The organism is Pseudonocardia sp. (assembly GCF_050246655.1).
GTDB lineage: Bacteria > Actinomycetota > Actinomycetes > Mycobacteriales > Pseudonocardiaceae > Pseudonocardia.
Map to the genome: position 1 here is coordinate 1 of NZ_JBFWVQ010000047.1, position 45,263 is coordinate 45,263.

A 45,263-nucleotide genomic window follows, 5' to 3' on the forward strand; every position below is an offset into this window, starting at 1 on the left:
GGACCAAGGGTCGCGATTTCGGGGGCTTGTCGATATCGCCGTGGGGGTCAGGGTCTGGTGACCGGGGGTAAGACCGGGCTTACCCCCGGGCTTACCCGGGGTGTGCCCGCCACCCGCTCCGCGCCCCGCGCCACCCGCCCCGCGCCCCCCGCTCCCGGTCCCGCCCGTGCCGCGGCCGCTCCCGGTCCCGCCCGTGCCGCGCGAACGGCACGTACGGGAGCTAGGTCTTCCCATACGGGCCGTTCGCGCGACTTCGGGGCGAGCAGCGCGCCCTCGGCGGTTGCACCCTGTGAGGGAACGACCACTTCCTGCTACGGACCGCGACGTCTCGTGGAGAAATCCCCGGTCGGGTGATCACCGGATCGGCTTGAACCTCACCGAGGTCGCAGCGCTGCGTGATGGCATTCCGCGCGTCGATCCGACGTGGAGGGGGAGAGTCGTGCGAGGTCAACTGCGGCGGGGCGGGCTGGCACTGGCGGCGGCAGCGGCCGTCGTCCTCACGGCGGGTGCCTACGCGCCCGCAGGTTCGGACACCACGCTGACCCCCGAGGTCGTCCCGATCGAGGCGCCGGAGATCCCGAACCCCCTGCGCGGCCAGTACATCTGGATCGCCAACCCGCCGGATCCCGCGGGCTGGCCCGTCCCCGACGTCTACTACCGCGACGAGATCCAGTGGGGCGGCGAGGTCGAGAGGCAGCGCGGCCACTACGACTTCGCCAAGTCGACCGCGGCCTCGCCGAGGCGGGCAGGCGCGGCGGGATCTTCGGGTTCCGTGTCATGGCGGCGTGCCCCGGATGCGGGGGGAACCTCGCGCCGAGCTACGTGGAGCGCCAGCCCGGCGGCCAGCCCGACTGGAACGACGAGACGTTCCTCGCCGGCTACACCGACCTCATGAAGGCCCTCGGCGCCCGCTACGACGGCGACCCGCGGCTGGGCTATGTCGACGTCGGTGGCTACGGATCCTGGGGCGAGTACCACACCTACGCCCTCGACGGCGACAAGATCAGCCGCGAGAACTCGAAGCGCCTCGTCAAGGCCGTGCTCGATGCCTTCCCGAGGACGTTCGTCCTCATGATGACCCCCGATGCCGAGCTGCTGCGCGACGCCATGGAGCTCTCCCCGCGCCTGGGCATCCGCGTGGACTGCGTGGGCGACGGCGGCTTCAGGGGTTCCCGCATCGACGACGTGCCGGCGGCGCTGGAGCGGTGGAAGACCGCGCCGTGGGTCGGGGAGTGGTGCGGCGGCAGCGACGCCGACAACCAGTACGAGCTCGGCCTGCAGCAGGTGCGCAGGTACCACATCGGCGCCCTGTCCAGCGCGAACTTCCCCGAGCGGGCCGCCGCCATGTCGCCCTCCCAGCGCACGGCGTTCGAGAAGGCCAACAAGGAGTCGGGCTACCGCTTCGTGCTGAGCTCCATGACCCTCGGACCGGCCGTCGCGGGCGCGCCGCTGACGGTGTCGTCGTCCTGGTCGAACGTCGGCGTCGCCCCCGCCTACCTGCCGTGGAACACGACGATCGAGCTGCGCGACCCCCGCTCGGACGTCGTCGTCTTCGCCGGGCGCTCCGCGGTCGACCTCGCGACGATGCTGCCCACCGGGGACAAGCCCGTCCAGGTGAAGGACACGTTCACGCTGCCCGCGACCGTCCCGGCGGGCTCCTACGACGTCCACGTGCGGGTCACGAGCCCGCGCAACTACCCCGGCCCGCTCCAGCTGGCCATCACCGGCCGGGAGCACGACGGCTCCTACCGCCTCGGCGCCCTGACCGTGACCGGGAGCGGCACTCAGGTGCTCGCGCCCGCCCCGGTGGCGGTGGCGGGCGCGGCGAGCTGAGGCCCCCGCAACGAGTGGCCCGTTCGTCCAACTCAGTGGGACGAACGGGCCGTTCGTCCGTGCTGGCGGAGAGGCGCCGGCTAGCGGCCGCGCAGCGCCTCCACCACCGCGCGGACCCGCGGATCGGTGCGCAGCTCCTCCAGGCTCACCGGCAGCGGGAGGCGCCAGTTCGGGTACTCGTCGACGGTCCCGGGCAGGTTCGGCTGGCGCGGCTCGCCGACCACGTCGTAGGGGGCGACGAGCACCAGCCGCGACCGCGACCGGGCCAGCAGCGCGTGCATCGCGAGGACGATCGCGTCCTCGTCGGGGTCGTCCCCGACGAGCCCTTCGGTGCGCAGCAGCGCCACCATCTCGGCCCGCTCGGCGCGGGCGCGCTCCTCCTCGGCCGGGACGTCGGACAGCAGCCCCAGCTCCGCCCGCGCCCGGACGTGCTCACCGCGCAGGAACCCCGGCGCCGTGGGCAGGTCGTGGGTCGACACGGTCGCCACCGACGACTCCGGCCACGCGCCCGGCGGGAGCAGAGGCTGCGCCGGGTCGTCCGGGTCCCGGGTGAACCACAACACCGACGAACCCAGCATGTTGCGCCGCCCCAGGCCCTCGGTGACCTCCGGCTCCACCGTCCCGAGATCCTCGCCGATCACCAGCGCCCCCGTCCGCGACGCCTCCAGCGTGAGGACGGCGAGCATGACGTCGGCGTCGTAGTGCACGTACGTGCCGCGGTCGGGTGTCTCGCCCGGCGGCACCCACCACAGCCGCCACAGCCCCGCGACGTGGTCGATCCGCAGCCCGTCCGCCTGGCGCACCAGGGCGCGCAGCAGGTCGCGGTAGGCGGCGTAGCCGGTGGCGTCGAGCCGGTCCGGACGCCACGGGGGCAGCCCCCAGTTCTGGCCCTGGCGGGAGAAGTCGTCCGGCGGCGCGCCGACGTTCACCCCGAGCGCGAGGACGTCCTGCAGCGCCCACGCGTCCGCGCCGTCCGGGTCGCAGCCGACGGCGAGGTCGTGGATCACCCGAACGCCCGCGGCCCGGCCGGCGTCGCGGGCCCGCGCCAGCTGCTCCTGCACTCGTTGCTGCACCCACGCGTGGAACGCGACCCGCGGTGCCAGCTCGCGTCGCGCCGCCGCGACGTCCGGGGCACCGGGATGGCGCAACCCGGGCGGCCAGGTGCTCCACCGGGCGCCGTGCCGCTCCGCGAGCGCGCAGAACGTCGCGAACTCGACGAGGTCCGGCGGACCGTCCGGCGCGGGACGGCCGTCGGCGTGCCACAGCAGCTCGAGTGCCGAGCGCTTCGCCGCCCACACGCGGTCGTGCTCGATGCGGGCGTGGGCGACCGGGCGCAGCGCGTCCACCTCGGCGCGGACGTCGGCGGGTGCGCGGTGGTAGGCGTCCAGATCGGTGACGCGCAGCGCGAGCGGCGTGCCGAACCGGCGGCTCGACGGCGTGTACGGCGACGGCTGCACCGGTGGCACCGGGGTGATCGCGTGCAGCGGGTTGAGCAGGACCGCGCCCGCACCGTCCGCGCCCGCCCAGCCGACGAGCTCGCGCAGGTCGCCGAGGTCGCCGATGCCCCACGACCCGGCCGAGTGCAGCGCGTAGAGCTGCAGCATCCAGCCCCAGCCGCGGTCCGGCGCGGCCAGCGACGGCGGTGCGACCACCACCGTCACCGCACGGTCCGCGAGCTCGAGCCGGTACCAGCCCGGCGCGAGCCCGGCCGGGATCGCACCTTCCACCGGGCGGCTCGTGCCGTCCTCGTCGATCAGGACGCCCGGGCCGGGCAGCGGGTACGGCGCGTCGGTGCGCACCGCGACCGTGCCCGGGAGCCGGACGTGCTCCCGCGCGCTCGCGAGCGCAGCGCGGCGGGCCGCGGGGGTGGCCGCGTCGACATCCAGGAGGCCGAGCACCCCGATCACCACGTCCGCGGCGATCCGGACCGGGCGCCGTTGCCCGTCCCGGTACCCCGTCGCCACCCCGTGTGCGGCGGCGAGCTCCGCGAGATCGGGGTCGAGCTCGTCGCTGACCATGGCGTCACCCTGGCAGACCGCCCGCCGGCATCCGGTCGGGGAGCTGGGACGATCTTGTCACCGGCCGTTCCCGACACGGGTGCAAGAGGCGGCGGGGGTGGTGATCGTGCTGCTAGCGTCCGTGATTCGCGGGATCCCCCGACTTCGCCGAGCACGCGGGAGCGGCACGTGAGTGAGCAAGGTCTGGCCGCGAGAGCCCTCGCGGCCCTGGTGCCGTCGCGGCGGCGGGCGAACGCCGCCTCCGTGCGGACGGTGGCCGATCTCGTCCGGGAACGGGAGCGGGCCGAGGCCGAGTTCGCCGCCCGAGGCGAGCCGGACCCGGCGCCGTCCGAAGAGGGCGGCCCCGCCACCGGCGCCGCCGCCGGGGACGCCGGTACGGGACCGGTCAGCGCCAGCCCGGTCGCCGCGGCGTCGCGTCCCCCCGTTGCCGCTTCCGTGCCCGCCGTGTCGCCGCTGGTCGCGCAGCGGATCGCCGAGACGCGCCGCGCCGCGCCGCGGATCGGCTGGGGGCCCCACGACGCGCCGGAGCCGGCCGCCGGCCTGGACCCGGTCGTCGCCTGGGACGGGGGCCGCGACGAGGACGACACGGACGGCACCACGGCGAACGGCACCGCGGCGAACGGCACCGCGGCGAACGGCACCACGGCGAACGGCACCACGGCGAACGGCACGGAGACGGGCGACGACGACGCGAGCGGTGACGGCGCGCCGGAGCCGGCCGCCACTGAGCCGATCACCGAGCCGACCACCGAGCCGACCACCGAGCCGACCACTGAGCCGACCCCCGACCGCGACACCGCACCCGTCCCGCCGGCCGAGTTCGCATTCGGTGCGGGGAGCGCGCCGACGGTGGGAGCCGAGGTCGCCGCGCCGGAGACGGACGCCGCGCCGGTCCGGGCCGCCGAGCCACCCGACTCCGGCGTCGCGACCGCCGTCGCGGAGGTCCCGGCCCCCACCGCGCCCGACCCGGCCCCGGACCCGGTGCCGCCTCAACCCGGTGCCTTCCCGACCAACGCCTTCCCGGCCAACGCCTTCCCGATCAACGTGGTCACGGCTGCGAACTCGGCCGCCCTGACCAGCGAGGCCGGCACCGTTCCGGGCCTCGTCGCCGGTGGCGCGCTCCAGCACTCCTCCGCCCGTGGCGCGCCACCGGCCCGCGCCGAGGCGGCGGCCCGCCGCCCGTCGGCCGTCCCCGCGCTGCTGTCCGACGCGGAGCTCCGGGAGGCGCTCGGGGAGGATCCGGACACCGAGGACGCCGAGCCGGAGCCGTCCGTCGTCGCGATGACGACGGCCTCGACGCGCCCGGCGCCGACCCCGCCCGTGCGGGCCGGTGCGCTCGCCCCGCCGTGGGTGCGCGCGGCGCTCATGGGCGCCGAGCCGCGGTCGAGCGCCACCCCGGAGCAGGCCGCCGCGACGCGGGCCCTGCGGCGCACGTTCGGCGTGCCGCAGGATCCGGGACCGGTGACGCTCGCCGGGGTCGAACCGGTCGCGGCGGTCGTGGTGCTCGCGGCGACGGCACCGGAAACCGCACCGGAGACGGCACCGGAGACGGCATCGAAGACGGCACCGGAGACGGCACCGGAGACGGCACAGGACCCCGCGCCGACGCCGGACCCGAAGCAGAAGCCGCGCCGTCCCACGCCCCGCACGCTGGTGGGTGCGCCGGTGCCGGTGCGCTACCGCGCTGTCCGCCGCGGCGGCGAGCCCGTCCCGGGCGCGGAGATCACCGCCGTGGACCGCACCGGTGTCACGGTGGTCGACGGCCTCGCGGGTCCGGACGGCCGCGGTCGGTTCGTGGTCCAGCAGCCCGGCCCGTACATCCTGGTGGGGGCGGCGCCCGGGTTCCAACCGGGCGCGGCAGCGGTGGACGCCGTCGCGGGCACGGTGGACGTGGACGTCCTGCTGGTGCGCTCGTCCTCGGTGGCGGGCACGGTGCGGCTGGACGGCGAGCCGGTGGGAGACGCGCAGGTCACGCTGGTGCAGGACGGCGAGGTCGTCGACATGGTGCAGGCCGACCGCACGGGTCGCTTCCGGGTCGCGGACCTCACGATCGGCGAGTACGCGCTGGCCGTCGCCGCGGAGGGATGCCCGCCGACGGTGATGGTGGTCGCGGTGGCGGACGAGACCGACCTGGCCTACGACGTCGATCTCGCCTCGCCCCCGTCATGATCGTCGACGGGTGCCTCCAGGGCGCTGGAGGCGTCGAGCTGTTCTGGCAGGGGTGGCTGCCCGAGGGTGAGCCGACGGCGATCCTGCTGGTGGCGCACGGCCTCGGGGAGCACTCCGGGCGCTACCGGACGGTCGTGGACACGCTGCTTCCCGACGGCTGGGCCGTGTACGGGCTGGACCACCGCGGCCACGGCCGTTCGGGCGGGCCACGGGCGCACATCGAGGACTACGACCACTGGCTCGCGGACTTCGACACGTTCCGCAAGGCCGTCGTGGCCCGCCATCCCGGCCTTCCGGTGTTCCTCCTGGGGCACAGCATGGGCGGCCAGATCGCGTTGGCCTACGCGCTGGACCACCAGGACGACCTCGCGGGCCTCGTGCTCTCGGCTCCCGCGCTCGCGAACACGTCGGTGCCGCGTCCCCTGCAGCAGGTGCTGAAGGGCGTGGCGCGGGTCGCGCCGACGCTGCGGCCCAAGGTGCTGGACCTCGACAAGATCAGCAAGGATCCGGAGATCGTCGCGGGCTACCACGCCGATCCGTACGTCTTCCACGGCAACGCCACCCTCGGCCTCGCCGCCGCGCTGCTGCGCCGCTTCGAGGACCTGCCGGACCGGGCCCGCGAGCTGCGGCTGCCGGTGCTGATCATGCACGGCACGGAGGACGCGCTGACCGATCCCGCCGGCAGCAGGCGCCTCGAGGCGACGTGCGGCTCGCCGGACCGGACCGTGCGCTACTACGACGGGCTGTGGCACGAGATCTTCCACGAGCCCGAGCGCGAGCGGCCCCTCGGCGATCTGCGGGGGTGGCTCGCCGCCCACCGCTGACTTCCCACAGTGTGGGACGGACTGGCACGGTGCTCGCCGCCTGGGCCACGATGCCTGTCGTGACGGCCGCGGTGTTCCTCACCCCGTTCTGGGGTCGTCGCCGTGCCGACCATTTCGACCAGTGCTGTCGCGCGAGCTGACCCGAGCCCCCCCGGTCCGCTCACGTCCACTGGAGTGCCCCCGTGCTTCTGCACGCCCCGCGCCTCGGCGCGCCCTCGTCCCTGCGCAGCCTCACCGAGCTGACCCGCCGGATCGCCGCCGAGGTGCGTGCCGGCCGCCACCCCGTCGAGGTCGATACGACGCAGCGCTGGTACCGGCGCCTGCGCATCGACGATCGGCTCGACGACTACCTCGACGTCTGGCTCATCGGCTGGGCGACCGACCAGAACACCCAGCTGCACGACCATGCGGGCTCGCTCGGCGCGCTCACTGTCGTCTCGGGCGGGCTCACCGAGCACCGCTGGGCGCCCTTCACCCGGCGGCTGCGCACCCGGACCCTCCCGGCGGGCCGCAGCGTCTCGTTCGCCCCGGGCCACGTGCACGACGTCGTCAACCACGCCCCGGCACCGGCGGTCAGCGTGCACGCCTACTCGCCGCCGCTCACCGCGATGTCGTACTACGCCGTCGAGCCGGCGGGCCTGCGCCGCACCGGCACCGTCCTCACGGAGGTGACCCCGGGATGACCACCGTCGACGAGCTCCTCGCCGCCGCCCGCGCCCGGCTGGACCGCGTCGATCCGCACCGCGCGGCCGAGCTGATCGCCGAAGGGGCCGTCCTCGTCGACACCCGGCCCGCGTGGCAGCGCGCCGAGGAGGGCGAGTTCGCGCACGCGCTCGTGATCGAACGCAACCACCTCGAATGGCGCCTGGACCCGGCCTCGGACGCCCGCGTCCCCGCGGCCGTCGACCACGACGTCGTCTGGATCGTCGCCTGCTCGGAGGGCTACAGCTCCAGCCTCGCCGCAGCGTCCCTGCAGGACCTGGGGCTGCACCGGGCCACCGATCTCGTCGGCGGATTCCGGGCCTGGCAGGCCGCCGGTCTCCCGCTACGACGTTCGGAGCAACCTGGTCCGGCCGCCGCATCCCCGACCGAGCTGGACCGTTGAACCGGTCAACCGGCGCGTCGGCGGACTGGGGAGCCCCCGCCGATGCGCCGGTTGATCCGTGTCAGGGCTTCGTGTCCGGTTCGGATCGTCCGGCGGACGGGGCCAGGCCCGTTGGGTGTGGCGGCCCGTTCGCCGGAACCCGGATCACCCGCCGGTGATCGGCTCGATCGTGAGGCCGACGAGCCCGTCGCGGTGCTTGCGGGCGTGGTGGCCGCAGAACAGCAGGTCGTTCCCGGACGGGAACACGACGCGCACCTGGGCCCGCGCGAAGCAGCGGTCGCAACGCTGCGCGGCGCTGCCGGTGTTCCAGCGGATCGGCGTGGTGGGTGCGGTCGGTGTCGTCATCGGGAGGCTCCCTTCCTGGTGCCGTCAGCGTGGCCCAGCAGGGATGCGCGCCGACATCGCTTTTCGGGGAGTGGGTCGTGGCGCCGCGGTGACACTTTCCTCACCGTCCGGCAACCCGCGAGGTGGACGTGAGCGTCGTCCGCGGCGAGTTCGCGCGCTCCCAACGGGCTCGTCACGACGGGGGAGCTGCGCGGCCGACGCACCTGCCGAGGTACTGGTCGCCGGTCCGCAACGGATCCACCCCGGCCTGCTGGTCCACCGCGACCGGTTCGCCGCCGGGGAGACGACCTCCCGCGCCGGGGTCGTGATGACGTCGCCCCTGCGCACGGCGTACGACCTCGCCCGGCGCGGGTCGCTCGTCGAGCGGGTCGTGGCCGTGGACGCCCTCGCCCGGATCGGGCGGTTCGGCCCGGACCTGCTGCTGAACTTCGCCCGCCGCTACGCCGGCACCCGCGGCAACGACGGGATCTTCGAGGTGCTGAGCCACGCGGACCGCCGGGCCGGATCGCCGATGGAGAGCCGGCTGCGGATGCTGCTGGTCCTCGGCGGGCTCCCGCGGCCCGAGGCGCAGTGGCCGGTCGCGCGGGCCCTGGACGCCGCGAGGTGGACGTGAGCGTCGTCCAGACGCCACCGGACAGCGCTCACGTCGGTCTCGCGCGTCAGAGGTCGTCCAGCGCCTTCTGGATCCGCTTGACCGAGATCGGGTAGCGCGTCCGCATCGGGTGGGCGTACAGCGACACGCGCAGCTCCTCGACCATCCAGCCGATCTCGCGCAGGGCGGCGGAGGGGTCCGTGCCGGGCGGCACGGCGGCGAGCTCCGCGGCGTACTCGTCCGCGACTGAGCGGACCTGCGCGGTCCAGCCGGCGTCGCGGGCGGGATCGGCGCGCAGCTTCTCGATCCGGCGCTCGACGGCCTGCAGGTAGCGGGTCACGTCACCGAGCCGGGCGGCCCCCGCCACCGTGACGAAGCGGGGCCCGACCAGGGCGTCCACCTGCGCCGTGACGTCGGCCCGGCCAGCGGCGAGGACGGGCGCGCGCAGGTCGGCGAGCTGGGCCTGCACCCGGTGCCACACGACGAGAACGGCCCGGACCGTGTCGAGCACCTGCAGCGTCGTGGACGGCAGCCGCATCGTGAACAGCTTCGCCTGGCGCGCGAAGCCTGTCTCGTCCCAGCACGGTCCGCCCGCGGCGTCGACCAGCGCATCCGCGGCGGCGGTGACGCAGTCCTCGATCAGGGCCGTGACGGAGCCGTGCGGGTTGCGGGAGAGCGTCAGCTTCGCGTCGTTGTCGAGCCCGCGCTGCACCTGCCTCGCGGGCGACGGCGTGGCGAGCAGGAGCAGCCGCCGGACGCCGCGGCGGTGCGCGGCGTCGCGCTCGGCGGCGGTGGGGAACACCCGGACGTCGACGGTGGCGCCGCGGTCCACGAGCCCCGGATAGCCCGTGACGACATGCGTGCCGCGGCGGATGGCGTGCTCACGCGGGAGGGCGCCGATCGACCACGACGTGAGCCCCGTGCGCTCGATCCCCCGGCCTGCGGCCGCGATCTCGTCGCGGACCTTCGGGGCGAGCTTCTCCCGGAGGACGGCCAGGTCCGTGCCGCGGGCGAGCTCGGTGCCCGCCTCGTCCAGCACCCGGAACGTGACCGCGAGGTGCTCGGGCAGCCGCTCCAGCTCCCACGCCTCCCGGGGGATGTGGACGCCGCGCATCCGGCCGAGCTCGCGCTCCAGGCCGTCGAGGAGCGGTTCGCCGCCCGCGTCGAGCCGGGACAGGACGGCGCGGGCGTGGTCCGGCGCGGGCGCGAACTCGCGGCGCAGGTTCTTCGGCAGCGTCCTGATCAGCGCGGTCACCAGCTCCTCGCGCAGCCCCGGCACCTGCCAGGTGAACGGCGTGGGATCGACCTGGTGCAGCGCCGCGACCGGGACGTCCACCGTGACGCCGTCCGTGTGGTGGCCGGGCTCGAACGCGTAGGACAGCGGCAGCGTGAGCCCGCCCGCCTCGACGTGGTCGGGGTACGCGTCGCGGTCGACGCCCGCGGCGGCGTCCGTGACGAGCTGCTCCGCCGTGAGGTCCAGCAGACCGGGGTCGCGCCGGGACTCCTTGCGCCACCAGGAGTCGAAGTGCCGCCCGGACACGACGGACGCGGGGATCCGCTCGTCGTAGAAGGCGACGAGGGCGTCCTCGTCCACGACGAGGTCGCGGCGGCGGGCCCTGTGCTCCAGGTCCTCGGCGTCGTCGAGCAGCTCCCGGTTGCGGTGGAAGAAGCCGTGGCGGGTGTCCCAGTCGCCCTCCACCAGGGCGTGGCGGATGAACAGGTCCCGCGCCAGCTCCGGGTCGATCCGGCCGAGATCGACGGCGCGTCCGACGACGACCGGGATCCCGTGCAGCGTCACCCGCTCGGTGGCGACGGCCCCGGCGCGGCGGCGCGACCAGTGCGGCTCGGAGTACGTCCGCTTCACCAGGTGCCCGGCGAGTGGCTCGATCCACTCCGGCTGGATCCGGGCGACCGTGCGCGCGAACAGCCGGGAGGTCTCCACCAGCTCGGCGGCCATCACCCAGCGCGGCGGGCGCTTCGCGAGCGGCGAGCCCGGGAAGATCAGGAAACGCGCGCCGCGGGCGCCGAGGTACTCGCGGGACCGGTCGCGCCTGCCGGTGGGGGCGCCGCGGCGGTCCGGACCCTCGTCGAGCAGGCCGATCTGGGAGAGCAGCCCGGACAGCAGCGCCTGGTGGACGCGGTCGGGGTCCGCTGCGGCGCTGAGGTCGTTCTCGTGCAGGCCGGCGGCGCGTGCGGCCTGGCGGAGCTGGCCGTGCAGGTCCTGCCACTCGCGGATGCGCAGGACGTGCAGGAACTCGTCGCGGCACAGCCGCCTGAAGCGGTTGCCCGACAGCGCCTGGCGCTGCCGTCCGAGGTAGGTCCAGAGGTTGTGCAGCGCGAGGAAGTCCGACGCCGCGGCGGGGTAGCCGTCCGCGCCGCCGTCGGGGGCGCCGGGCACGCCCGCGGAGAACCGGGCGTGCGCGGCATCGGCGACCTGGCGCTGCTCGGTGGGCCGCTCGCGCGGATCCTGCACGGACAGCGCCGCCGCGATGACGAGCACCTCGCGCAGGCAGCCCGTCCGGTCCGCCTCGACCAGCATGCGGCCCAGCCGCGGATCGACGGGCAGCGCGGCGAGTGCGCGTCCCGTGGCCGTCAGCGTGCGGCCCCGGGGCGCGCCGCGCACCTCGGTCGCCTGCTCCTCCGCGAGCGCGCCGAGCTCCTGCAGCAGGGCCAGGCCGTCGCCGACACTGCGCGCGTCCGGCGGATCGACGAACGGGAAGGTCGCGAGGTCGTCACCGAGCCCGAGGGAGATCATCTGCAGGATGACCGACGCCAGGTTCGTGCGCAGGATCTCCGGTTCGGTGAACTCCGGGCGTGCGTCGAAGTCGTCCTCCGCGTAGAGGCGGATGCACACGCCGTCCGCGACGCGGCCGCAGCGGCCGGCGCGCTGGTTCGCGCTGGCCTGGCTGATCTTCTCGATCGGCAGCCGCTGCACCTTGAGCCGCCGCGAGTAGCGGGAGATGCGCGCGGTGCCGGTGTCGACGACGTAGCGGATCCCGGGGACCGTCAGCGATGTCTCGGCGACGTTCGTGGCGAGCACGATCCGCCGGCGGTGTCGTCCCCCCGGGGAGGGCGGCGCGAACACGCGGTGCTGCTCGGCGGCCGACAGGCGCGAGTACAGCGGGAGGATCTCGATGTCCGACCACAGGCCGGTGAGCGCCTCGGCCGCCTCGCGGATCTCCCGCTCCCCGGGCAGGAACACCAGCACGTCCCCCGGCCCCTCGCGGCGCAGCTCCTCCACGGCGTCCGCGATGGCGTCGAGCGGGTCGCGGTCGGGATCGGGATCGGCGTCGGGGTCGACGACGGGCCGGTAGCGCATCTCGACCGGGTAGCTCCGCCCGGAGATCTCGACGACCGGGGCGTCGAAATGGGCGGCGAAGCGCTCCGAGTCGATCGTCGCCGAGGTGATGACCACCTTGAGGTCGGGGCGCCGCGGCAGCAGGCGGGCGAGGTAGCCGAGGATGAAGTCGATGTTGAGGCTGCGCTCGTGGGCCTCGTCGATGATCAGGGTGTCGTAGCGGCGCAGCATCCGGTCGCCCGCGAGCTCGGCCAGCAGGATGCCGTCCGTCATGAGCTTGACCAGCGTGTTCTCGCCGACGTGGTCGGTGAAGCGCACCTTCCAGCCGACGGCGTCGCCGAGCTCGGTGCCCAGCTCCTCGGCGATCCGCGCGGCGACGGTGCGCGCTGCGAGCCGCCGCGGCTGGGTGTGCCCGATCATCCCGCGCACGCCGCGGCCCAGCTCCAGGCAGATCTTCGGGATCTGGGTCGTCTTCCCCGAGCCGGTCTCGCCCGCGACGATCACCACCTGGTGATCGCGGATCGCTGCCGCGATGTCCGCGCGGCGGGCGCTGACGGGCAGCTCGGCGGGATAGCGGACAGCAGGCACCGCGGCGGCGCGGCGCCGGACCTGCTCCTCGGTGAACGCCGGGACGTCCCGCGGCGCGCCACGGCGGCGCGGCCGACGGCTTCGGGAAGGCGCCGCGGTGGTGGACATCGTGCTGTCGAGTGTGCCTTTCGGGCGTCTCAGGCCGAGCGCAGGGTCGGGGTGATCTCGTCCGGCCGGGGCTCGTCCGCGGCCGGGTGCTCCACCAGCGCCAGCACGCGGTTCGCGAGGAACCGCGCCGTCCGGACCACCGTCCCGCCACGGGTGACCTCCGCGACCTCGACGACGCCGCGCCCGTGCGTGATCACCACCTTGCGGCCCGCGCGGGTCGCGGTGATCTCGTAGGTCTTCGTGGTGCCGCTTCCGGCGTCGATGACGATCTCTACCCGGTCGCCCCTCATGGCTCGCCCCTCGGAGTGGGAATGGGTGTCCGAGCCGAACGCCGGTCGCCTCGCGGCGCGTGGCACGCCGCGGCTTCAGCCGAACGATCGTCCGCGGCGGCGTTTCTGTTGTGAGACCCGGGGACACGGTGCGCCCGGCTCGGACAGTCCGTACAACGGCGTGGCGTGGCGATTGATTCCCGGGGGTGTGCGGGTGGCGGGCGCGGCTGCGTTCTAGCGGGGCAGCGAGTTCCCGTCCGGTCCCTCGGTGCGCGAGAGCCGCTTCGCGAAGCAGTCGTCCGCGGCGAACCGCTCCTGCTCGCACCACGCGTTCGCGCCGTCCGCCGTGTCGAACGTGACCGGCACCAGCGTCACCCAGAAGCCGGGCGAGCGGAAGCTCGTGAAGTCCTGCGAGCGCACCAGGACCGCGTCCGGGTAGCGCGCCGCGGTGGCCTGGAAGTCGGCGAGGATCCGCTGCTCGTCGAAGGTGACGCCGTCCACCACCAGGCCGACCGACTTCGCCGACACCTGCGGCACCCACTTCCCGATCAGCGTCTCCGCCGTCGCCGCGTCGCCCGCCTGCTGCGCCTGGAGCTGGGCGGCGGGTGTGGCGGGCACGGTCGGGGTCGCCGTCGGGGTGCCGGCTGGCGGCTGCCCGGACGGCACGCCGGTGCGGTCGGTCAGCACGACGAGGCCGAGCACCGCCATCAGGCCGACGACCACGCCGATCCCCGCTGCCGCCAGCCACGCCGTCGCGGAGTGCCCGGTGCGCTTGCGCGCGATCTCGACCGGCGCGGCCACGGCGACGCCGTGCCCGGTGGTCGGGTCGACCTGCACGGGCTGCGCGACGGTCACCTGCGCCAGCACGCGGCCCCCGGAGACCTGCGCGGCCTCGATCCACAGGGCGTCCCGCTGCTGCAGCGGCCGGCGCCACACCACCGCATGGGTGCCGTCGGGGCTTCCGCCCAGCGTGGCGAGCCGGTGTGGCACCTCGGCGTCGAGCAGGTCGACCCACTCGCCGTCCTGAACCAGCACCGGGCTGAGCGGGCGGTCCAGCCCGAGGACGAACTCGAGCCAGCTCCGAGCCCATCCCTGCAGGTCCACCGCCGCGCCCGTCACCGTCCGAGTGCCTCGAGCACACCGTCGGTGAACGGCGGCCAGGCATCGACCGCCCACGGGCCGAAGTCCCGGTCCGTCAGCACCACGCAGGCCGCACCGGCGTCCGGATCGACCCACAGGAACGTCCCGGCCTGGCCGAAGTGCCCGAACGTCCGCGGCGAGCTGCCCGCACCCGTCCAGTGCGGGGACTTGCCGTCGCGCAGCTCGAACCCCAGCCCCCAGTCGCACGGCTTCTGACGGCCGTAGCCGGGCAGCACCCCGTCCAGGCCGGGGAACGCGACCGTCACCGCCTCGGCCAATGTCGAGAGGTGCACCAGCGTCGGCGCCTGCAGCTCCGCGGCGAACCGGGCCAGGTCCGCGCACGTGGCCACCACGTCCGCGGCGCACGAGCCCTCCAGCCGGGTGGCCGCCATGCCCAGCGGAGCGCACACCCCCTCGTGCAGGTAGTCCGCGAACGGCATCCCCGTCGCGGCCGCCACCGTGTCGCCCAGCACCTCGAACCCGGCGTTCGAGTAGATCCGCCGCCGCCCCGGCGCGGCCTGTACCACCGCCTCGGAGAACGACAGCCCCGATGCGTGCGCGGCGAGGTGACGGACCGTCGATCCCTCCGGGCCCGCCGGGGTGTCCCACTCGACGGCGCCCTCCTCGACGGCCAGCAGCACGGCGTAGGCGGTGAGCAGCTTCGTCACCGATGCCAGCCGGAACGGCCGCTCCTGCTCGCCCACTGCCGCGAGGAGCGTCCCGTCGGCGGCGACGACGGCCGACGCGGCGTGCGGCACCGGCCAGTCCAGGACCCGCCCCGCGGCCTTCGGGACGGTCGTGCCGACCTCAGGCATCGCCGTAGACCGGGATCGCGGCCCCGCTCACCGGGCTCGAGTCCGGCCCGCACAGGAACGCGATCACCTTCGCGATGGCGCTCGGAGCCACCGCCCGGGAAGCGAGGTCCGGCGACATCCAGGTGCGGTTGGCCGGGGTGTCGATCACCGACGGCAGCACGGCGTTCACCCGGATCCGTTGCGGGCGCAGCTCGTCGGCGAGCAGCGACGTGAGCCGGACGACGGCCGCCTTGCTCGTCGCGTGCGCCACCGGCCCCGGGCCCGTCACGGCCGTCTTGGACCCGACCGTCACCACCGCCCCGCCGCCGCGCGCCGCGAACCGCGGCGCCGCCGCCTGCACGCACCACAGCACGGCGCCGAAGTTCGAGCCGAACAGGCTCCCCAGCATCGCCTCGTCGACGTCCGCGAGCGCCCCGGGCGTGAACCCGCCCGCCAGGCACACCAGCGCTGCCGGCTCCACCGGCAGCGCGTCCACCGCGGCGAACGCCGCCTGCACCGCGGCGCGGCTGCCGAGGTCGACCGGGACCGGGTGCACGCCCTCCCGGGTGCCGAGGGCGTCGAGGCGCTCGCCCGGCCGGTCCAGCGCGACGACCGGACGCCCGGCGCCCAGGAACTCGTCGACGACGGCGTGCCCGAGGGCGCCCGCAGCGCCCGTCATGAGGACGGCCGTGTGATCGGAGGTATCGGCGGTCACCCGGCCATCCTGCCGCGTGACCGGCCGTGCCGGGCGCACCCGGGGTGGGTGGTGTCGGGGAGCGGCGCTGTGACGGGGTCGAGCGCGCGGCCAGACTGGCGCGCGTGGCGGAGATCAGGGTCGGCACGTCGGGGTGGCGCTACCCGCCGTGGCGAGGTGCGTTCTACCCGCCGGGCCTTCCGCAGCGCCGGGAGCTCGAGTACCTGTCACGGCGCGTGACGAGCATCGAGATCAACGGGTCGTTCTACGCGCTGCAGCGGCCGGACCACTACCGCGCCTGGGCGGCGCAGACTCCGGACGGCTTCGTCTTCGCCGTCAAGGGCCCCCGGTTCGTCACGCACCTGAAGCAGCTGCGGGACGTCCGGGTGCCGGTGGCCAACTTCCTCGCCTCTGGCGTGCTCGCGCTCGGCCCGAAGCTCGGTCCCCTGCTGTGGCAGCTGCCGCCGCGGATGCGGTTCGACGCGCAGCGGCTCGCGGCGTTCCTCGACCTGCTGCCCCGCACGACCGCAGGGGCCGCGGCGCTGGCCGTCGAGCACGACGAGCGGCTCGAGTTCCGCGCGCTCGTCGAGACCGACGCCGACCGCCCGCTGCGCCACGCCCTCGAGGTGCGTCACGAGAGCTTCCGCGACCCCGCGGTGCCGGAGTTGCTGCGCCGCCACGGCGTGGCGCTCGTGCTCGCCGACTCGGCCGGGACGTGGCCGGTGTTCGACGAGGTCACGGCCGGGTTCGTCTACGTCCGGCTGCACGGTGCGGACGAGCTCTACGCGAGCGGCTACACCGATGCCGCCCTCGACAGTTGGGCCGCGCGGGTGCGGGGCTGGCGTGACGGCGGGCGCGACGTGTTCGTCTACTTCGACAACGACGCCAAGGTGCACGCGCCGCGCGACGCGACGTCCCTGCTGCGGCGGCTGGCCTGAGCGCCGGTCAGCCCAGCGCGCCGGGACCGGCGCGGCCCACGACGACCCCGGTCACCGCCCGCAGTGCCGCGCTGCCCGGCCGCAGGTAGCCGTCGTGCCCGCCGGAGTCGCCGACGGCGAGCAGGTCGGCGCCGAAGTCCGGCGCGGCCGGGTCGGCCCCGTGCCCCACGTCGCCCCACTGCAGCGCGGGCACCTGGCGCACCCAGTCGTCCGGCAGGCGCGCGGCGTGCACCCGTGCCCGGGTGCGCAGGCCGGCGACGTCGGCGGCGCGGGCTCCGGGGCTGCCGAGCAGGACCAGGTCCTCCGCCGCCAGCTGCGGTGCCGCCAGCGCGACGACGACGGCGCCGTAGCTGTGCCCGATCACCGTGACGTGCGGCGCGTCCGACGGCCGCGCGCCGAGCGCGGCGACCTCGCGGACCAGCCCGGGGACGGCGGCCCGGGCGGCGGCTCCCGTCGCGAGGCCCGGGTCGACGCCTGCCGGGGTCCGGTAGCCGATCCACAGCACGACCGCGGTGTCCGGGCCCGCCGCATCGGCCAGCGCCCGTGCCCAGGCCCACGGCCGCCGCGCCGCACGTTCGGGGTCGCCTGCCGGGCCCGTGAACGTGGCGAGATCGATGCCAGCGCCCGGGACCAGCACCGCGACGTGCCGGGCCGTCGCCGGGTCGCCGATCGCGACGACCGCGCGGCCCCGTCCTCGGGGGTCGCAGCCGAGCACGCGGACGCCGTCGCCCGCGTCGTGTCGCGCGAGCAGGTCGGTGAGCCTGCTGGCGCAGGCTGCGTCCCGGACCACCGTGGGCCCGGGATCGGGGCAGGGCGGCGCCGACAGCGTCACCGCGATCCCGACGAGGACGGACAGCGCGGCGAACGGGTACAGCCAGCGCAGGTTCACGCCGATCGACGCTAGGGAGCGGGAGCGGCCCGGTCGTCACGCTGCGGAGCCGTTCCGGGCGAGGACCGGCGTTCCGGCGGGCCCGGCCGCCCCCTACCGCGGTAGGGGGGTGAGCCATGCACCGTGGAGGGACGCCGCCCGGCGGTCGGCTCGCTACCCTCGCAGCGGTGGCGTCCCCGACCTCCCCGCCGAGAGGACGCCCCCGGCCGAGCGTGCAACGGGCCCTCGTCGCGCTGATCCGGGAGGCCGTCGGCGTCCTCCTGCCCGGGACGGACCCGGGACGTGTGCCGCTGCGCGGGCGGCCCGCCCGGCTGCTCCCGGTCGTCGCGGGGGTCTACGGCCTGGTCGTGGCGACGGCGGCGAGCTCGCAGCTGAACGAGCGGGGCGGGCCGAGCGGCGGCGTGTGGTTCCTCGCTCTGCTGCCCGCCGCCGCAGGCGTGGCGCTCGCGGCGATCCGGCCGCTGGACGGCTGGCGGCTGGTCACCGGCTGGCTGTCCGTGCTGCCCTTCCTCGTCCCGCCGCCCGTGGGGACCGTGCCCGCCCTCGAACCGTGGGGGTGGTGCCTGTGGGTGCCGGCGCTGCTGCTGGCCGCCTGGGGCGTGCCGGGCGCGCGCGTGCTGGGCGTGGCCGTCGTCTCGGCGCTGGCGCTCGTGCTGCTGACCGTCGCGACCCCCTGGCCCGTCCACGCGCCGTACCTGCCGGTGGGACTGCTGGGTGTCGGGTCCGCCGTCGTGGTCGGCGCCAGCCTCGGGGGACGGGCGAGCGCGCGCCGCGAGCTGCAGGAGGAGCAGCGCCGGCTCGCAGCCGCGCAGGCCGAGCGGGGAGCGCTCGCCGAGCGGGCCCGGATCGCCCGCGAGATGCACGACGTGATCGGCCACCACATGTCGCTCATCGCGGTGCGCTGCGAGACGGCCCCGTACCGGATCGGGGAGCTCGCGGAGCCGGCACGTCGCGAGCTCGCCGACATCGCCGTCGCGGCCCGCGAGGCGCTCGCGGAGATGCAGGACCTCCTGGGCGTCCTGCGCTCCGAGCCGGGCCAGGCGCGGTCCCCCCAGCCCGGCCTCGCCGATCTCGACGCGCTGCTCGGTGCGACGGCGGCCGCGGGCACCCCGCTCACCTGGTCGGTGGTGCTGGACCCGGCGGCCGTGCCCGCGCCGCTGGCGCTGAGCGTCTACCGGATCGTCCAGCAGGCGCTGGCGAACTGTGTCCAGCACGCCCCGGGCGGCGCGGTGTCGGTGCGGGTGCACGAGGGTGACGCGGACGGCCGGGCGGCCGTGGTCGTCGAGGTGGACAACGAGGCGGGCTCCGCCACCGGGCGTCCGGGTGCCGGGACGGGGCTGCGCGGCATGCGCGAGCGGGCCGCCCTGCACGGGGGAACCGTGGCGGCGGGGCCCCGCCCCGACGGCGGCTTCGCGCTGCGGGTGCTGCTGCCGCTGCGAGCGGCCGGATGAGCCCGACGATCCGGGTCCTCGTCGTCGACGACCAGGAGATGGTGCGGGAGGGTTTCGCCGCGCTGCTGGCCGCGCAGCCCGACGTCGAGGTCGTGGGCACTGCGGGCGACGGCCGGGCCGCGCTCGCCGAGGTCGCCCGGCTGCGCGCCGCGCACCGCTGCCCGGACGTCGTGCTGATGGACGTGCGGATGCCCGTGCTCGACGGCATCGCCGCGACCCGCGAGCTGGTCCGGACGGGCGGGGACGGGCCGCAGGTGCTGATCCTGACCACCTTCGACCTCGACGACCACGTGTTCGACGCGCTGCGGGCCGGGGCCAGTGGCTTCCTGCTCAAGCACGCGCCCGCGCGCGACCTGCTGCACGCCGTGCGGGTGGTGGCCGCCGGTGACGCGCTGCTCGCACCCGAGATCACCCGGCGGCTCATCGCCCACTTCGCCGCCGCGGGCCCGCCGTCGCCCGCCCGGGTGGCCGGGCTGGCCGAGCTGACCCCGCGGGAACGCGAGGTGCTCGTCCTGGTGGCCAGGGGCCTGTCGAACGCGGAGATCGCCGCGGCCCTCGTGCTCGCGGAGCAGACCGTCAAGACGCACGTGAGCCGGGTGCTCGGCAAGCTCGGCCTGCGCGACCGGGCCCAGGCCGTCGTCGCGGCCTACGAGTCGGGACTGGTCCGTCCCGGCGACGACGGATCGCCTCGTGATCCGATGCTATGACCCTATGAGGAAAGGATCTCCTTACTGTAGGTTGTGCGCACCATTGGACGAGGTGTGGGAGGCGGGTTGCGCCGACGGGCGGTGGTGACGGGCGGGGCCGGCTTCCTCGGCTCGCATCTGTGCGAGCGCCTGCTCCGCGAGGGGTACGCGGTCCTCTGCCTGGACGACTTCTCGACGGGGTCTCCGGCGAACGTCGCGCACCTCGCGGACGTGGGGCCGTTCCGGCTGATCCGGGCGGACGTGACGGATTTCGTCCACGTCGTCGGGGACGTGGACGTGGTGCTGCACTTCGCGTCGCCCGCGTCGCCGATCGACTACCTGCGGATGCCGATCGAGACCCTCAAGGTCGGTTCGATCGGCACGTTGCACACGCTGGGCCTGGCGAAGGAGAAGGGCGCGCGGTTCCTGCTCGCCTCCACGTCCGAGGCGTACGGCGACCCCCAGGTGCACCCGCAGCCGGAGACGTACTGGGGCCACGTCAACCCGGTCGGCCCGCGCGGGGTGTACGACGAGGCGAAGCGGTTCGCCGAGGCGATGACGATGGCCTACCGCCGCGCGCAGGGCGTGGACACGGCGATCGTGCGGATCTTCAACACGCACGGTCCACGGATGCGCCCGGACGACGGGCGTGCGGTGCCGACGTTCATCCGCCAGGCGCTCGCGGGCGAGCCGCTCACGGTGGCGGGGGACGGCAGCCAGACGAGGTCCATCCAGTACGTGGACGACCTCGTCGAGGGGTGCCTGCGGCTGCTGCATTCGGGCCTCGCGGGGCCGGTCAACATCGGCAGCGCGGACGAGGTGTCGATCACCGAGCTGGCACTGGCGATCCGGGGGCTGTGCGGGTCGGCCAGCCCGATCGTGCACGTCGATCGACCCGAGGACGATCCGACGGTGCGCCGCCCGGACACCACGCTGGCCCGCACGCAGCTGGGGTGGCAGCCGCGGGTGCCGCTGGTGGAGGGGCTTCGCCGGACGGTGGGGTGGTTCCGCGCGGAACTGGCCGACCCGGTCGTGTCCCGTGTCGTCTGATCCCGGGCCGCCTGAGCCGCCCGCGCCGCCCGTCCGGCACGACGTCGTCGTCATCGGTGCGGGCCCCGCGGGCCTCACGGCGGCCTACGAGCTCGCGGCGGCGAGCGTCCCGGCCACCGTTCTCGAGGCGGACGACGTCGTCGGCGGCATCAGCCGCACGGTGGAGCGGGACGGCTGGCGGTTCGACATCGGCGGCCACCGGTTCTTCACCAAGGTCGACCGGGTCGAGCGGATGTGGCACGACGTGCTGGGCCCCGAGGACTTCCTCGTGCGGCCGCGCCGCAGCCGCATCCTCTACCGCGGCAGGTACTTCGACTACCCGCTGCGCCCCCGGGCGGCGCTGCGGGAGCTCGGGCCGGTGGAGGCCGCCCGGTGCGTCGGGTCGTTCCTGTGGGCGCGCGTGCGCCCCCCGCGCGACCAGAGCCATCTGGAGGGCTGGGTGTCGGCCCGCTTCGGCCCGCGGCTGTACCGGCACTTCTTCCGCAGCTACAACGAGAAGGTCTGGGGGGTCCCCGCCACCGAGATCCAGGCGGACTGGGCGGCGCAGCGGATCAAGAACATGTCCCTGCTCAACGCCGTCACGAGTGCGCTGCGCGGCGGGGGCGGTGCGGACATCGTGTCCCTGATCGAGCGCTTCCACTACCCGCGGCTGGGCCCGGGGATGATGTGGGAGCGCTGCGCGGAGCTGGTGGAGGCGGCGGGCTGCAAGGTGCACGTCGACCAGCCCGTCACCCGGATCCGCTGCGAGGGCGGTCGGGCGGTGGCGGTCGAGGCGACGTTCGAGGGCGCGGTGACGTCGTACCCCTGCACGGCGGTGATCTCGTCGATGCCCCTTCCCGAGCTGGTGCGCGCGCTGGAGCCGCCCCCGCCCCCGGAGGTGCTCGCCGCTGCGGACCAGCTGCGGTTCCGGGACTTCCTCACGGTGGCGCTGGTGGTGCCGAGCGAGCGCGCGATGCCGGACAACTGGGTGTACGTGCACTCGCCGGAGGTGCGGGTGGGCCGGATCCAGAACTTCGGCGCCTGGTCGCCGGACATGGTCAAGCCGGGACGCACGTGCCTCGGCATGGAGTACTTCGTCTTCGAGGGCGACGACCTGTGGGGCCGCCCGGACGACGAGCTCGTCGCGCTCGCCTCCGAGGAGCTGGCGGCCACCGGCCTGGCGGACGCGGACCAGGTGGAGGCGGGCTACGTCGTCCGGATGCCGAAGGCCTACCCCGTCTACCACCCGGGGTTCGCGGAGGCCGTGGCGGTGCTGCGGGGATACCTGGAGTCGCACGCCACCAACGTGCACCCGGTGGGGCGCAACGGGATGCACCGCTACAACAACCAGGACCACTCGATGCTGACGGCGATGCTCGCCGTCGAGAACGTGCTGGGCGGCGGCCCGCACGACACGTGGTCGGTGAACGTGGACGGGGGCTATCACGAGCAGCGCACGGTGGCGGGCACCGGCCGCGACGCCCCCGTCGTGCCGCCGACCGGGATCACCCGACGAGCATCTCCGCGGAGTCGCGGGACTCCCGGCGCGACAGCCGGATCAGCATGATCACCGGCACCAGGCCCACGAGGACGATGAGCAGGGCCGGCAGCGCGGCAGCGTCGTAGCGGGAGTCCTTCGTGGCCTCCCAGGCCACGATGGCGAGCGTGTCGCTGCCCAGCGGGCGCAGCAGCGCCGTGGCGGGCAGCTCCTTGACGACCTCGACGACGACGAGCAGCGCTCCGGTGAGCACGCCCGGCCAGAGCAGCGGCACGTGGACGTCGAGCAGGACGCGGGAGCGGTCCGCGCCGAGCGCGCGAGCGGCGTCGTCCAGGTTCGGCGCGACGCGCCCCATCCGGGACTCGACGGCGAAGTAGGCCTGGGCGTGGAAGCGCACGACGTAGGCGCCGATCAGGCCGAGGACGGTGCCGGTGAACAGCAGCCCGATGCTCGCGTCGAACCAGCCGTCGGCGACGGCGATGAGCCGGCGGTCCAGCCACACGAGTGGCACGTAGATCGCCACCGCGATGACGGCGCCGGGCACGGCGTAGCCGACGGTGGCCAGCCGGGCGGCCCCGCGACCCGTCCGCGACGGCGCGACCCGCTGGCCGTAGCTGACCAGCGTGGCCGTGCAGACGGCGACGGCCGCGGCGGCCAGCGCGAGCAGCAGGGTGGAGACGACGGCCCGGCCGAGGTCGTCGGAGAGCCGGTCCGTCACCAGCGTCTCCAGCGACCACGCGACGAGCTGCAGCACGGGTGCCACGAACACGACGACGAGCAGCAGCGTCGGCACGGCGCACGCCACGAGCGCCCGCCAGCCGCGCAGCGGGCGCGGCGCCACGGCGTCCCCGGCGGACAGCGCCTGGTCGTAGCGGGCGCGCCCGCGCATCAGCCGCTCGACGACGACCAGCAGCAGCGCGAGGCTCACGAGGACGGAGGCGAGCTGCAGCGCGGCGGCGGGATCGAAGGCGGAGCCGTCGTACCACACGCGGTAGATCGTGTCGGTGAGCGTCTGGTAGCCGAGGAGGTTGACGACGCCGAAGTCCGCGAGCGCCTCCATCATCGCGAGCGCGGCACCCGCCGCGAGGGCCGGGCGGGCGAGCGGGAGCGCGACGCCGCGCACCGCCTGCCCGTAGCTGCGGCCGAGGCTGCGGGCGGCCTCCAGGGCGGAGCGGGACTGGCCGAGGAAGGCGCTTCGGCCCAGCACGTAGACGTACGGGTAGAGCACCGCGACGAGGGCTCCGATCGCCCCCGCCGCACCGTGCAGCCCGGGCAGCGTGAGACCGCCGCCGAAGATGCTGGTCGCGAGCGGATTGGCCAGGCCGAGCTGGCCGAGCATCACGAACACCAGCACGTAGCCCGGCAGCGCGAGCGGCAGCACGAGCGCCCATTCCAGCCAGCGGCGGCCGGGGAAGTCGTAGAACGACACCAGCACGGCGAGACCCCCACCGACGACCAGCGTGCCGGCGGCCACTCCGAGGGCGAGCACGACGCTGCGGCCCAGCGCCTGGGGCAGCAGCAGGCGCGCGATCGGGTCGAAGAACTGCTCGCCGACGACGAAGCTCAGCGGCAACGCGATCAGCGGGCCCGCGACGGCCAGCGCCACGGCGACGCCGACGATCGCCCAGCCCGACCGTGCCCGCCGGGCAGAGGTCAGGTCCATCCGTACTTCAGCATCAGCGCGACGGCGTCGTCGATGAGCGGGCCCGCCTTCTCCCCGTCGATCGGGTCGACCTTCACGTTCGCCCAGTCGGCGATGTGCGGGGGCGGCGGGACGGTCGGGTTGGCCGCGAACTCGCTGCGCTCCACGATCTCGGCCTGGGCAGGCGGCGAGGTGAGCCACTCCATCAGCGCGACGGCGGTGGGCACCGCGTCCGATCCGGCGACCACCCCGACCCCGGAGACGTTCGCGTGCGCGCCGCGGCCGTCCTGGTCCGGCCAGGCGGGGGCGACCGGGAAGGCGGGGTTCTCCGCGAGCGTGCGCCCGAGGTAGTAGTGGTTGGCCAGGCCGACGTCGCAGCCGCCCGCGGCGATCGTCGCGAGCATCTCACCGTCCGAGTTGATGATCTTCGGCTGGTTGTCCATCCAGGACTTGACCAGCGCCTCGGTCTCCACCGGGCCGCGCTTGGCGATCATGTCCGCGATCAGCGACTGGTTGTACTCGCTGCGCGACGTGCGCAGGCAGGTGCGGCCCTTCCAGCGCGGATCGGCGAGGTCCTCGTAGCGCGTGACCGCACCCGCGGGCACCCGTTCGGTGGAGACGACCGGGACACGCAGTCGGGTCGAGAGCGCCCACCACATGCCGGCCGGGTCGTGCAGCTGGGCCGGGATCTGCTCGCGCAGCTTCGCGCTGGTGACCCCCTGCAGCACCCCGGCCTCCTCCGCCCGGTACAGGTTCGCGAGGTCGGTGGTGATGAAGACGTCCGCCGGGGTGTCGCGGCCCTCCCGGGTCAGCCGCTCGAACAGCTCCGGCCCGGTGCCGCCGCGCAGTTCGATCGTGACGCCGGTGGCCTCGCTGAACTCCTCGAAGACCTTCTCGCTGCCGTAGTGCGACCGCCCGTTGTAGACGACGAGCGTGGGCGCGTAGGTGATGCCGGTGGTGTCGACCTCCTGACCTTCCCCGCCGGCCACGACCGGTGCGGCCGGCTCATCGCCCGGCGTGCTGAGCACCGCCACCGCGAGGACCACGACGAGCACCACCACGACAGCGGGCACGAGCAGCAGCAGCCACCTACGGCGGCCGGAGGACGCGGCCACGAGGCCTCCCTGGGATGAGCCGAGTTCCCGGCCGCGAGACCACGATCGGGCGAACGTAGGCTAGGGTAGCCAAACGATGACCGATGCTGCGATCCGCGCCGAAGCTGTGACCAAGGCCTTCGGCGGCTCCCGCGCGGTCGACCGCGCCGACCTGGACGTCCGTGCCGGTGAGGTCGTCGCCCTCCTGGGGCCCAGCGGGTCGGGCAAGACGACGCTGCTGCGGCTGCTGGCGGGGTTCGAGGTGCCCGACGAGGGCACGGTGCGCGTCCGGGGCCGGACGGTCGCGGGCGGCGGCGTCTTCGAGGAGCCGGACCGCAGGCGGATCGGGATGGTCTTCCAGGACGGGGCCCTCTTCCCCCACCTCACCGTCGGGCGGAACGTCGAGTTCGGCCGCCCGCGGCCCGGCCGTGGCGAGGAGTGCCTGGAGATGGTCGGGCTCGCGCACCGCGCCTCGTCCTACCCCCATGAGCTCTCTGGTGGCGAGCGCCAGCGGATCGCGCTGGCGCGGGCGCTCGCCGTCGACCCCGAGGTGGTGCTGCTCGACGAGCCGTTCGCCGCGCTGGACGAGAACCTGCGCGCGGGCCTGCGTGAGGAGGTCCTGCGGGTGCTGCGTGCCGCGGGCGCGAGCGCGCTGATCGTCACGCACAACCAGCAGGAAGCGCTGTCGATGGCGGACACGGTGGCCCTCATGCGGGCGGGCCGGATCGAGCAGGTCGGATCGCCGGAGACGCTCTACGAGCAGCCGGCCACCCGCTGGGTGGCGGAGTTCCTCGGGGACGCGGACACGGTCACCGGCAGCGCGGACGGCGGCGTGGTGGACAGCGAGCTGGGCCGCTTCCCCGCCGACAGGACCCTGAGAGGCGCGGTGGAGGTGCTGGTCCGGCCGGAGCGGGTGACGATCTCCCGCAACGGCGACGGCGTGTCCGGAGTGTCCGGAGTGTCCGCCGTCGTCGCGCGCCGCACCTACTTCGGCGCCGATCAGGTCGTGACGCTGGAACTGCCCACCGGCACCCGGGTGCGCTGCCGGGCCCCCGGCGGTGGGCGGTGGACCGTGGGGGAGCGGGTCCGGGTGGCGGTCACCGGCGACGTCGTCGTGCTCCCGGCCGCGGCGCAGGCACTCGCGGAGCCCGAGCGGTTGGCCGGCTCGCCCACGTGAGTGCACCGGCCCCGGTGGCCGAGCGGGCGGTCCCGCGTCCCGGGAGCCGGGCCTGGATCGTCCCGGCGGCGTGCCTGCTGGTCGCGGCGGCGTCGTTGCGGTTCCCGGCGATGCTCGGGTTCGACCCGTGGGTCTGGCTGATCTGGGGCCGCGAGCTGCTCCATGGCCTGCCCACCAACGACGGCAGCCTCGCCTGGAAGCCGCTGCCCGTCCTGGTGACGGTGTGGCTCGCCCCGTTCGGTGACGCCGCCCCTGCGCTGTGGCTCGTGATCTCCCGGGCCGTGGGGCTCTTCGGCCTGGTGCTGGTGTGGCGGCTGGCCGCGCGCCTGGCCGGACCACCGACCGGCGCGCTCGCCGGGAGCGTCGCGGTCGTGGCGTTCCTGCTCACCCCGGACGCCCAGTCCCGCTGGGTCCGCCACCTGCTGCAGGGCAACATCGAGCCGGTCACGGCGACGCTGTGCCTGTGGGCGGTGCACCGGCACCTGGACGGCCGGCGCGGGCAGGCGCTCGCCCTGGGCGGTGCGGCGGCGCTCACGCGGCCCGAGGTCTGGCCGCTGCTGGGGCTGTACGCACTGTTCCTGCTCGTCACAGAGGCGCGGCGGCGCTGGTGGCAGGTCGCGCTCGTGCTCACGTCGGTACCGCTGCTGTGGTTCGGCGGGGACCGCCTCGTCTCGGGGGACGCGCTGGGTGGGGCCGAGGTCGCGCGCGTGCTCACCGTCGGACCGGCGCAGCGGGTGGTCGTCGCGATGGACGCCGTGGCGGACGCGGTGATCGTGCCGGTCTGGATCGGAGCGGCCGTCGCCGTGGTGTGGGCCGCGCATCGCCGCCGGGGAGTCCCGGTGGTGCTCGCCGCGGGCGCGCTGGTGTGGGTGCTCGAGGTGATCGTGATGGCGGGGGTGTTCGGCTACGCCGCGCTGGGCCGGTTCCTCGCACCGGTGTCGGCCGTGCTCTGCGTGCTCGCGGGGGTCGCCGTCGGCTGGGCGGTGGCGGCGGTGCGCGGTGCCACGGCGCGGGCGGTGGTCGCGGTGGCGCTGGTGGCCGCGTCCGTGCCGTTCGCGACGGACCGGGTGGCGTGGCTGCCGATGCAGCTGGACGCGGCGGCCGCGCGAGCGGCCCTGGAAGCGGATCTCGACGGCGTGCTCGCGCGGGTGGGGCCCGAACGGGTCCGAGCCTGCGGCGCCGTCGTGATCGACACCGCCCCGCCGAACGTCGAGCTGCGCCCCGGGCTCGCCTGGAAGCTCGGGCTGCCCATCGGCGGGGTCACGCACACCCTGCCGCCCGGCCCCGCCGTCGCGTTCGCGCAGGCGGGCGGGCCGTGGGAACCGGTGCTCGTCGCCACTCCCGGCGCGGTGCCGCTGGCTCGCAGCGACCGCTGGGCGGTCGACGCGATCGGCTGCCCGTGACCCGGCCGACTGAGGCAAGGCTGTGCTGATTCGGACTGATAGGGTCCGCGCGATGCCCTCACTCTCCGTGGTCGTCCCCGCGACCGACCGGCCTGTCACGCTGCCGCGCTGTCTCGACGCGCTGCGCGCCGCCGGTGCGGCCCAGGTCGTCGTCGTGGACTCCCCGCACCGGCTCCCCGTCTGCGACGCGCGCAACTCCGGGGCCGCACGCGCGGGCGGGGAGATCGTCGTGTTCGTCGACGCGGACGTCGAGGTGCACCCGGACGCGCTCGAACGCATCAGGGCGGCGTTCGCGGCCGATCCCGGGCTCACCGCCCTCTTCGGGTCCTACGACGACGCACCCTCGCGCGGCGGCCCGGTGGCGGCGTTCCGCAACCTGCTGCACCACCACGTCCACCAGAGCTCGCCCGGCCCCGCGCGGACGTTCTGGTCCGGGCTCGGCGCGGTGCGCCGCGACGTCTTCCTCGCCGCGGGTGGCTTCGATGCCGCGCGCTTCCCGCTGCCGTCGGTCGAGGACGTCGACCTCGGCGCCCGGCTCACCGCCGCGGGCGCCCGCATCGAGCTGGACCCGGCGATCCAGGGCACCCATCTCAAGGCATGGACCCTCCGCTCCATGGTCGTGACGGACTTCGCCCGCCGCGGGGTTCCGTGGGTGGCGCTGCAGCTGCGCTCGGGTGGCCACGGGTCCGCGGTGCTGAACCTCGGCTGGCGCCACCGGGTGAGCGCGCTCGCGAGCCTCGCCGCGGTGCTCGGCGTGGCGGCACGGCGTCCGTGGGTCTCGGCAGCCGCGGTCGGCGTGCTGCTCGGGCTCAACCAGGAGTTCTACCGGTTGCTCGCCCGCCGCCGCGGTCCGGGCGAGGCGGCGCTCGGGGTGGGGCTGCACGCGCTGCACCACCTGACGGCGATCGCGTCCGTGCCGTTCGGGATCGCGGCGCACCTGCGGGAGCGGCGGCGGTGACCCGGGCCGTGCTGCCTCGGGCGACCCAGCTCCCTGCTGCGCGAACGGCACGTACGGGAAATAGGTCTTCCCGTACGTGCCGTTCGCTCGCCGGTGTGGGGCCGGGCGGGCAGCGGCAGCCGGCGAGCGGAGGGACGACGCGGTGGACCTGAGGATCGGGCTGGTCGGAGCGGGGCGGCTCGCCGAGGTGGGCTACCTGCCCGCCCTCGCCGCGGCGTCCGGCGTCCGGCTGGTGGCCGTCGCCGAACCCGACCCCGCACGCCGGGCACGCGTGGCCGCCGGCGCTGGGGAGTCCGCGCACCCGGACGCCGAATCCCTGCTCGCGGACGCGGCCGTCGACGCGCTGATCCTCGCCACCCCGGCGTCCGCGCACCTCGCCGGCGCCCGCCTCGCTGCCGCGGCCGGGGTCCCGGTGTTGGTCGAGAAGCCGCCTGCCGCGACGGCTGCGGAGGCCGTCGAGCTCGCGGCCCTCGACCCGGCCCCCCGCATCGCGTTCAACCGCCGCTTCGCCCGCGGCGCGGCTGCGCTGCGCGCCGCCACCCCGCCCGGCGCGGAGGTCGGGCTGGTGTTCGAGATCGGGTACCGGCGCGAGGGTTGGGGTGCCCACACCGTCGCCGACGACGCGCTGGCCGACCTCGGCTCCCACCTCGTCGACCTCGCTCGGTGGACCACGGGCGCCGAGGTCACAGAGGTGCTGCGGGCGTCGGTCGAGCAGGAGCGCGCCGAGTTCGACCTGCAGCTCGACGCCGCCCGCGCCCGCATCCGCTGCGCCACCGACCAGCCCTACCGCGAGCGGTACGCCGTCCGCCACCGCGACGGGCGGCCGATCGGGCAACGGACCGAGGGCGGGCCGCTCGTCGCCGTCCGGGACCGGGTGCTGCCGCGCCCGCACGCGCTCGTCGCGTCGCTGACGGCGCAGGTGGAGGCCTTCGCCAGGGTCGTCCGGGGCGAGCCCGAGGACGTGCTGGGCACCGCGGCGGACGGGGTCGCGGTGATGACGGTGATCGAGGCCGTGCGGGCGCGCGCCGCGCCCGCCGGTGTGAAGGGATGACCATGCTCACGGTGCTGCAGTTCGACTCGCCGAGCCTCGCGGTGCTCGACCGGATGCTCGGCGAGGGGCGCCTGCCCGTGCTCGCCGGCCTGCGCGAGCGCGGCACCTGGCACGAGCTCGACACCCCCGCCACCCACTTCGCCGCGGGCGCGTTCCACACCCTCTACAGCGGCACCGAGCTGGGTGATCACGGCCTCTTCTACCCGTTCCAGTGGTCGGCGGCCGACCAGCGCGTGCGCTACACCACCGCCTTCCCCGCGCCCGCTCCCGTGTGGGAGCGACTCTCGACCCGCTCGCTCGCGATGGACCCGTACGAAAGCCGCCCGCCGCTGCAACCGCCGTCCGGCACGGTGATCAGCGGCTGGCAGTTCACCGACCGCGTCGTGCTGCAGCCGTGGTCGTCCCCGCCCGGGTACAACGCGAGGCTGGAACGCCTCTTCGGCCCGCCCGCCGCGGTCGAGGAGGTGTTCGGCCGCAGCTCCGCTCGCGACCTGCTCACGCTGCGCCGCGACCTGCTCGCCGCCTCCGGCCGCGCCGCCGACGCCGCCCGGCTGATGCTCGCCCGCGAGCACTACGACCTGGCCTGGCTCACGTTCAGTGCCGGGCACGTCGCGGGCCACCAGTTCTGGGACGACTCCCAGCTCGCCGACGACGCGGACGTCGCCACCCGCCACGTCCTGAACGGGGCGCTGGAGGAGATCTACCAGACCGTGGACGCCGCGTTCGGGCGCGTGCTGGAGGCGCTGCCGGAGGGCGCGGACGTGATCGTCACCTCGCCGGTCGGGATGGACGTCAACACCAGCCGGGCGGACCTGCTGCCGGAGATGCTCGCCGCCGTCCTGTCCGGGGGCGCGACCGCGTCCCAGGACACGGGATCCGGGTTCGTGTGGAAGCTGCGTGCCGCTTTGCCGACGGGGCTGCGCGCGCAGGTGGCGTCGGCGCTGCCGGACAGGGTCGCGCTCGCCCTCACCGAGCGGCTGGAGCTGCGCGGCCAGGACTGGAGCAGCACCCGCGCCTTCGCCCAGCCCGCCGACAACCAGGGCTACATCCGCCTCAACCTCGCAGGCCGGGAGCGGGACGGCATCGTCGTGGCCGCCGAGGCCGAGGTGCTGATGGACGAGATCGCCTCCGGGCTGATGACGTTCACCGACCCGGACGGCACCCCGTCGGTGAAGGCCGTCGAGCGCGTCGCCGACACCTTCCCGGCGGGCGTGCACTCCGACCGGCTGCCCGATCTGATCGTCCGGTGGGCCGACACCCCGGCGACCCGGCTCACGCACGTGCGTTCCGACCGGTTCGGGCAGGTCGCGCGACGCGGCGCCGGCAGCGGGCGCTCCGGCAACCACACCGCCGGGGACGCCTGGGCCCTCGTCGTCCCCGGGGCGTCGGCCGTGCGGGAGACGTCGCGGCCACCGCGTCTGGTGGACATCGCGGCCACCGCGGGCGCGCTGGCCGGGCTGGACCCGGCGGGGCTGCCGGGGGAGTCGCTGCTGCACTGACCGGCACACGCCCCGGCGGAACCCGCAACTCGCGCCGGCGAAATGCGCAACTCGCGCCGGCGAAATGCGCAACTCGCCGGGGCCCCGCGAGTTGCGCATCTCATCAGCGCGAGTTGCGCATCTCATCGGGGCGTGTGCGGTCAGCGCCCGGTCCCGGCGGCCTCCTGCGCGATCCCGACGGCCGTCGCCAGCTGCGCCACGCACACGAGCGCGCCCGCCCGGGGGCCCTCGGCGAACCCGCGCCGCACCAGCCCCGCGTAGAAGCCCGGCGCTTCCAGCTGCGCGCCGTGGTCGGACCGGAACCGGTGCGCACCCCGCCCGTAGCGCACCTGCTGGCGCCAGAACCCGCGCGCGTCCAGCTCCTGGTGGTGGGCGACGACGGCGTCCGGGACGAACACCAGCGCCGCCCCGGACGCGACGAGGCGCGCGCACCAGTCGCGGTCCTCGCCCGCGGCCAGCGGGTAGCGCTCGTCGAACGGCAGTGCCGCGAGGACGTCCGCGCGGCAGGCGATGTTGCTGGTGGGCGCGAAGCGCATCCGCCCGGTTGCCGGGTCGATCGTCGCCTCGGCGCAGTAGGACGCCACCGCCTGCGCGGCCGCGGCGAACGGGTTGCCGGGCCGGGCGTTGCGGGTGGGGCCCGCGGCCGCCTGCGCGCCCGCGCCGATGCGCTCGGCGAGCGCGGCCGCCCACCCGGGGACGGGAACGCAGTCGTCGTCGGTGAAGCAGACGATCTCCCCGCGTGCCGCGCGGGCGCCGAGGTTGCGGGCGGCCGCCGGGCCGCGGCCCTCCCCGCGCAGCAGGCGGGCCCGTGGGGCGCGGGCCACCGTGGCGGCGACGGCGTCGGCGTCCACCGAGGCGTCGTCGACGACGACGATCTCCATCTCGGGGAGCGACTGCGCCTCCAGGGCAGTGAGGCATCGGGCCAGCCGGGCAGGCCGGTCGCGGGTGGGGACGACGATCGAGACGGTCACCGTGAGCACTCCCGGTTCCGGGCGGTCGAGGACGTCATGTCTGTCATGTCCAGAGCACTCCGAGCAGCACGACGGCGGCGGCGCCGCCGAACGACAGGATCGCGAGCCGGGTACCGACGGCCCCGGGCAGCAGCCGGATCGACGCGAGCGCGGAGATCCCGGCCCCGGCGAGCGCCCCGGAGGAGGCGCTCACGGCCCCCCAGCCGGGGACGGCGTACAGCGCGACGACCACGAACGCGACGAACCCCGCGAGCGCGGCCCGCACCGTCGCGTCCGGCCGCAGGCGCAGGGCGGCGGCCTGGATCGCGAGCGCGTTGACCGGGGCGAGCACGACGGCCGCGAGCGCGGGAACGAAGGCGGGGACGGCGGCGGCGTAGGCGGCCCCGAACACGACGGGCACCGCGACGGGCAGCGCCGGGACGGCGACCACGGCGACGGCGACGACGGCGGCCAGCAGCCAGCAGGCGATCCGGCGCAGCGCGTCCTCCGCGTGCGCGTCGCCCCCCTCGGCAGCCCGTGTGCTGCGTCCGTTCGTGACCTCGGGCACCGGCACGGCGGCCGGAGCGCCCGCCCCCGGCCGCCCGGCCAGCACCGGCAGCGTCACCGTGAACACCTGCACGACCGCGTAGGTGGCGGCAAGGGCGATCCCGGTCGCAAGGCCCGCGTACCCGGTCTCGACGGCCGATCCGGCCAGCACCGCCACGGCGAGGACACCGCCGCGCTGGGTGGACTGGGCGAGCACTCCCCCCGCCGCCTGGAGCACCCCGAACCGCAGGGCGCCGTCCGGGATCGGGGCGGTGGCACCCCACAGGGGGGCCGCGACGGCCAGCCCGAGGACGGCGGCGACCGCGCCCGCCACCAGGATCGCGACGACGGCCCCGGTCGCGCCGAACCGGCCGTGGAGCAGGAGCACCCCGGCGACCAGCACGGCGTTCTGCAGCGGGTAGCGGAAGGACCAGGCGAGCGCCCGGCCGAGGCCCAGATCGGCCTGCAGCGCGAGCGTCGCGACGACGTTGCACCCGAGGGCCGCGAGCACCAGCGCCGTCTGGACGGGCGGGAGCCACCCCGCGGCCGACGCCACGGCGCCGACGAGGACCAGCCCCGCGAAGGCCACGGCCCGGTTGCGCGCCAGGCGGCGGGTGAGCGCGGCCGCGACCCCGGCGGGATCGGCGGCGGCGGGAACGTAGCGGGCCAGGAGGGTGGCCCCGCCCATCGTCATGGCGAGCGACCCGAGCGCGACGACGGTGAGCGCCACGGCGAAGCCGCCGTAGTCCGCGGGCCCGAGCAGCCGCGGCACCAGCGTCGCGAGCAACACGAGGGTGACCGCCTCGACGGCCTTCCCGGCGAGGCCCGCGAGGACCGGCCCGCGCAGCGTGGGCGCGCTCACCAACGCTCCTTCCGTGACCACCCCGCGCAGGCGAGGCTCACCTGACCCTACCGCCCGGTTGCTCGCGCTCCCCGGTGGTGAGCGTGTAGCCGTCGCGGGGCAGCGCCGGGCCGAACGCGTACACGTGCACGTACGGGTCGGCGGGCCCGACCGTCGCCAGTTCCAGGACCGGTCCGGTGTGCCTGACGTGCGCGAACGCGCCACCCTCCGCCTCGTCGAAACCGATGCCGTAGAGCCCGCCGAGCGGCCCGGAACCGCGCAGCACCGCGAACCGTGGCGGCTCGGCGATGCCGTCGGCGAGCCGGGGCGGGCGCTGGCAGGGGAGACCGAACGCGAGCTGCCAGCCCAGTGCCACGGGCTCCCCGGCCGGGAGGAGCTCCTGCAGCGTGACGGTCGGTGCGGCGGCCGGGCCGGTGAAGGCGAGCCACCCGTTGACGCCGGTGGAGCCGTCGACGGCGTCGATCCGCACGCCGTCGGCTCCCGGCGGCGGGAACAGCACGAACGTGCGCCAGGCCGTGGAGCGGGCGGTGTCGGAGAGCGCCTGGGTGACGGGCAGCGGCGTGCCCCCTGCGCCGTACACGGCGGTGAGGCTGTTGCCCTCGCCGAGGCTGCCCGCCGCCGTCACGATGGTGGTCCCGGTCGCCGGGAGGGCGAACCACCCCGTGGAGACGCGGCCGACGGTGTCGTCGGGCCCGCGGCCGTCCCGCCCGGCGAAGCTGCCCCACACCTCGTCCGCCGCGGCCTGCGGGCCGTACCCGAGGACGACACCGGTCGGGACGAACCCGTCAGCCACGGCGGCTCCGGGCCCGCGGGCGAGTGGGGCGGCCGCGAACGGGTCGAGCACGCGGACACCGTCGGCGACGCCGCAGCCGGTGGGAGCGGCAGCCGTGCGTGCCCACAGCGAGTCGGCGGGCCTGCCGTCGCGTGCCGCCGCGGCGAACGTCGTGATGGCGAACGCGACGCTCGTCGCGAGGGACAGCGTGATCACAGCGGTGACGGCCGCGAGCGCGGCCCAGCGGGGATCGGGGCGGCCGGCGAGCCCGAACGTGATCCCGGTCGGACCGATCGCCACCCGCCCCAGCGCGACGAGCAGCGCCGCCGCGACCGTCAGGGCCGCCCAGAGCAGCGGGTCACCCAGCGCGACCCCGGCGAGCGACGGCGGCACGTACGCCGAGGCCATCCCGGCCAGCCACGCGTAGGACCAGGCGTTGGGCCCCTGCCAGGCCAGGCCGAGCGTCGCGGCGGCCGCGGCGGCGATCGCCGCCACGAGCCACCAGGGTGGCCGCGCGAGCAGGAACCGGCCGACCGGCACGGCGAGCAGCAGCGTTGCGGCGAGGCACACCGCGCCGACGCCGGCGAGCCCGCCGAAGTGGTGGGTCCACTTCGACGTGGTGGCGGCCAGCGCCACGAGGCTCAGCGCGGTGCTCGCCGCGGCCAGCCGAAGGGTGACCGGCAGCGCCAACCGCCGCATCGCCGCCGCCACGGCCAGCGCCGCGCAGGCGAGCAGCGCGAGCAGGGTGGCGAGCAGCGCGGCCCGCCGCGCGAAGTTGCCCATCGGGATGGCGTCGAGCAGGAACGCGTAGCGCTGCGGCTCGTCGGCCCAGCCCTCCAGGCCGCGCACCGAGCCGACGATCCGCGCGGTGCGCAGCACATCGCGCAGCGCCCCATCGGCGAACCCGAGCAGCGCAGCCACGGCCAGCCCGGAAGCGACCGCGACGCCCCGGGCGGCGCTCACCCACCGGGCGCCCGGCACGGTGACGACCCGCCACAGCAAGCCCGCGCCCGCCACGAGCGGGGCGAGAGCCACGGCGCCCGCCGGGTGCGTCGCGACCCCGGCCCCGGCGACGGCGCACGCGAGCCACGCCGCCCCCGGGCTGGACCGCCGGTGGGCGACCAGCACGGCGAGCAGCGCCCCCGCCCCCGCGAGGGCGACGAGCGCCTCGGGGCGAACACCCATCCCGTACGGCAGCCACCACGCCAGGAACGCCACCGCGGCGACGATCGGCGTGCGGGCCCGGGCGCTGCCGTGCCACTCGTGGACGGCCGCCGCGACGAGGCGCCGCACGACGAGCCAGGTCAGCATGCCGGCGACGAGCGCCGGCACGCGCTGCACCGCGGGCGCGGTGCCCGCGAACTCCTGCCACCGGTGCAGTGCCTCGTACGGCCAGGTGAACGGGGTGAAGGAGTGGTCGTAGAGCTGGAAGTAGCTGCGGATGCCGTCGGTGCCGTCGCGGGCCTGGATGCCGAACCAGCCGTCGTCGTCGGTGGCGGGGGCGACGAAGAGCCAGAGGAGGAGCACCCCGCCCACGACGGCGTCCGCGGCGAGGTCCGCGCGGGCGAGCCGCGGGGTGGCGCGCTCCCCAGCACTGCCGCGCGCTGCCACGAGCAGGCAACCTGTTGCCAGCAGGGAAACCAGCAGCGTCGTGATCAGCGCGGTCTTGAGCGGCGCCGGCCGGCTCGTGAACTCGTCGTCCAGGCGCATCCGCACCGTGGGCGCGGGGGTCGCCGAGCTGACGAGCGCGTCGACCCGCGGGAGCTGGGCGGGCGCCGCGCGCGCCACCTCGTGCCCGTCGCGCAGTACCACCAGCTCCGCGTCCCCTGGCCGGGCGAACCGGGTCGGGTCGCTGTCGGGCGCGATCCGCGGCACCTCGGGATCGAACGCGGTGGCGGGCCGGGGCGGGACCGCGGCAAAGGCGGGCAGGCCCGCGCCGTGGCCGCTGATCCGGTACTCGCACGAGCCCGGGGGCAGCGGCTCGGAGAGCAGGACCTGCCCGGAGGCGCGGACCTCGAGCCGCCCGTCGCGCGCGGTGACGAGCAGCCCGTCGCGCGCGGCCTCGGGGGCGATGGGCGGGATGGTGGACAGGACGACCCGGTCCCGATCCGTCGCCGCGGCGGCGGTGGCGCACGTGAACCGGACGTCGATGTCCAGGGGGCGCTGGGCGGTGAGGGGGAGCAGGGTGGACGCGGGCGCGTCCGGACGGGGCCATTCGACGACCGGCTCGTTGACCAGCACGGGCGCGAACGGAAGGAGCACCGCGCAGACGACGGCGACGAGCCCGGTGATCGCCGCCGCGTAGGCCGACCGCTGGCGGCCCCGGGTCGCGGCGGGCGCGGCATGCGCCGGGGCGTCCGCGACGGTGGCCACGGGCCTCCTCGACCGGTCGGCAGTTCGGTGAGCATCACCTTACGACCCGGGAGTGCCCGTCAGGCGGCCGCAGGCACCGGCTCCCGTGCGAGGCGGTGGGCGACGAGCATCCGCCTGCCGAGGACCATGAGTCCCGCCGCGCCGATCATGACGGCCGCGGCCGCCAGCCAGGCCGTCGTGAACCCGGTGTGCGCGGCGAGCAGGCCGAACCCGACGGGCCCGCCGAACCCGCCCGCGTACACCCCGGTCTGGACGATCGCGCTGGCCGCGGCCGGGGCGGACGGGTTGAGCCGCACGACCGCGAACTGCAGCAGTCCCGGCCAGGCCCAGCCCAGGCCGTAGCCGAGGACGGTCCCGGCGAGCAGCGGCACGGTGCCGGGCACGGCGAGCAGGGCGACGCCGAACCCGCCGAGCAGGAGGCTCCCGGCGACGACGGCGATGTGGCCGCCGCTGCGGCGGTCGGCGAGCCAGCCGTGGAGCAGGCGCACGGCGAGCCCGATGACGCTGCCCAGCGTGAGGACGAGCCCGGCCGTGCCGGGATCGACGCCGTCGTCGACGGCGGAGGCGACGAGGAAGATCCCGAGCGCGGACGCCGACGCTGCGGCGAGTCCGGCGGCCAGGCCGAGCACCGCGAGTGCGGCGGTGGCCCGTTCGCCGGGGGTGACGACGCCGCGGGTGCGTCCCACGTCCGCGCGCGGGCCGACGGTGAGTGCGGCGAGCGCGAGCGCCGCACCGGCGACGTAGGCCCATCGCCAGCCCGCGGTGAGCGCGATCGCGGGCACCGACGCCCCGGCGAGCAACGTGGCGAGCGGGATCGCGCACTGCTTGATCCCGAACGACATGCCGAGCCGCCCGGGCGGGATGGCGTGGGCGAGGGTGAGGTTTGCGGCGAGCTGGCCGATGACGTTGCACCACGCGGCGCACAGCAGGATGGCGACGAACGAGACGTACGAGCGCGCGAACGCGGCCACGCACAGCATCGTCGCGGCCGCGCCGAGGACCCCGATCCTGCTGGTGGCGACGGGTCCGTAGCGTTCGACGAGCCAGCCGCCCGGGAGCGAGGCGAGGGCGCTCACCCCGAAGAACAGGGCGACGATGAGCCCGAGCCCGGCGGGGTCGAAGCCGAGCTCGGCGCCGATCTGGACGGCGAGCCCGCCGGTCAGGAACACGGGCAGGACGGTGACGGTCGTGGTGGCAAGGGCGGCGACGACACCGCGGACGACCGACATGCTTAGCGATGCTACGTGGCCGCGGGCGCCGTCGAGAACGACATTGCGCACACCGGGCAGGGCATTTCGCGCGCTTCAAGGTCGTTCTCGACGGGTCAGCCCTGCACGCGCGAGGCGTGCCCGCTCCACTCCTTCTCGCGCAGCTCGAACTTCTGCACCTTCCCCGTGGACGTCTTCGGCAGCTCCGCGACGATCTCCACGGCCTTCGGCGCCTTGTACCGCGCGATCTTCGACCGGACGTGCTCGATCAGCTCGTCCTCGGTCGCGCTCTCCCCGGGCGCGAGGATGACGAACGCCTTCGGCCGCTCGCCCCACTTCTCGTCCGGGATGCCGATCACCGCGGCCTCCAGCACCGCGGGGTGGGAGACGACGGCCTGCTCCACCTCGATCGTCGAGATGTTCTCCCCGCCCGAGACGACGACGTCCTTCGCGCGGTCGCGCAGCTCGACGTAGCCGTCCGGATGCATGACCCCGAGATCGCCGGAGTGGAACCAGCCGCCCGCGAACGCCTTCTCGGTGGCGGCCGGGTCCTCGAAGTAGCCGGCCATCACGTTGTTGCCGCGCATGACGACCTCGCCCATGGTCGCGCCGTCGGCGGGCACGTCGTTCATGTCTGCGTCGACGACGCGCATCCACTCCGCGCACACCATCCCGACGCCCTGACGGGCCTGCAGCCGCGCCCGTTCCTCGGGCTGTGCGTCGTCCCAGGCCCGCTGGTACTCGTTGACCGAGTACGGCCCGTAGGTCTCGGTGAGGCCGTAGACGTGCACGACCCGGAAGCCGAGCTTCTCCATGGTGAGGATCGTGGTGGGGCTCGGCGGCGCCCCGGCCGTCGTGACGACGATCCGGTAGTCCAGCTCCTCGCGCTCGGGCGCACGCATGATCGTGGTGACGACCGTGGGCGCCCCGTTGAGGTGCGTGACCCGGTGCTCCTTGATCAGGGCCCAGATCACCTCGCCGCGCACCTCGCGCAGGCAGACGTGCGTGCCGCCGACCGCCGTCACCGCCCACGGCGTGCACCAGCCGTTGCAGTGGAACATCGGCAGCGTCCACAGGTAGACGCTGTCGGAGCTGTGGTGGGAGTGCACGACCTCGCCGAAGCAGTTCAGGTACGCCCCCCGGTGGGTGTACATGACGCCCTTGGGCTTGCCGGTCGTGCCGGACGTGTAGTTGATCGAGATCATCGCGTACTCGTCCTCGACCACCCACGGCAGCGCGTCGTCCGAACCCCGGGCGAGCAGGTCGTCGTAGCGCACGCCGCTGCCGACGCCGTCCCCCGGCGCGGCCGGGTCGATGACGGTGATGATCTCCTCGACGGTCTTCAGCTCCGCGGCGACCGGCGCGACCGTCCGGTGCAGGGCGCCGTCCACGACCAGGAGCTTCGCGCCCGAGTGGTCGAGGATGTAGCGCACCTCCTCGGTCGACAGGCGCGTGTTGATCGCCACGAGCACCGCCCCCGCCAGCGGCACCGCGAAGTGCGCCACGAGCATCTCCGGCACGTTGGGCAGCAGGTAGGCGACGCGGTCGCCCGGGGCGATACCCGACCCGCGCAGCGCGTGCGCCACGCGTGTGACCTCCGCGGCGAACTCGCGGTACGTGTGCCTGCGCTCGCCGTAGACGATCGCGGTCTTGTCCGGGAACACCTCCGCCGAGCGGCGCAGGAAGGCCAGCGGTGTCAACGGAGTGTTCGAGACCGAGAGCATCGGACGGGGCTCCTTCGGCGGGCGAGCGGGATCCACCGATCCTCATCGGTCGCATCCCGCCCTGCAAGGTGCCTGCGTGCGGCCGTCACCGCCCGCCGGTCAGCACGTCGAGCACACGTGCAGGCGTGGGCATCGCGGCGATCTCGGCGCGAACCCGCTCCGCCGCACGGGTGTACCCGTACCGGCCGAGCAGGTCGCGGGCGGCGGCCGCGACCGAGTCGGCCGAGACCTCGGCAGGTCCGAGCGCGAGGGCGACGCCCGCGCGGCGGCACAGCTCGGCGTTGAGGAACTGCTCGGCGCCCTGCGGCAGCATCAGCTGCGGCAGCCCGTGCTCCAGCGCGCCCAGCATGATCCCGGCGCCGCCGTGCGCGACGACCAGGCAGCAGCGCGGGAGCAGCAGCGAGTGCGGCAGGTACGGCGCGAGCAGCACGTGCGGCGGCTGCGGCCCGAACGCGGCCGGGTCCGTGCCCGGGCCGGTGGTGACGACCAGGTTGAACGGCAGGTCGCGCAAGCCCGCGATCGCCGCCTCCAGCACCCCGCGCGCCTCGAAGAAGACTGTCCCGAGCGTGAGGTGGATCGTCTCCGGATGCGGCAGCGCATCCAGTGCGGCCGGGAGCTGCTCACCGGGAGCGGCCCGCCCGATGCCCGGCCGGATCGGCCGGACCCGCCGCCAGGCCGGCTGCTCGGTGCGCAGGCTGGGCGGGAGGATGTCGAGGTAGTCGGCCTCGAGGACGTCCCGGGTCAGCGCGGGAACCTCCCATTCGGCGCAGAGCTGCGCGAACCCCGGCGCGAACAGCGCCTCCCACATCGGTCCGGTCGGGGTGATCCCCAGGCCGTGCACGACGTGCCGGGCGCCGGTCAGCGCCGCGGCGACGGCACCCGCGACCTCCGAGATCTCGTGCACGACGACGTCCGGGCGCCACTGGAGCGCGCGGGGCACCAGGTCGACGGCCCGCTTGGCCGCCGACGGGAGGAACATCGCCGTCAGGTCGGTCTCGAACGGCTGGCCGGTCGACGGCCGGTCCGGCTCGGCGGCCCGCAACGCGGCGGCCTCGGCGCGGGTCGGGCCGACCTCCCAGGCCGTGAAGCCCTGCCGGGCGATCTCCGCCGCGACGTCGGCGCCGCTGGCGACGGCCACCTCGTGACCTGCCCGGCGTGCGGCCCGGGCCAGCGGAAGGACCGTGTTGAGGTGACCGATCGCCGGAAACGTCGTGAACAGGAACCGCACAGGAGTACCCCCGGTCGCGTGCAGGCGGCCCCCGCGGCCACCACCGGCCCACACACGAGGTCCGGCCACGGCCGGTTCACAGCCCCGCCCGCATCGCCCGATCGGACGACGCCGTCTCTCCCTACAGACGGCCCCGCGACGCGAGGCCCGATCCACGCGGCGCACGGGGTCGGCACCCGCGCAGGTGCCGACCCCGGACCCGGATCAGGCGGACGCCACGAGCCGGGCGAACGCCACGACGTTGTCGCGGTAGTGACCCGACCCGGAGTCGAACTCCCCCCCACAGGTGATCAACCGGATCTCCGCGTCGGTCGTGTCGCCGTAGACCTCATCCGTCGGGAACTGGTCCTTCGGATAGCGCAGGACGTCGTAGGTCTCGAAGACGGCGGTGGTGCCGTCCGCGCGCTTGACCCTGACCTCGTCGCCCACCCGCAGCTCGGAGAGCTTCTGGAACGGCCCTGCGACGCCCTTCCAGTCGACGTGCGCCGCGAGGATCGCCGGCCCGAGGGCGCCGGGGGTGGGGCTGAGGTCGAACCAGCCGACGTCCTTCGCGTCGGGAGGCACCTCGAGCTTCCCCGCCGGGTCCAACCCCAGGTCGAGAAGGGGGCCGGAGTCGACGCCGATCGCGGGCACGATCAGCCCCACCGGCTTCGACGTCGCGAGCGGAGGGATCGCCACCCGCGTCACGGGAGCCGACACCGGTGCGTTGCCCGGCACCGGGGTCGGCCCCGTCCCGCAGCCGGCGAGCGCGGCGGTCATGGCGAGCACGATCGCGGCCCGCCGGATGCGGTGGCTCATGCGGTGGCGATCTCCAGGGCCCAGCCGCCGGTGTCGACGCCACCCTTCGGGTGGACCTTCACCTGGCCGTCGTCGCCGTCATCGTCCTTCTTCTTGTCGTCGTCGGAGTCCGAGTCCTTCTTCTTGTCGTCGTCGGAATCCTTCTTGTCCTCGTCGCAGTCGCAGTCCTCGTCCCAGTCCTTCTTGTCGTGCTCCCACTTCGCGTCGCAGGTGTCGTCGCAGTCCTCGTCCCAGTCCTTCTTCTTGTGCTCCCACTTCGCGTCGCAGGTGTCGTCGCAGTCGTCGTCCTTCGTCTTCCGGTCGCCCTTGTCCCGATCCTTGTCGTGGTCGCGGTCCTTGTCGTGCTCGCGCTTCTTCGGCTTGTCGCAGGCGACGCCGTTGCGCTCGCCGCCCAGCTCGATGTCGAGAGCGACCAGGGTGACCTTGTCCTTGTCGAAGGCATCCTGGGCGTCGGACTGCTTCTTGAACTCCTTGCACGTGCGCACGGAATCCTCATCGCCCCCGGATGCGAGCGCGACGCCACCGACGCCGAGGGAGAGCGCGAGCGCTGCGGCTGCGGACAGCACGATGACACGGGGTGAAGCGGGCATGGCAGAACTCCGTCTCTTTCGGGGAGCGGCCGGTGCGGGGGGAGCGTCGGCCCTGTCCGATCAATCGACGGTGAGTGCGGAACCCGTTACCGTGCCGAGCGAAAGTTGCCTCACCCGGCCGTGCTGGTTGCGCCGGACGGACCAGCGTGATCAGGAGCGTGTGACGGGGTCCTCCTGCGCGCGAACGGCCCTTTCGGGAAGTAGGTCTTCCCAAAAGGGCCGTTCGCTCGCCGGGTGGGGCCGCCTGCCGCAGCGGAAGGGTCAGTCGCGGCGCAGCACCGGACGCAGCGCGTCCAGCACGTCCGCGTTCTCGATGGTCGAGGGCACCGGCTCGTCCGCGCCGTCCGCGATGCCGCGCATCGTCTTGCGCAGGATCTTCCCGGACCGCGTCTTCGGCAGAGCCGCGACGACGGCGACATCCCTCAGCGACGCCACCGCGCCCACCTGCTCGCGCACCATCTGCACGAGCTCGGCGCGCAGCTCGGCCTCGTCGCGCTGCACGCCGGCCTTGAGCACGACGAACCCGCGGGGGATCTGGCCCTTCATCTGGTCCGCGACCCCGATGACGGCGCACTCCGCGACGTCCGGGTGGCTCGCCAGCACCTCCTCCATCCCGCCGGTGGAGAGCCGGTGGCCGGCGACGTTGATGACGTCGTCCGTGCGGCCCATGACGTAGACGTAGCCGTCGGCGTCGATCCGGCCGCCGTCGCCGGTGAGGTAGTAGCCGTCGAACGCCGACATGTAGGACTGCACGAACCGCTCGTCGTCGTTCCACAGCGTCGGCAGCGACCCCGGTGGCATCGGCAGCTTGACGACGATCGCGCCGTCCGTTCCGGGCTCGACGGGCTTGCCGGCGATGTCGAGCACCCGGACGTCCCAGCCCGGCAGCGGCACCGTCGGGGAGCCCGCCTTGAGCGGCAGCAGTTCGATGCCCGCCGGGTTCGCGACGATCGGCCAGCCCGTCTCGGTCTGCCACCAGTGGTCGATGACCGGGATGCCGAGCAGCTCGGACGCCCAGCGGTAGGTCTCGGGGTCCAGGCGCTCACCGGCGAGGTAGAGGTAGCGCAGCGTCGAGAGGTCGTACTTCGCGGCGTACTCGCCGTTCGGGTCCTCCTTCTTGATGGCCCGGAACGCGGTCGGCGCGGTGAACACGCTCGTGATGCCGTAGTCCTGCACCACCCGCCAGAACTGGCCCGGATCCGGCGTGCCGACCGGTTTGCCCTCGTAGAGGACGGTGGTCGCCCCGGTGAGCAGCGGCGCGTACACGATGTAGGAGTGGCCGACGACCCAGCCGACGTCGGAGGCGGTGAACATGGCGTCGCCGGGGCCGATCGCATACACGTTCGGCATGGACCAGTGCAGCGCCACCGCGTACCCGCCGCAGTCGCGCACCACGCCCTTCGGCTTCCCGGTCGTGCCGGAGGTGTAGAGGATGTAGAGCGGGTCCGTCGCCCTGACCGGCACGCAGTCCGCGGGGCTCGCGCCCGCCATCGCCTCGGCCCAGTCCACGTCACGGTCCGTCATCGCCGCCTGCGCCTGCGGCCGCTGCAGGATCACGCAGCGCTCGGGGGTGTGCTCCGAGATGTCGATGGCCTTGTCGAGCAGCGGCTTGTACTCGATCACCCGCTGGACCTCGATGCCGCACGACGCGGAGACGATCACCTTCGGCGTCGCGTCGTCGATGCGCACCGCCAGCTCCTTCGGCGCGAACCCGCCGAACACGACGCTGTGCACCGCTCCGATCCGCGCGCACGCGAGCATCGCGACCGCGGCCTCGGGGACCATCGGCATGTAGATCACGACGCGGTCGCCGCGCGTCACGCCGAGCCCCGCGAGGACGCCCGCGAACCGGGCCACCTCGTCACGCAGCTCGGCGTAGGTGTAGGTGCGCTGCGTGCCGGTGACCGGGGAGTCGTAGATCAGTGCGGCCTGCTCGCCGCGGCCCGCGTCGACGTGGCGGTCGAGGGCGTTGTGACAGACGTTCAGCTCCCCGTCGGGGAACCATCGGTAGAAGGGCGGGTTCGACCCGTCCAGCGCCCTCGTCGGGGCGCTCGTCCAGTCGATCGCCTCGGCTGCGCCCAGCCAGAACCCCTCCGGGTCCGCGACGCTCGCCCGGAAGACGTCCGCATACCTGCCCACCGTGCCTCCTCGACCCTGCACCCTTCGTCCGGGCCGACCCTAGGCGGTTGCGGGCGGATGAGGCACCGGTCAGTCGGACAGGGTGAAGCCCGCCGTGGCGACGGCCGCCCCGATCTCGTCCCGCGCGACGTCCCGGGAGCCGACGACCGTGACCAGGCCGGATGCCAGCTCGACTTCGACGGACTCGACGCCCTTGATCTCGGAGACCTCCTCGATGACCGACATCACGCAGTGATTGCAGGTCATCCCGCCGACGGTCACCTGGGTGCGGAAGGGGGTCTCGACGCTCATCACGTGTCCTCGTGCCGGGGTATGGGGAGATCCGGATGGTCTCACCCGGACGGCGCAGGAATCCGTTCGGGGCGGGAGTTCGCGGCGCGTAGTGTGCGGCTCACCCGGAAGGGGCGTGCGTCACTCTCCCGCCGTAGGTAACGTTGTGGTCACGGCCAGCGGGGTGGCCATCGGAGCGGCGATCACGGGGGTCGTCCGCCCGCGCGGGCGCGCGTCGTCCACCACCCCGCGGTGCCTACGGGGTGGCGGACGGGGACGGAGGCGCTGATGACCATCGGGAACGCGCGCGGAGACATCGACGAGACTCGCACGATGCCAGGGGCGATCCCGGCCCAGCGCAGCGCCGCCGATGCCTACCGGGTCTCGGACGAGCAGCTGCACCGTGCCCGTCTCGTCGTCGCGCGCAACTCGTCGAATTCCGAGGACCTGCGCCAGCTGCTCGACATGCTCGGCCTCATCTCCACCAACCCGGAGCAGCCGCCGCCCGTGGTGCGCTGACCTGCGCGGGGGCGCAAGTGGCCGCCCGGTTTGGGGCACGGGGAAGGGCTGTCCTATGCTGGTGTGGCTCCCAACGGCAAGCCGTTGCGGGCGGGGGCCGCGAGAGCGGTCCAAGCCCCCATCGTCTAGCGGCCTAGGACTCCGCCCTTTCAAGGCGGCAGCGCGGGTTCGAATCCCGTTGGGGGTACGGCA

The 45,263-nt window shown here is 74.9% G+C and carries 37 protein-coding genes and 1 tRNA gene; 18 read left to right on the forward strand and 20 right to left on the reverse strand.

The window, feature by feature from the left end; all coding sequences use genetic code 11:
• Positions 1-777: 777 nt before the first annotated feature.
• The gene (locus AB7J25_RS16440; protein ID WP_428509904.1) at positions 778-1,833 is read left to right on the forward strand and encodes a DUF4832 domain-containing protein; all 1,056 of its coding nucleotides are present in this window, start codon (positions 778-780) and stop codon (positions 1,831-1,833) included.
• Between the two features lie 80 nt (positions 1,834-1,913).
• Here AB7J25_RS16440 and malQ read toward each other — a convergent pair whose 3' ends face one another.
• On the reverse strand, positions 1,914-3,851 hold the full coding sequence (gene malQ, locus AB7J25_RS16445) for a 4-alpha-glucanotransferase (RefSeq protein ID WP_428509906.1): 1,938 nt from the start codon (positions 3,849-3,851) through the stop codon (positions 1,914-1,916).
• Positions 3,852-4,019: 168 nt separating this feature from the next.
• On the opposite strand from malQ, the gene AB7J25_RS16450 reads away from it, so the two are divergent.
• The 4 genes from AB7J25_RS16450 (at position 4,020) to AB7J25_RS16465 (ending at position 7,949) form a co-directional block, all read left to right on the forward strand.
• Complete coding sequence (locus AB7J25_RS16450; RefSeq protein WP_428509908.1) at positions 4,020-6,020, forward strand: carboxypeptidase regulatory-like domain-containing protein; 2,001 nt, start codon at positions 4,020-4,022, stop codon at positions 6,018-6,020.
• A complete protein-coding gene (locus AB7J25_RS16455; protein WP_428509910.1) occupies positions 6,017-6,844 on the forward strand; it encodes an alpha/beta hydrolase in 828 nt (275 codons plus the stop codon). Before AB7J25_RS16450 ends, AB7J25_RS16455 begins: the two co-directional genes overlap by 4 nt.
• A 182-nt stretch (positions 6,845-7,026) precedes the next feature.
• A complete protein-coding gene (locus tag AB7J25_RS16460; RefSeq protein ID WP_428509912.1) occupies positions 7,027-7,527 on the forward strand; it encodes a cysteine dioxygenase in 501 nt (166 codons plus the stop codon).
• A complete protein-coding gene (locus AB7J25_RS16465) occupies positions 7,524-7,949 on the forward strand; it encodes a rhodanese-like domain-containing protein (protein ID WP_428509914.1) in 426 nt (141 codons plus the stop codon). The genes AB7J25_RS16460 and AB7J25_RS16465 overlap by 4 nt, the downstream gene beginning before the upstream one ends.
• Positions 7,950-8,093: 144 nt before the next feature.
• Here AB7J25_RS16465 and AB7J25_RS16470 read toward each other — a convergent pair whose 3' ends face one another.
• Positions 8,094-8,294 (reverse strand): DUF7455 domain-containing protein, encoded by a 201-nt coding sequence (locus tag AB7J25_RS16470; protein WP_428509916.1) that lies wholly within the window; start codon positions 8,292-8,294, stop codon positions 8,094-8,096.
• 307 nt (positions 8,295-8,601) lie between these two features.
• Here AB7J25_RS16470 and AB7J25_RS16475 point away from each other — a divergent pair, with 307 nt between their 5' ends.
• Positions 8,602-8,907 (forward strand): hypothetical protein, encoded by a 306-nt coding sequence (locus tag AB7J25_RS16475; protein WP_428509918.1) that lies wholly within the window; start codon positions 8,602-8,604, stop codon positions 8,905-8,907.
• A gap of 46 nt (positions 8,908-8,953) precedes the next feature.
• Here the strand turns inward: AB7J25_RS16475 and hrpA are convergent, their stop codons facing one another.
• From hrpA to AB7J25_RS16500, 5 genes are all read right to left on the reverse strand, one after another.
• Positions 8,954-12,880 (reverse strand): ATP-dependent RNA helicase HrpA, encoded by a 3,927-nt coding sequence (gene hrpA, locus AB7J25_RS16480; RefSeq protein ID WP_428509920.1) that lies wholly within the window; start codon positions 12,878-12,880, stop codon positions 8,954-8,956.
• 29 nt (positions 12,881-12,909) lie between these two features.
• The gene (locus AB7J25_RS16485; RefSeq protein ID WP_428509922.1) at positions 12,910-13,170 is read right to left on the reverse strand and encodes a hypothetical protein; all 261 of its coding nucleotides are present in this window, start codon (positions 13,168-13,170) and stop codon (positions 12,910-12,912) included.
• A 213-nt stretch (positions 13,171-13,383) separates the two neighbouring features.
• Entirely contained in the window at positions 13,384-14,268 is an 885-nt protein-coding gene (locus AB7J25_RS16490) for a hypothetical protein (RefSeq protein WP_428509924.1), read from the reverse strand.
• Positions 14,265-15,104: a serine hydrolase domain-containing protein gene (locus AB7J25_RS16495; protein WP_428509926.1), complete on the reverse strand. Its 840-nt coding sequence runs from the start codon at positions 15,102-15,104 to the stop codon at positions 14,265-14,267. The genes AB7J25_RS16490 and AB7J25_RS16495 overlap by 4 nt, the downstream gene beginning before the upstream one ends.
• Entirely contained in the window at positions 15,097-15,798 is a 702-nt protein-coding gene (locus AB7J25_RS16500; protein WP_428509928.1) for an SDR family NAD(P)-dependent oxidoreductase, read from the reverse strand. The genes AB7J25_RS16495 and AB7J25_RS16500 overlap by 8 nt, the downstream gene beginning before the upstream one ends.
• Positions 15,799-15,893: 95 nt before the next feature.
• Between AB7J25_RS16500 and AB7J25_RS16505 the strand changes: the two genes are divergently transcribed.
• A complete protein-coding gene (locus AB7J25_RS16505) occupies positions 15,894-16,715 on the forward strand; it encodes a DUF72 domain-containing protein (RefSeq protein WP_428509976.1) in 822 nt (273 codons plus the stop codon).
• 7 nt (positions 16,716-16,722) lie between these two features.
• Here the strand turns inward: AB7J25_RS16505 and AB7J25_RS16510 are convergent, their stop codons facing one another.
• Positions 16,723-17,604: an alpha/beta hydrolase gene (locus AB7J25_RS16510; protein ID WP_428509930.1), complete on the reverse strand. Its 882-nt coding sequence runs from the start codon at positions 17,602-17,604 to the stop codon at positions 16,723-16,725.
• A 167-nt stretch (positions 17,605-17,771) separates the two neighbouring features.
• Between AB7J25_RS16510 and AB7J25_RS16515 the strand changes: the two genes are divergently transcribed.
• From AB7J25_RS16515 to AB7J25_RS16530, 4 genes are all read left to right on the forward strand, one after another.
• Positions 17,772-19,055, forward strand: coding sequence for a sensor histidine kinase (locus AB7J25_RS16515; RefSeq protein WP_428509932.1), 1,284 nt, complete (start codon positions 17,772-17,774; stop codon positions 19,053-19,055).
• Positions 19,052-19,762 (forward strand): response regulator, encoded by a 711-nt coding sequence (locus AB7J25_RS16520; protein WP_428509934.1) that lies wholly within the window; start codon positions 19,052-19,054, stop codon positions 19,760-19,762. The genes AB7J25_RS16515 and AB7J25_RS16520 overlap by 4 nt, the downstream gene beginning before the upstream one ends.
• Before the next feature lie 84 nt (positions 19,763-19,846).
• Positions 19,847-20,791, forward strand: coding sequence for a UDP-glucuronic acid decarboxylase family protein (locus tag AB7J25_RS16525; RefSeq protein WP_428509936.1), 945 nt, complete (start codon positions 19,847-19,849; stop codon positions 20,789-20,791).
• On the forward strand, positions 20,781-22,337 hold the full coding sequence (locus AB7J25_RS16530; protein WP_428509938.1) for an NAD(P)/FAD-dependent oxidoreductase: 1,557 nt from the start codon (positions 20,781-20,783) through the stop codon (positions 22,335-22,337). Before AB7J25_RS16525 ends, AB7J25_RS16530 begins: the two co-directional genes overlap by 11 nt.
• Here the strand turns inward: AB7J25_RS16530 and AB7J25_RS16535 are convergent.
• Together AB7J25_RS16535 and AB7J25_RS16540 are read right to left on the reverse strand one after the other, a co-directional pair.
• Positions 22,276-23,931 (reverse strand): ABC transporter permease, encoded by a 1,656-nt coding sequence (locus AB7J25_RS16535; RefSeq protein ID WP_428509940.1) that lies wholly within the window; start codon positions 23,929-23,931, stop codon positions 22,276-22,278. The genes AB7J25_RS16530 and AB7J25_RS16535 overlap by 62 nt on opposite strands.
• A complete protein-coding gene (locus AB7J25_RS16540; protein WP_428509942.1) occupies positions 23,922-25,025 on the reverse strand; it encodes an extracellular solute-binding protein in 1,104 nt (367 codons plus the stop codon). Before AB7J25_RS16540 ends, AB7J25_RS16535 begins: the two co-directional genes overlap by 10 nt.
• Before the next feature lie 76 nt (positions 25,026-25,101).
• On the opposite strand from AB7J25_RS16540, the gene AB7J25_RS16545 reads away from it, so the two are divergent.
• The 5 genes from AB7J25_RS16545 to AB7J25_RS16565 all read left to right on the forward strand — a co-directional run bounded on the left by AB7J25_RS16545 (position 25,102) and on the right by AB7J25_RS16565 (position 31,092).
• Entirely contained in the window at positions 25,102-26,181 is a 1,080-nt protein-coding gene (locus AB7J25_RS16545) for an ABC transporter ATP-binding protein (protein ID WP_428509944.1), read from the forward strand.
• Positions 26,178-27,584 (forward strand): hypothetical protein, encoded by a 1,407-nt coding sequence (locus tag AB7J25_RS16550; RefSeq protein ID WP_428509946.1) that lies wholly within the window; start codon positions 26,178-26,180, stop codon positions 27,582-27,584. Before AB7J25_RS16545 ends, AB7J25_RS16550 begins: the two co-directional genes overlap by 4 nt.
• 52 nt (positions 27,585-27,636) lie before the next feature.
• Positions 27,637-28,542 (forward strand): glycosyltransferase family 2 protein, encoded by a 906-nt coding sequence (locus AB7J25_RS16555; protein WP_428509948.1) that lies wholly within the window; start codon positions 27,637-27,639, stop codon positions 28,540-28,542.
• A 142-nt stretch (positions 28,543-28,684) separates the two neighbouring features.
• Positions 28,685-29,593, forward strand: a complete 909-nt coding sequence (locus AB7J25_RS16560; protein ID WP_428509950.1) for a Gfo/Idh/MocA family oxidoreductase — start codon at positions 28,685-28,687, stop codon at positions 29,591-29,593.
• Positions 29,590-31,092: an alkaline phosphatase family protein gene (locus tag AB7J25_RS16565; protein ID WP_428509952.1), complete on the forward strand. Its 1,503-nt coding sequence runs from the start codon at positions 29,590-29,592 to the stop codon at positions 31,090-31,092. The genes AB7J25_RS16560 and AB7J25_RS16565 overlap by 4 nt, the downstream gene beginning before the upstream one ends.
• Positions 31,093-31,232: 140 nt before the next feature.
• Here the strand turns inward: AB7J25_RS16565 and AB7J25_RS16570 are convergent, their stop codons facing one another.
• From AB7J25_RS16570 to AB7J25_RS16615, 10 genes are all read right to left on the reverse strand, one after another.
• Complete coding sequence (locus AB7J25_RS16570; protein ID WP_428509954.1) at positions 31,233-32,063, reverse strand: glycosyltransferase family 2 protein; 831 nt, start codon at positions 32,061-32,063, stop codon at positions 31,233-31,235.
• 43 nt (positions 32,064-32,106) lie between these two features.
• Positions 32,107-33,450: a hypothetical protein gene (locus AB7J25_RS16575; protein WP_428509956.1), complete on the reverse strand. Its 1,344-nt coding sequence runs from the start codon at positions 33,448-33,450 to the stop codon at positions 32,107-32,109.
• Between the two features lie 37 nt (positions 33,451-33,487).
• The gene (locus tag AB7J25_RS16580; RefSeq protein ID WP_428509958.1) at positions 33,488-36,595 is read right to left on the reverse strand and encodes an arabinosyltransferase domain-containing protein; all 3,108 of its coding nucleotides are present in this window, start codon (positions 36,593-36,595) and stop codon (positions 33,488-33,490) included.
• A gap of 59 nt (positions 36,596-36,654) precedes the next feature.
• A complete protein-coding gene (locus AB7J25_RS16585) occupies positions 36,655-37,824 on the reverse strand; it encodes an MFS transporter (RefSeq protein WP_428509960.1) in 1,170 nt (389 codons plus the stop codon).
• Between the two features lie 95 nt (positions 37,825-37,919).
• Positions 37,920-39,527, reverse strand: coding sequence for an acyl--CoA ligase family protein (locus tag AB7J25_RS16590; RefSeq protein ID WP_428509962.1), 1,608 nt, complete (start codon positions 39,525-39,527; stop codon positions 37,920-37,922).
• An 85-nt stretch (positions 39,528-39,612) separates the two neighbouring features.
• On the reverse strand, positions 39,613-40,920 hold the full coding sequence (locus AB7J25_RS16595; protein WP_428509964.1) for a glycosyltransferase: 1,308 nt from the start codon (positions 40,918-40,920) through the stop codon (positions 39,613-39,615).
• 39 nt (positions 40,921-40,959) lie between these two features.
• Positions 40,960-41,553 (reverse strand): class F sortase, encoded by a 594-nt coding sequence (locus tag AB7J25_RS16600; protein ID WP_428509966.1) that lies wholly within the window; start codon positions 41,551-41,553, stop codon positions 40,960-40,962.
• Entirely contained in the window at positions 41,550-42,143 is a 594-nt protein-coding gene (locus AB7J25_RS16605) for a hypothetical protein (protein WP_428509968.1), read from the reverse strand. Before AB7J25_RS16605 ends, AB7J25_RS16600 begins: the two co-directional genes overlap by 4 nt.
• A gap of 261 nt (positions 42,144-42,404) precedes the next feature.
• Positions 42,405-44,282: a propionyl-CoA synthetase gene (locus AB7J25_RS16610; RefSeq protein ID WP_428509970.1), complete on the reverse strand. Its 1,878-nt coding sequence runs from the start codon at positions 44,280-44,282 to the stop codon at positions 42,405-42,407.
• Positions 44,283-44,351: 69 nt separating this feature from the next.
• Entirely contained in the window at positions 44,352-44,573 is a 222-nt protein-coding gene (locus tag AB7J25_RS16615) for a heavy-metal-associated domain-containing protein (protein ID WP_428509972.1), read from the reverse strand.
• Between the two features lie 267 nt (positions 44,574-44,840).
• Here AB7J25_RS16615 and AB7J25_RS16620 point away from each other — a divergent pair, with 267 nt between their 5' ends.
• Entirely contained in the window at positions 44,841-45,071 is a 231-nt protein-coding gene (locus tag AB7J25_RS16620; RefSeq protein ID WP_428509974.1) for a hypothetical protein, read from the forward strand.
• A 114-nt stretch (positions 45,072-45,185) separates the two neighbouring features.
• Positions 45,186-45,258, forward strand: a tRNA-Glu gene (locus AB7J25_RS16625).
• Positions 45,259-45,263: the final 5 nt, after the last annotated feature.

Bases quoted from the DNA above. Each gene is read 5' to 3' on its own strand.
- AB7J25_RS16455 (WP_428509910.1), top strand. From the start codon at position 6,017: ATGATCGTCGACGGGTGCCTCCAGGGCGCTGGAGGCGTCGAGCTGTTC.
- malQ (WP_428509906.1), bottom strand. From the start codon at position 3,851: ATGGTCAGCGACGAGCTCGACCCCGATCTCGCGGAGCTCGCCGCCGCA.
- AB7J25_RS16545 (WP_428509944.1), top strand. From the start codon at position 25,102: ATGACCGATGCTGCGATCCGCGCCGAAGCTGTGACCAAGGCCTTCGGC.
- AB7J25_RS16520 (WP_428509934.1), top strand. From the start codon at position 19,052: ATGAGCCCGACGATCCGGGTCCTCGTCGTCGACGACCAGGAGATGGTG.
- AB7J25_RS16585 (WP_428509960.1), bottom strand. From the start codon at position 37,824: ATGTCGGTCGTCCGCGGTGTCGTCGCCGCCCTTGCCACCACGACCGTC.
- AB7J25_RS16590 (WP_428509962.1), bottom strand. From the start codon at position 39,527: ATGCTCTCGGTCTCGAACACTCCGTTGACACCGCTGGCCTTCCTGCGC.
- AB7J25_RS16465 (WP_428509914.1), top strand. From the start codon at position 7,524: ATGACCACCGTCGACGAGCTCCTCGCCGCCGCCCGCGCCCGGCTGGAC.
- AB7J25_RS16620 (WP_428509974.1), top strand. From the start codon at position 44,841: ATGACCATCGGGAACGCGCGCGGAGACATCGACGAGACTCGCACGATG.
- hrpA (WP_428509920.1), bottom strand. From the start codon at position 12,880: ATGTCCACCACCGCGGCGCCTTCCCGAAGCCGTCGGCCGCGCCGCCGT.
- AB7J25_RS16605 (WP_428509968.1), bottom strand. From the start codon at position 42,143: ATGCCCGCTTCACCCCGTGTCATCGTGCTGTCCGCAGCCGCAGCGCTC.
- AB7J25_RS16485 (WP_428509922.1), bottom strand. From the start codon at position 13,170: ATGAGGGGCGACCGGGTAGAGATCGTCATCGACGCCGGAAGCGGCACC.
- AB7J25_RS16600 (WP_428509966.1), bottom strand. From the start codon at position 41,553: ATGAGCCACCGCATCCGGCGGGCCGCGATCGTGCTCGCCATGACCGCC.
- AB7J25_RS16475 (WP_428509918.1), top strand. From the start codon at position 8,602: ATGACGTCGCCCCTGCGCACGGCGTACGACCTCGCCCGGCGCGGGTCG.
- AB7J25_RS16440 (WP_428509904.1), top strand. From the start codon at position 778: ATGGCGGCGTGCCCCGGATGCGGGGGGAACCTCGCGCCGAGCTACGTG.
- AB7J25_RS16470 (WP_428509916.1), bottom strand. From the start codon at position 8,294: ATGACGACACCGACCGCACCCACCACGCCGATCCGCTGGAACACCGGC.
- AB7J25_RS16615 (WP_428509972.1), bottom strand. From the start codon at position 44,573: ATGAGCGTCGAGACCCCCTTCCGCACCCAGGTGACCGTCGGCGGGATG.
- AB7J25_RS16555 (WP_428509948.1), top strand. From the start codon at position 27,637: ATGCCCTCACTCTCCGTGGTCGTCCCCGCGACCGACCGGCCTGTCACG.
- AB7J25_RS16495 (WP_428509926.1), bottom strand. From the start codon at position 15,104: ATGCCTGAGGTCGGCACGACCGTCCCGAAGGCCGCGGGGCGGGTCCTG.
- AB7J25_RS16565 (WP_428509952.1), top strand. From the start codon at position 29,590: ATGACCATGCTCACGGTGCTGCAGTTCGACTCGCCGAGCCTCGCGGTG.
- AB7J25_RS16535 (WP_428509940.1), bottom strand. From the start codon at position 23,931: ATGGACCTGACCTCTGCCCGGCGGGCACGGTCGGGCTGGGCGATCGTC.